Source organism: Shewanella sp. SG41-3, assembly GCF_014164545.1.
Lineage (GTDB): Bacteria > Pseudomonadota > Gammaproteobacteria > Enterobacterales > Shewanellaceae > Shewanella > Shewanella vesiculosa.
This window is the reverse complement of the sequence record NZ_JACJFJ010000001.1, coordinates 1-57,671: the sequence shown is the minus strand read 5'-3', so window position 1 is coordinate 57,671 and position 57,671 is coordinate 1. Positions and strand designations below refer to the sequence as shown.

Annotated in this window: 49 protein-coding genes and 8 tRNA genes (1 of these 57 running past the window's edge); 24 read left to right on the top strand and 33 right to left on the bottom strand. The window is 43.5% G+C overall.

The annotated features are described in order from the left end of the window. The 5 genes from H5164_RS00285 to hemA all read right to left on the bottom strand — a co-directional run. On the bottom strand, window positions 1–231 hold the 5' end (the start) of the coding sequence (locus H5164_RS00285) for a tetratricopeptide repeat protein (RefSeq protein WP_124017828.1). Its footprint begins 558 nt before the window's first position; 231 of the gene's 789 nt are visible here — the first part of the coding sequence; its start codon is at window positions 229–231; its stop codon lies off the left edge, out of view. A 9-nt stretch (window positions 232–240) separates the two neighbouring features. Then, window positions 241–636, bottom strand: coding sequence for a SirB2 family protein (locus H5164_RS00280; RefSeq protein ID WP_124017827.1), 396 nt, complete (start codon window positions 634–636; stop codon window positions 241–243). Between the two features lie 123 nt (window positions 637–759). Further along, complete coding sequence (gene prmC / locus H5164_RS00275) at window positions 760–1,617, bottom strand: peptide chain release factor N(5)-glutamine methyltransferase (RefSeq protein WP_124017826.1); 858 nt, start codon at window positions 1,615–1,617, stop codon at window positions 760–762. A 9-nt stretch (window positions 1,618–1,626) separates the two neighbouring features. Beyond that, window positions 1,627–2,712, bottom strand: a complete 1,086-nt coding sequence (gene prfA / locus H5164_RS00270) for a peptide chain release factor 1 (RefSeq protein ID WP_124017825.1) — start codon at window positions 2,710–2,712, stop codon at window positions 1,627–1,629. Window positions 2,713–2,726: 14 nt separating this feature from the next. After that, the gene (hemA, locus tag H5164_RS00265) at window positions 2,727–3,977 is read right to left on the bottom strand and encodes a glutamyl-tRNA reductase (RefSeq protein ID WP_124017824.1); all 1,251 of its coding nucleotides are present in this window, start codon (window positions 3,975–3,977) and stop codon (window positions 2,727–2,729) included. A 225-nt stretch (window positions 3,978–4,202) separates the two neighbouring features. Here hemA and lolB point away from each other — a divergent pair, with 225 nt between their 5' ends. The 3 genes from lolB to H5164_RS00250 all read left to right on the top strand — a co-directional run bounded on the left by lolB (window position 4,203) and on the right by H5164_RS00250 (window position 6,783). Further along, complete coding sequence (gene lolB, locus H5164_RS00260; protein WP_404717026.1) at window positions 4,203–4,826, top strand: lipoprotein insertase outer membrane protein LolB; 624 nt, start codon at window positions 4,203–4,205, stop codon at window positions 4,824–4,826. Between the two features lie 46 nt (window positions 4,827–4,872). Continuing rightward, window positions 4,873–5,745 (top strand): 4-(cytidine 5'-diphospho)-2-C-methyl-D-erythritol kinase, encoded by an 873-nt coding sequence (ispE, locus tag H5164_RS00255; protein ID WP_124017822.1) that lies wholly within the window; start codon window positions 4,873–4,875, stop codon window positions 5,743–5,745. Between the two features lie 90 nt (window positions 5,746–5,835). Beyond that, complete coding sequence (locus H5164_RS00250; RefSeq protein WP_124017821.1) at window positions 5,836–6,783, top strand: ribose-phosphate pyrophosphokinase; 948 nt, start codon at window positions 5,836–5,838, stop codon at window positions 6,781–6,783. Window positions 6,784–6,854: 71 nt separating this feature from the next. Here H5164_RS00250 and H5164_RS00245 read toward each other — a convergent pair whose 3' ends face one another. The 11 genes from H5164_RS00245 to H5164_RS00195 all read right to left on the bottom strand — a co-directional run bounded on the left by H5164_RS00245 (window position 6,855) and on the right by H5164_RS00195 (window position 12,290). After that, a complete protein-coding gene (locus tag H5164_RS00245) occupies window positions 6,855–7,886 on the bottom strand; it encodes a patatin family protein (protein WP_182754149.1) in 1,032 nt (343 codons plus the stop codon). A gap of 178 nt (window positions 7,887–8,064) precedes the next feature. Continuing rightward, window positions 8,065–8,139 (bottom strand) — tRNA-Gln (locus H5164_RS00240). Window positions 8,140–8,192: 53 nt separating this feature from the next. Next, window positions 8,193–8,277 (bottom strand) — tRNA-Leu (locus H5164_RS00235). 94 nt (window positions 8,278–8,371) lie between these two features. Next, window positions 8,372–8,448 (bottom strand) — tRNA-Met (locus H5164_RS00230). A gap of 5 nt (window positions 8,449–8,453) precedes the next feature. Beyond that, window positions 8,454–8,528, bottom strand: a tRNA-Gln gene (locus H5164_RS00225). Between the two features lie 23 nt (window positions 8,529–8,551). Next, window positions 8,552–8,626, bottom strand: a tRNA-Gln gene (locus H5164_RS00220). A 45-nt stretch (window positions 8,627–8,671) separates the two neighbouring features. Continuing rightward, a tRNA-Leu gene (locus tag H5164_RS00215) sits at window positions 8,672–8,756 on the bottom strand. 43 nt (window positions 8,757–8,799) lie between these two features. Further along, window positions 8,800–8,876, bottom strand: a tRNA-Met gene (locus tag H5164_RS00210). 216 nt (window positions 8,877–9,092) lie between these two features. Next, a complete protein-coding gene (gene ychF / locus H5164_RS00205; protein WP_124017819.1) occupies window positions 9,093–10,184 on the bottom strand; it encodes a redox-regulated ATPase YchF in 1,092 nt (363 codons plus the stop codon). Window positions 10,185–10,261: 77 nt separating this feature from the next. Beyond that, complete coding sequence (gene pth / locus H5164_RS00200) at window positions 10,262–10,849, bottom strand: aminoacyl-tRNA hydrolase (RefSeq protein ID WP_182722454.1); 588 nt, start codon at window positions 10,847–10,849, stop codon at window positions 10,262–10,264. 217 nt (window positions 10,850–11,066) lie between these two features. Further along, window positions 11,067–12,290 (bottom strand): FAD-dependent monooxygenase, encoded by a 1,224-nt coding sequence (locus tag H5164_RS00195; protein ID WP_259396701.1) that lies wholly within the window; start codon window positions 12,288–12,290, stop codon window positions 11,067–11,069. Between the two features lie 528 nt (window positions 12,291–12,818). Here H5164_RS00195 and miaB point away from each other — a divergent pair. The 7 genes from miaB to H5164_RS00160 all read left to right on the top strand — a co-directional run bounded on the left by miaB (window position 12,819) and on the right by H5164_RS00160 (window position 19,344). Then, window positions 12,819–14,243 (top strand): tRNA (N6-isopentenyl adenosine(37)-C2)-methylthiotransferase MiaB, encoded by a 1,425-nt coding sequence (gene miaB, locus H5164_RS00190; protein ID WP_124017817.1) that lies wholly within the window; start codon window positions 12,819–12,821, stop codon window positions 14,241–14,243. 168 nt (window positions 14,244–14,411) lie between these two features. Further along, window positions 14,412–15,476 carry a PhoH family protein gene (locus H5164_RS00185; RefSeq protein WP_182722453.1) on the top strand — a complete coding sequence of 355 codons (1,065 nt, stop codon included), beginning with the start codon at window positions 14,412–14,414 and terminating at the stop codon, window positions 15,474–15,476. Next, entirely contained in the window at window positions 15,473–15,943 is a 471-nt protein-coding gene (gene ybeY / locus H5164_RS00180; RefSeq protein ID WP_182742006.1) for an rRNA maturation RNase YbeY, read from the top strand. The genes H5164_RS00185 and ybeY overlap by 4 nt, the downstream gene beginning before the upstream one ends. 45 nt (window positions 15,944–15,988) lie before the next feature. Next, entirely contained in the window at window positions 15,989–16,867 is an 879-nt protein-coding gene (gene corC, locus H5164_RS00175; protein ID WP_124017814.1) for a CNNM family magnesium/cobalt transport protein CorC, read from the top strand. A 3-nt stretch (window positions 16,868–16,870) separates the two neighbouring features. Further along, a complete protein-coding gene (lnt, locus tag H5164_RS00170; protein ID WP_182754146.1) occupies window positions 16,871–18,433 on the top strand; it encodes an apolipoprotein N-acyltransferase in 1,563 nt (520 codons plus the stop codon). Window positions 18,434–18,444: 11 nt separating this feature from the next. Further along, entirely contained in the window at window positions 18,445–18,957 is a 513-nt protein-coding gene (locus tag H5164_RS00165; RefSeq protein WP_182754143.1) for a type II secretion system protein, read from the top strand. 96 nt (window positions 18,958–19,053) lie between these two features. Further along, complete coding sequence (locus H5164_RS00160) at window positions 19,054–19,344, top strand: DUF6482 family protein (protein WP_165870160.1); 291 nt, start codon at window positions 19,054–19,056, stop codon at window positions 19,342–19,344. A 15-nt stretch (window positions 19,345–19,359) separates the two neighbouring features. On the opposite strand, the gene H5164_RS00155 is transcribed toward H5164_RS00160, so the two are convergent. Further along, complete coding sequence (locus H5164_RS00155) at window positions 19,360–19,860, bottom strand: zinc ribbon-containing protein (RefSeq protein ID WP_124017811.1); 501 nt, start codon at window positions 19,858–19,860, stop codon at window positions 19,360–19,362. Between the two features lie 120 nt (window positions 19,861–19,980). Between H5164_RS00155 and leuS the strand changes: the two genes are divergently transcribed. The 14 genes from leuS (at window position 19,981) to lipA (ending at window position 34,274) form a co-directional block, all read left to right on the top strand. Continuing rightward, a complete protein-coding gene (gene leuS, locus H5164_RS00150; RefSeq protein ID WP_182754139.1) occupies window positions 19,981–22,572 on the top strand; it encodes a leucine--tRNA ligase in 2,592 nt (863 codons plus the stop codon). Between the two features lie 133 nt (window positions 22,573–22,705). Further along, on the top strand, window positions 22,706–23,197 hold the full coding sequence (lptE, locus tag H5164_RS00145; RefSeq protein WP_182754137.1) for an LPS assembly lipoprotein LptE: 492 nt from the start codon (window positions 22,706–22,708) through the stop codon (window positions 23,195–23,197). A 2-nt stretch (window positions 23,198–23,199) separates the two neighbouring features. After that, on the top strand, window positions 23,200–24,234 hold the full coding sequence (gene holA, locus H5164_RS00140) for a DNA polymerase III subunit delta (RefSeq protein ID WP_182722448.1): 1,035 nt from the start codon (window positions 23,200–23,202) through the stop codon (window positions 24,232–24,234). Window positions 24,235–24,255: 21 nt separating this feature from the next. Then, on the top strand, window positions 24,256–24,891 hold the full coding sequence (nadD, locus tag H5164_RS00135; RefSeq protein WP_182754134.1) for a nicotinate-nucleotide adenylyltransferase: 636 nt from the start codon (window positions 24,256–24,258) through the stop codon (window positions 24,889–24,891). Window positions 24,892–25,052: 161 nt separating this feature from the next. Continuing rightward, entirely contained in the window at window positions 25,053–25,382 is a 330-nt protein-coding gene (gene rsfS, locus H5164_RS00130; RefSeq protein ID WP_124017806.1) for a ribosome silencing factor, read from the top strand. Next, entirely contained in the window at window positions 25,382–25,852 is a 471-nt protein-coding gene (gene rlmH / locus H5164_RS00125; RefSeq protein ID WP_124017805.1) for a 23S rRNA (pseudouridine(1915)-N(3))-methyltransferase RlmH, read from the top strand. Before rsfS ends, rlmH begins: the two co-directional genes overlap by 1 nt. 129 nt (window positions 25,853–25,981) lie before the next feature. After that, window positions 25,982–27,838 carry a penicillin-binding protein 2 gene (gene mrdA, locus H5164_RS00120; RefSeq protein WP_124017804.1) on the top strand — a complete coding sequence of 619 codons (1,857 nt, stop codon included), beginning with the start codon at window positions 25,982–25,984 and terminating at the stop codon, window positions 27,836–27,838. Then, window positions 27,835–28,941 (top strand): rod shape-determining protein RodA, encoded by a 1,107-nt coding sequence (rodA, locus tag H5164_RS00115; protein WP_124017803.1) that lies wholly within the window; start codon window positions 27,835–27,837, stop codon window positions 28,939–28,941. The genes mrdA and rodA overlap by 4 nt, the downstream gene beginning before the upstream one ends. A 65-nt stretch (window positions 28,942–29,006) precedes the next feature. Next, a complete protein-coding gene (mltB, locus tag H5164_RS00110) occupies window positions 29,007–29,969 on the top strand; it encodes a lytic murein transglycosylase B (protein ID WP_235781988.1) in 963 nt (320 codons plus the stop codon). Continuing rightward, the gene (locus H5164_RS00105; RefSeq protein ID WP_182754131.1) at window positions 29,959–30,771 is read left to right on the top strand and encodes a septal ring lytic transglycosylase RlpA family protein; all 813 of its coding nucleotides are present in this window, start codon (window positions 29,959–29,961) and stop codon (window positions 30,769–30,771) included. Before mltB ends, H5164_RS00105 begins: the two co-directional genes overlap by 11 nt. A 251-nt stretch (window positions 30,772–31,022) precedes the next feature. After that, complete coding sequence (locus tag H5164_RS00100; protein ID WP_235781987.1) at window positions 31,023–32,135, top strand: serine hydrolase; 1,113 nt, start codon at window positions 31,023–31,025, stop codon at window positions 32,133–32,135. A 154-nt stretch (window positions 32,136–32,289) separates the two neighbouring features. Beyond that, window positions 32,290–32,556 carry a DUF493 family protein YbeD gene (gene ybeD, locus H5164_RS00095; protein ID WP_011636177.1) on the top strand — a complete coding sequence of 89 codons (267 nt, stop codon included), beginning with the start codon at window positions 32,290–32,292 and terminating at the stop codon, window positions 32,554–32,556. A 102-nt stretch (window positions 32,557–32,658) separates the two neighbouring features. Next, window positions 32,659–33,309, top strand: coding sequence for a lipoyl(octanoyl) transferase LipB (lipB, locus tag H5164_RS00090; protein ID WP_182698661.1), 651 nt, complete (start codon window positions 32,659–32,661; stop codon window positions 33,307–33,309). Further along, entirely contained in the window at window positions 33,309–34,274 is a 966-nt protein-coding gene (gene lipA / locus H5164_RS00085) for a lipoyl synthase (protein ID WP_124017799.1), read from the top strand. Before lipB ends, lipA begins: the two co-directional genes overlap by 1 nt. Before the next feature lie 153 nt (window positions 34,275–34,427). Here lipA and H5164_RS00080 read toward each other — a convergent pair whose 3' ends face one another. The 16 genes from H5164_RS00080 to dmeF form a co-directional block, all read right to left on the bottom strand. Next, window positions 34,428–34,985, bottom strand: a complete 558-nt coding sequence (locus tag H5164_RS00080) for a GNAT family N-acetyltransferase (protein WP_182754128.1) — start codon at window positions 34,983–34,985, stop codon at window positions 34,428–34,430. Between the two features lie 88 nt (window positions 34,986–35,073). Beyond that, a complete protein-coding gene (locus H5164_RS00075; protein WP_124017797.1) occupies window positions 35,074–35,439 on the bottom strand; it encodes a hypothetical protein in 366 nt (121 codons plus the stop codon). Between the two features lie 540 nt (window positions 35,440–35,979). Continuing rightward, entirely contained in the window at window positions 35,980–37,236 is a 1,257-nt protein-coding gene (locus H5164_RS00070; protein ID WP_182754125.1) for a DUF1624 domain-containing protein, read from the bottom strand. After that, complete coding sequence (locus tag H5164_RS00065) at window positions 37,226–39,415, bottom strand: TonB-dependent siderophore receptor (protein ID WP_182754122.1); 2,190 nt, start codon at window positions 39,413–39,415, stop codon at window positions 37,226–37,228. Before H5164_RS00065 ends, H5164_RS00070 begins: the two co-directional genes overlap by 11 nt. 85 nt (window positions 39,416–39,500) lie before the next feature. Beyond that, a complete protein-coding gene (locus H5164_RS00060; RefSeq protein ID WP_182698657.1) occupies window positions 39,501–39,791 on the bottom strand; it encodes a DUF2607 family protein in 291 nt (96 codons plus the stop codon). Between the two features lie 229 nt (window positions 39,792–40,020). After that, on the bottom strand, window positions 40,021–41,025 hold the full coding sequence (locus H5164_RS00055; protein ID WP_182698656.1) for a LacI family DNA-binding transcriptional regulator: 1,005 nt from the start codon (window positions 41,023–41,025) through the stop codon (window positions 40,021–40,023). Between the two features lie 26 nt (window positions 41,026–41,051). Next, complete coding sequence (locus H5164_RS00050; protein ID WP_182698655.1) at window positions 41,052–42,341, bottom strand: MFS transporter; 1,290 nt, start codon at window positions 42,339–42,341, stop codon at window positions 41,052–41,054. A gap of 116 nt (window positions 42,342–42,457) precedes the next feature. After that, a complete protein-coding gene (locus H5164_RS00045; RefSeq protein ID WP_182754119.1) occupies window positions 42,458–45,052 on the bottom strand; it encodes a hypothetical protein in 2,595 nt (864 codons plus the stop codon). A gap of 12 nt (window positions 45,053–45,064) precedes the next feature. After that, window positions 45,065–46,093 carry a UDP-glucose 4-epimerase GalE gene (gene galE / locus H5164_RS00040; protein WP_182698653.1) on the bottom strand — a complete coding sequence of 343 codons (1,029 nt, stop codon included), beginning with the start codon at window positions 46,091–46,093 and terminating at the stop codon, window positions 45,065–45,067. 4 nt (window positions 46,094–46,097) lie between these two features. Next, a complete protein-coding gene (locus H5164_RS00035; RefSeq protein WP_182698652.1) occupies window positions 46,098–47,660 on the bottom strand; it encodes a sodium:solute symporter family transporter in 1,563 nt (520 codons plus the stop codon). 40 nt (window positions 47,661–47,700) lie between these two features. After that, window positions 47,701–48,924: a galactokinase gene (gene galK / locus H5164_RS00030; protein WP_182722439.1), complete on the bottom strand. Its 1,224-nt coding sequence runs from the start codon at window positions 48,922–48,924 to the stop codon at window positions 47,701–47,703. Between the two features lie 2 nt (window positions 48,925–48,926). Further along, window positions 48,927–49,970: a UDP-glucose--hexose-1-phosphate uridylyltransferase gene (locus H5164_RS00025; RefSeq protein WP_182698650.1), complete on the bottom strand. Its 1,044-nt coding sequence runs from the start codon at window positions 49,968–49,970 to the stop codon at window positions 48,927–48,929. Window positions 49,971–49,995: 25 nt separating this feature from the next. Then, on the bottom strand, window positions 49,996–52,341 hold the full coding sequence (locus tag H5164_RS00020) for a glycoside hydrolase family 2 TIM barrel-domain containing protein (protein ID WP_182754116.1): 2,346 nt from the start codon (window positions 52,339–52,341) through the stop codon (window positions 49,996–49,998). A gap of 97 nt (window positions 52,342–52,438) precedes the next feature. Beyond that, window positions 52,439–55,183, bottom strand: coding sequence for a TonB-dependent receptor (locus tag H5164_RS00015; protein ID WP_182754114.1), 2,745 nt, complete (start codon window positions 55,181–55,183; stop codon window positions 52,439–52,441). Window positions 55,184–55,646: 463 nt separating this feature from the next. Further along, window positions 55,647–55,723 (bottom strand) — tRNA-Trp (locus H5164_RS00010). A gap of 105 nt (window positions 55,724–55,828) precedes the next feature. After that, window positions 55,829–56,803: a CDF family Co(II)/Ni(II) efflux transporter DmeF gene (dmeF, locus tag H5164_RS00005; RefSeq protein ID WP_182754111.1), complete on the bottom strand. Its 975-nt coding sequence runs from the start codon at window positions 56,801–56,803 to the stop codon at window positions 55,829–55,831. Window positions 56,804–57,671: the final 868 nt, after the last annotated feature.

Below are 57,671 nucleotides of genomic sequence, written 5' to 3'. Positions count from 1 at the left end.
CTCGACGCTAAAATAGTCGTCTCGAACACAAAAACCTAAATCATTGTAAAACCACTTAAACAGACCTTCAAGGCGCGCTTGTTGGTCAATAACATAGTGACTCAATACTGAACCTGCCATTTCATACCACGCCCACATAGCAGGTTTAGATGTTGAAAAGCCAAGATGTTCAGAGAGCTCAAATGCAGTTTCAGGTATCGAAACTGCATCATCAAGAAGATATTTTGCCATTAAAACCAATTAACCCATGAAGACGACTTGTTTGAAATAAGCCAGTTTGGCCGCTAACACTACCCAACCGATTGCGCCGATAAAAGCAAAAAACTTAAACAGCTTATTACGGTTAGATTTAAGTGCCATCACACCTAAAGCAATATAAGCCGCAACACAGATTATTTTTTCTGTCATCCATGGATCGACAAAAGGATATTGTTTGATCATAAAGCACAGAGTGAAGCCTGACAGTAATAAAAACGTATCAATGACATGTGGTGCGACTTTAACAAACTTTTTTTCCATGATGGGAGACTTGCGTAAATGTAAAACAAAACGCACGATAAAAAAGATCACACTCATGGCAATAAACATCATGTGAGTATGCTTTACCGCTGGATATAAACTGTAAAATGTTTCCATTAATTAAGTCTCATTAAAAAAGGTAAAAATAAAAGGCGCCTAGTTTACTCGATCAACCAGCCGCATACTAATATTTGGATTATTGCTATTTACTTAGCGAGATATATACCTGTAGATACTGGATTACTCATCCATCCATTGCCCAAGCGTGCAGCGGTCATTACTGCCAAAGTCTCGAACTGTAGCCACATTGTGGTAGCCAAGTTCAATCAATTTCTCACGAACTTTAATCGCCTGTTCATAACCATGTTCAAGCAATAAATAACCACCAGTAAGTAAATGAGCACGCGCTTGCTCAGCAATATAATACAAATCGGCATAGCCTTCATTGCCAGCGGTGAGTGCACTTTGCGGTTCAAAGCGAACATCGCCTAAATGAAGATGTTCATCGGCTTCATCAATATAGGGAGGATTAGACACGATCAAATCAAAATCGCGCTGTTTAACGGCTGAAAACCAATCAGACTGGATAATTTCAACGTCTGGTAAGTTAAGATTACCGCGATTAGCTTTAGCAAGCTCGACAGCCTCTGGAACATTATCAATGGCAGTAATCCGCCATTTAGGTCGTTCAGATGCTAACGCCAATGCAATAGCACCGGTTCCTGTGCCTAAATCTAATACTCTGGCATTGTGACGCACAGATAAGTTCAGTGCGGTTTCAACTAAAATTTCAGTATCAGGCCGGGGAATAAGCGTTGAGTCATTAACAATAAAAGGTAATGACCAAAACTCTCGTTCACCAATAATATGCGCTACCGGAGTGCCATTTTGACGTTTAGCGATCATCTGGCTATAAGCTTTAAATTGCTCACTCGTCAGTTGTCGCTCAGGCCAAGTATATAAAAAACTGCGATTTTTATTCAAGCAATGCAATAGCAATGCCTCTGCATCTACGTGAGCAGATTCAGAGGTTGCGGCTAGTTGTGAATAAGCCCATTGAAGGGCTTCAGCAATTGTTGAATACGAAGACTGCGTCAAGAGAACTCCTTAGTCGTCAGCTAACGCGGCAAGCATATCGGCTTGATGTTCTAGCATAATGGGTTCAAGCAAGACATTTAAGTCGCCTTCCATGACTTCATTCAAGCGATATAGTGTTAAGTTGATACGATGATCACTTACGCGACCTTGTGGGTAGTTATACGTTCTAATACGTTCAGAACGATCGCCACTGGCCACTAAACTACGACGGGTAGTTTCTTCTGCACTACGTCTTTTTTCATCTTCAACAGCTTGAATACGCGCAGCCAAAACACTCATCGCTTGGGCACGGTTTTTATGCTGTGAACGTTGATCCTGACACTCAACAATAATGCCAGATGGAATATGGGTAATACGAATCGCTGAATCAGTTTTGTTAACGTGCTGTCCACCGGCACCAGAGGCGCGGAATGTATCAACTTTTAAGTCTGCTGCATTAATCGAAATCGCTTCAGCTTCAGGTACTTCGTGCAATACCACGACTGTACATGCTGAAGTATGAACCCGGCCCTGAGATTCGGTTTCTGGTACACGTTGAACACGATGTCCACCAGACTCAAACTTTAATTTACCGTAAGCACCATCACCACTGATTTTGACAATGATTTCTTTAAAGCCGCCATGCTCGCCTTCGTTGACGTTCATGACTTCTATTTGCCAACGGTTCGCTTCGCAATAACGCGAATACATACGGTATAAGTCACCCGCAAAAATAGCGGCTTCATCGCCACCGGCACCCGCACGAATTTCAAGAAACGCGTTAGTGTCATCATTAGGATCGGTAGGCAAGAGTAAAACTTGTAATTCATCTTCAAGTTTTTCTAACACTTGCTTAGATTGCTTGTACTCATCTTGCGCCATTTCGCGCATTTCAGCATCGTCTTCTTCAAGCATCTCTTTAGCGTAGTCGAAATCTTTTTGAGCTTGTTGAAACGCCTTGAAGCTACTGACTACATTTTCAAGTTGAGAATATTCTTTTGATAATCCACGAAAACGGTCTTGATCCGAAATCACGGTAGCATCACTTAATAATGCTAATACTTCTTCATTACGCTCGAGCAAGCCTTCAAGCTTGCGGATAACGGATTCTTTCATTTAGCTCGCTAACCTTAGTTTTTATCTAAACCAAGCGCAGTTCTTAATTGGCCTAACGTATTCAAATCGCCTTGACGGCTTGCTGAAGTAAGCGCTTGTGTCGGTGCATGTATCAAACGATTAGTTAGCCTATTGGCTAACTCTAGTATCACTTGCTCACTGTCACTGCCATGAGATATTTTATTCAAGGCGCGCTCAACTAATTCATCTTTAATCGCCAAGCTCTGGCTGCGATATTCGCGAATACTGTCGACTGACTCTAAAGACCTAATCCACTCCATAAATAAGTGTGATTGGTCTTCAGTAATTAATTCTGCTTGCTCGGCGGCTTCTTTACGTGAAGCCATGTTCTGTTCAATTATGCTATGCAGATCGTCTACAGTATAAAGGAATGCGTCGTCTAACTCACCGACTTCTGCTTCAATATCTCTTGGAACTGCAATATCCACCAACAACATAGGTTGATGACGACGCTGTTTTAGCGCTTTTTCGACCATACCTTTACCTAAAATGGGCAAAGGACTGGCGGTAGAGGATATCACGATATCGGCTTTAGCGAGAAAATCTGGTATTTGTTCTAGGGTAATGGCGGTAGCGTTAAACTCTTCACACATGGCTTGGGCACGTTCGATAGTGCGATTTGCCACCACCATAGAGGCAACACCATTATCTTTAAGGTGTTTGGCCACCAGCTCAATCGTTTCTCCAGCACCAATGAGTAACACCTTAGTGGTGCTCAATGATGAGAAAATATGTTTCGCCATGCTGACGGCGGCAAAGGCGACAGAAACTGCCGCGGCACCGATTTCGGTTTCAGTGCGCACTTTTTTGGCCACAGAGAAGGTGTTTTGAAACAAGCGATCAATGGTCAATGCAATCGTGCCAGCTTCTTTGGCTTTAACAAACGCTTGCTTTACCTGTCCCAAAATTTGTGGTTCACCCAGTACCAGTGAATCCAGACCCGATGCTACCCGCATTAAATGTTTTACGGCAACTTGCTCTTCATAGGCATAGAGACACGGCATTAAGTCGCTGTGCTCAATACTATGGTAATCCTCCAACCATTCAATAATGTCTTCCTTTTCAGCATTATTGCAATATAGCTCAGTACGGTTACAGGTCGACACAATAACAGCCTCGCCCGTACGGGTGCGACTAGCCAAGCTTTTCATGGCGTCATGAATGCGGTCTGGAGAGAAAGCGACTTTTTCACGCAAATCTACCGTGGCGGTTTTATGGTTTATCCCGATTATTACTAGGCTCATTTGATGGTATCAAGTTCTTTTCGGTGACGTTAATTAGGCTATTCTACTGAATTGAACCGACTAAAAACACAATTGGCTTAACAAAACCGAATAAATGTCTAAATATTTATTTATGGTTCACATAAACATTATGCAAACCCTTACATTAATATCACATTAATTTTGCTAAAAGCATTTTTACATAATGACTTAAGCCCAGTATCATAAGAAAATCTTAAGCAACTGATAGGCAATCCATTGCGATTATCTGCATCTTTCTTTTATACCGCTATTATCACCGCGTTGCTTTTGTTAACCGGTTGTAGTGTGACGCCATCTGAAGATTTTACGCCTATCAATGTGACCAATGCAGCTCAAGCCAATGCATGGGAGCTACAGGGTAAAATTGCCGTTAAAACAGCGGAAGATAAATTCAGCACTAATCTGTACTGGCTACACCAACCCGCTGCCAATGACTTGCGTTTAACCACAGTATTAGGTACGACAGTATTAACCCTCAAGACAAATCAAGGCATGGCGACGCTTGAAGTGGACGGCAAAACCTATCGCGACAGTAACGCCCAAGATTTACTGACAGGTATTAGCGGCTGGTCAATCCCGCTTGATAGCCTTCCTTTATGGATCACTGGCCAAATTGGCAGCAATGATAAAATTGTCAGCTATAATCCTGATGGCACAATTAAACAAGTCATCAGTTACGATCCTCAGGCAAACTGGTCAGTGAGTTTTCTCAGTTGGCAACAACAAAGCGGCGCGCTTGTGCCTAAGTTGTTGAAGATTGAGCGAGAAAATGTGCAAATAAAAATTCAAACTAATCAATGGACAGCTGTAGCAGCCAAAACCCAATAACAATAAATGTTAATTGCTGGCACATTAACAAGGTAGTTAAACAAACATGAAACCAACTCACTTACGTAAATCAGCCGTTTCAACAAGTTGGCCTGCGCCAGCAAAATTAAATTTATTTTTACACATTACCGGCCAGCGAGCTGATGGTTATCACGAATTACAGACCTTATTTCAATTTATTGACCATTGCGATTACCTCGATTTTCATATTACCAACACAGACGATTTAATTTTACACTCTGCTATCTCCGATTCTGTCGCTGACAGCGATAACTTAATTCTTAAAGCCGCAAAGTCACTCAAACGTTATACCCAATATGAAGGCGGTGCGCATATTTGGTTAGACAAATTACTCCCTATGGGTGGTGGTTTAGGCGGTGGTTCATCGGATGCAGCAACCACATTAGTGGCACTAAATGCCTTATGGAAAACCAATGTGTCACCCAGTAAACTGGCTGAAATAGGCTTAACACTCGGTGCGGATGTTCCTGTTTTTATTAATGGTTTATCAGCATTCGCCGAAGGTGTCGGTGAGCAATTGATCACAGTAGAACCCGCTGAACCATGGTACTTAGTTATTGTCCCTGATGTGCATGTGTCAACTAAGGATATTTTTCAGCATCCTGATCTACCACGTAACACACCTAAATTGGATATGAACAGCTTAATGACTCAGCAGTGGACCAATGATTGTCAGAAATTGGTCACAACTAAGCACCCTCAAGTTGCCAATGCCTTAAGCTGGCTGGTAGAATATGCGCCGTCGAGAATGACTGGAACAGGCGCATGCGTGTTCGGGGAATTTACACATTCGCAACAAGCACTTGACGCTTTAGCCGAATTGCCGGCTCATATGCGAGGGTTTGTTGCAAAAGGGATGAATAAGTCGCCATTAAAAATACGGCTTGAGCAGCTCTAATTACATAATATCTTCTGGGTCAGTTTTGAGTGACAACACGTAAAATTGATCTAGCCTTTAATCGTAAAGCAAACATCTGAGGTTCATAAAGTGCCCGACATCAAGCTCTTTGCTGGTAACGCTACCCCAAATCTAGCTGCTAAGATTGCCGATCGTTTATTTTGCAAACTTGGCGACGCAGTTGTAGGCCGTTTCAGCGACGGTGAAATCAGTGTTCAAATAAACGAGAATGTACGTGGTGCGGATGTGTTTATTATCCAATCTACTTGCGCACCAACTAACGATAACCTCATGGAGCTTATTGTAATGGTTGACGCGCTTCGCCGTGCATCAGCGGGTCGTATTACTGCCGTTATTCCGTACTTTGGATATGCTCGCCAAGACCGCCGTGTACGCAGTGCACGCGTGCCTATTACAGCGAAAGTGGTTGCAGATTTCTTGTCGAGCGTGGGTGTTGACCGCGTATTGACTTGTGACTTACATGCTGAGCAAATTCAAGGTTTCTTTGATGTCCCGGTTGATAACGTATTCGGTAGCCCAGTGCTACTTGAAGACATGCTCTCCCGGAAATTTGATAACCCTGTTGTTGTGTCTCCTGATATTGGCGGTGTTGTTCGCGCTCGTGCAGTAGCCAAACTATTGGATGATACTGATCTTGCCATTATCGATAAACGTCGCCCACAGGCGAACGTGGCTCAGGTAATGCACATTATTGGTGACGTTCAAGGCCGTGATTGCATCATTGTTGATGACATGATCGACACTGGTGGCACTTTATGCAAAGCTGCTGAAGCATTAAAAGAACATGGCGCTAACCGCGTGTTTGCTTATGCTACTCATCCTGTATTCTCAGGTAATGCAGCTGAAAATATTGCCAATTCTGTTATCGACGAAGTTATCGTAACTGATACTGTGCCATTGAGCCCTGAAATGCTCAAAGTGGCTAAAGTGACTCAGTTAACCATGTCTGCGGTACTTGCTGAAGCGATCCGTCGTGTAAGCAACGAAGAGTCTATCTCTGCGATGTTCCGCCACTAATCTAACCGATTAGGGTCATCAAAAACGCACTCGATTGAGTGCGTTTTTTTATTTGTGTGGAACTCGATCCATTAAGCAGACAAAGCATACTTAGGCATAAAAGATGATTGCTGACCTTGCATCATCGCTGGCGCAATATTGGCATGTTGTTGCTGCACTAAAAATGATTTCCCAGCCGCTAAGCCAGTATGATAATCATGCAGTAAATCTGTATCAGCACTGCCAAGCAGTTTACTTTGTAAACTGTTGTCGGCAAAAATTTGGATAATTTCAACATCAGCTGGCGGATTAGCAATAAACGCTAACTCTTGTTGATACGCTTGTTCATGTTGCACTAAGTAATCAATGGTTCTGGGGCAATAACCAGAGACACAAATCCATGATTTTAGCTTATGTACCCAAGCTGATTGCGCCTGAAAGTCTGCATTAACCGTTCGAATGACCACAATTTTACGCGCACCGCGCTGGTAAGCCTCACGAACAGGTAAAGGTGCCGCTAGCCCGCCATCAAGGTAAAAATCTTCTTGAGGTTGCTCTATAAGCTCAGGTGTTTGATTCGCGGCATGGGTATTTAACCAAGGTGCAAGTTTCACACCTTGCTTATAAAGAAAAGGCAACGCACTCGATGCTTTTAACAACTCGCGCCAATGCTCACCATCGTTGCTAGGACTAAAAAAGTAACCTTGGCGATCTCGTGAATTAGTTGTAGTAATCAATAATTGCCGTTTGCCTAAATATTTTGCTGCAGAGGCGAAATCCAAAGTAAAACTGCCTCGAGTAGTTTTATCAAAATACCAATCGAGATCGACTACGTGGCCACCAACTAAACCTCGGCTTAATTGGTAAAAACGTTTATGACGTGATAATCCTCGAATTAATCGTTTTGCATAGCCTTTTTGGCGCGATAAAAAACTGGTTAAATTTTGCGAACCGGCAGAGGTGCCAATAAACAGATCAAATGGATCAAATTCGGCTTCTAACCAAGCATCTAACACCCCAGCAGTAAAAATCCCACGCTGACCACCACCTTCGGCAATTAACGCCGTCATAGGCTGTGATATATGCTCAGAAAGCATTGGAGGATGAGTTGTTTGGGTGTTCATAGTAAACCTAAGGTTAGTGATTAACTGCATAAGGTAAGTCTAAAGAACTGAAGCGAAGATAGATAATGGATAGAATCAATTGAGTTAATAGAAAAAGGCTATCAATACCGCACAAGATTTAACGTTATAAAAACAAAAAAGCAAAAAGCCCGTCTATTAAGACGGGCTTTTCAGAATTTGGCTGGGGTACCAGGATTCGAACCTGGGGATGCCGAGATCAAAACCCGGTGCCTTACCGCTTGGCGATACCCCAATTAAAACAAATTATGGCAATACAGACTAAAAATCACTTTGAATAAAATTTGATGGTACGGGAAGAGAGACTTGAACTCTCACACCTCGCGGCACCAGAACCTAAATCTGGCGTGTCTACCAATTTCACCATTCCCGCATCAAATTTTAACTTAGAGTATACTCTTTTTATTTCAGAGTAAACTTTGGCTTTACTAGCTAATGTAAGTACAACTCACTCTACCTAGTAAATATGGTAGCAATGGCGGGACTTGAACCTGCGACCCCAGCATTATGAGTGCTGTGCTCTAACCAGCTGAGCTACATTGCCAAAGATGGCTGGGATACAAGGATTCGAACCTTGGAATGCTGAGATCAAAACCCAGTGCCTTACCGCTTGGCGATATCCCAATAATCTTGTCTAACTTTATAAATGGCTGGGATACAAGGATTCGAACCTTGGAATGCTGAGATCAAAACCCAGTGCCTTACCGCTTGGCGATATCCCAATCAAACTTTTTGAAACATCCGCCTAAGCCAACATCTCTAATAAATGGTACGGAAGGAGAGACTTGAACTCTCACACCTTGCGGCACCAGAACCTAAATCTGGCGTGTCTACCAATTCCACCACTCCCGCACAACACTCTAGTTTAACATCTTGAGCAGATGGGTAAGAAATATGGTAGCAATAGCGGGACTTGAACCTGCGACCCCAGCATTATGAGTGCTGTGCTCTAACCAGCTGAGCTATATTGCCACTATTTCTTGCAATCCCTCTTGGCGAGGAACGGGGCGTATTATGCTTATTCAGGTTATCTAGGTCAACTGGTTTTTTTCGCTATTTTCATCAATTCGTCTTGTTCGGCTATAACTTCACCAAACTGAATGCCGAATCGACAAAATAAAGCCAATTAACTGACTAAAATATCCTTTACGCCCCTTATTATGATTTTTTACTTAATCTAAATGCTGCTTAGACATTAAATAAGAAATGCATCACATCGCCATCTTTAACAACGTAGGTTTTACCTTCGACACGTAATTTACCGGCATCTTTGGCTCCCGCTTCACCTTTGTAGGTAATAAAATCTTGATATGCCATCACCTGCGCACGAATAAAGCCACGTTCAAAGTCGGTGTGGATAACACCAGCAGCTTGTGGTGCTGATGCGCCAACAGGTACTGTCCATGCTCGTACTTCTTTCACACCAGCAGTAAAATACGTTTGCAGATTTAATAATTCATAGCCTGCACGGATCACGCGGTCTAAACCAGACTCTTCGATACCTAAGTCAGTCATAAACTCGGCGCGGTCATCAGCTTCCATTTCAGCGAGTTCTGACTCAATCGCAGCGCACACAGGCACAACCACTGCATTTTCTGTTGCCGCAATAGCACGCACAACATCAAGATGAGGATTATTTTCAAAACCGTCTTCAGCCACGTTAGCTATGTACATGGTCGGCTTTAAGGTTAAAAAGTTTAGGTACGCAACTGCGGCTAATTCTTCTTTGGTTAATTCTAATGAACGTAGCATTTTAGCTTCATCTAATGCTGGGCGCATTTTTTCAAGCACTGCAACTTCAAATTTGGCATCCGCATCGCCGCCTTTAGCGCGTTTAGCTTGACGAAAAATAGCCCGTTCACAGGCATCTAAATCGGCTAGGGCTAATTCGGTGTTAATCACTTCAATGTCGCCAGCAGGGTCAATTTTATTGGCTACGTGAACAATGTTTGGATCTTCAAAACAACGTACCACATGACCAATAGCATCAGTTTCGCGAATGTTAGCTAAAAATTTGTTGCCTAAACCTTCACCTTTCGATGCACCAGCGACTAAACCGGCGATATCAACGAATTCCATAGATGTCGGCAAAATGCGTTGAGGTTTGACAATGGCAGCTAACGCGTCGAGACGTGAGTCAGGTACAGGTACCACTCCGGTGTTTGGCTCAATAGTACAAAACGGAAAGTTTGCCGCTTCAATCCCTGCTTGTGTTAACGCATTAAACAACGTTGACTTACCTACGTTTGGAAGACCAACAATGCCGCATTTAAAACCCATATGCTTACCTTTATATATGTAGAATTATCCCATTGGATAATGATGTCGAAAGGGTGTTAAAACAAAACTAGCCTGGCTTATTCTGCTTTGAACGAATGTAATCTGTGCATAGCTTTCGCCATGTCTTGGTTAAATAAAATCTCGGTGGAACGAACCGCTTCATCAATCGCCGCATTTATTCGCTCTTGTTCTACCGCTGGTGCCCTGCCCAGTACGTAGCCGCTGACTTTATTTTTATCGCCTGGATGACCAATACCAATCCGTAAACGATGAAAGTTCTTGTCGTTGCCTAAGCTAGCAATAATGTCTTTTAAGCCATTATGACCACCATGGCCACCACCTAATTTGAATTTAGCCACGCCCGGTGCCATGTCAAGCTCATCATGGGCAACCAATATTTCTTCAGGCAGGATACGGAAAAAGTTAGCTAACGCTGCCACAGACTTACCGCTTAAATTCATATAGGTTGTTGGGATCAGCAAGCGCACGTCTTTACCGTGTAAAATAGCCCGAGCTGTGACGCCAAAGTATTTACTCTCTGGTACTAATTGAACACTGCAAATACGTGCCAGTTCTTGCACGTACCATGCACCAGCGTTATGGCGAGTTTGCGCGTATTCAGCACCCGGGTTTGCCAACCCGACAATCAATTTAATGTTACTCATCACAACCTAGTCAGTTTCTTAGCAAACACTATTGCTAAATGCCTTCATGGGGTACATCAAAATACACATGATGCAAAACGCGGCATTTTATACCAATTTCACTCATAATGTAATCATTCAAAACCACTCAAGCCTTAGCGTTAATCATGTCCCCATCAAGTTTTGCGTGCGGAGCAATAACGCAAACCCAAAAAGCCGAACTGGGTTAGCGAAGAGTTTAAGTCAATCCAAGGGCATACTTGAGCACTTTTCGCTTTAATGGTGAGTCGATATTTGCCAATTTCAATGCACCATTACGCAGCAGTTTTAACGGTAATAAATCATTGCTAAACCCCGCATAAAAAGCATCCATCGCGGTCATCATCAGTTGATTATCGTAATAACGCGCTTGCTGATATCGCTTTAGCACAGGCGTGTGCCACCATATTTCCCCACTGCCAATGGCATTGGCAATCTGAGCTACCAGCACATCAACATCTTTGAAGCCAATATTAACTCCTTGGCCAGCTAATGGATTAATCGTGTGGGCGGCATCACCAATAATCACTAAATTATCTTGGTAGTAACCTTGGGCATGGCGGCGAGTGAGTCTAAAGCTACCTCTATTCTCAACGGTGAAATTAGGATCTAAACGCGGCGGAAAATGCTGCCTGATTTGTTGTGCTAATTGCAGATCATTAAGTTGTGATAATTGTTTAATGCGATTGGCATCGTCGTACCAGACTAATGACGCATGATTCCCAGGAAGCGGCAATAAGCTTCTTGGCCCTGCAGGGGTAAATTGCTGCCAGGTTACTGATTGCTGTGGGGTTTGAGTACTGATATTAATTAGCATCGCCGACTGCGCATAATCCCAGCCAGTGACACCAATACCAGCCCATTGACGAACTTGCGATTGAGCACCATCGGCGCCAATCAATAATCTTGTCGTGATTTTATCGCCATTATCAAGCTCAATACTCACTTGCTGACTATCGCTTAAACGGCCAAATTGGGTCACTTTATGCGGACATAATAAGGTGACATTATCCATTTTCCGGATTTGCTGCCATAGGCTTAATTGAATTAACCGATTTTCAAAAAAGTAGCCTAAGTGCGCTTGACCCACTTGTTCGGCGCTAAATGCCGTAAGGCAATCGTCGAGCTCCCATGTTTCTAAGCCAGTATAAGGCGCATGGCGCATCAACAGCAGCTCATCCATGGCACCAAGACGGGTTAATAATTGCTCAGATGCAACACTGATTGCAGACACTCGCACATCTAATGCCTGTTCTACATCATAAGGCTGCGGTTGACGGGACTCTATCACCGCCACACTAAGTCCTAATTGACCTAATCCAATCGCGGCAGCCGCACCGACCATTCCGCCGCCCACGACCACAACATCATAATGAGTCGCATCGCCAGCAGCGTTCGTTGATGTGAGTGAAGCATCTTGCATTGTGTTTACATCCATAAATAGTGAAATGAGTTTATGTTCAATATAACAGCCAATGAAAAACGAATTAACTGAACCTCTGTTGGGCATCAATAATCATTATTAACCTATACGCGTTGACATCCATGATGGCTTACTTGGCGGCACATTAGCTTGGCAAATAGTGCTATCACCCTTTAGCGGTGAAAATCACATCTGCAATTGCTGATCGACGCCCCCATGAGGGCGATAAAACAGGCCAAAATAAAACCATGACGATGGTGCATGCTAATCGTTCGATTATGCCCTAGATCAATAAACCACGGAAATGTAGCAAGGCTTTAATCGTAACTTAAGCCTAAATAACCACTGAATGCGATGTTTACTCGTTATAACTTATCAAGTTTAATCCAAACGATTAGTCATTACTATTTTTAAGGCTATTGCAAAATTTATATTCAAATGCGTGAAACTTGCACTAATACTAGCCAGACCGCCTGACAACAGGTAAAATGTCGCGCTATTTTTACTGTGATTTACTGGCGAGCACTGATGAGTAAAAAACTTCATATTAAAACCTGGGGCTGTCAAATGAATGAGTACGACTCATCAAAGATGGCTGATTTATTAGACGACTATCAAGGATATACCTTGACCGATGACGCAAGCGAAGCAGATGTACTGCTGCTTAATACTTGCTCTATTCGTGAAAAAGCACAGGAGAAGGTGTTCCATCAGCTAGGGCGTTGGAAATCTTTAAAAGATAAAAATCCTAATTTAATTATTGGGGTGGGTGGTTGTGTTGCCTCGCAAGAAGGTAAAGCCATTAAAGATCGCGCTCAATGTGTTGATATTATCTTTGGCCCGCAAACTCTGCATCGCTTACCTGAGATGATTGAACAAATTCAACGTGGCGAAAAAGCCGTGATTGATATCAGTTTCCCTGAGATTGAAAAGTTCGATCGCCTGCCAGAACCTCGTGCAGACGGTCCAACGGCATTCGTGTCCATTATGGAAGGTTGCAGTAAATACTGCTCTTTCTGCGTGGTGCCTTACACCCGTGGTGAAGAAGTCAGCCGTCCATTAGATGACGTGATTCTTGAGGTGGCTCAATTAGCCGCTCAAGGCGTACGTGAAGTCAATTTACTAGGCCAAAACGTTAACGCTTATCGCGGTGCCACTCATGATGATGAGATATGTACCTTTGCGGAATTATTGCGCCTAGTGGCCTCAATTGATGGTATCGACCGTCTGCGTTTTACCACCAGCCACCCGATTGAGTTTACTCAAGACATTATCGATGTCTATGCAGATACGCCTGAATTGGTGAGCTTCCTGCATTTACCTGTGCAATCAGGTTCAGATCGTATTTTGACCCAAATGAAACGCGGTCACATGGCGATTGAATACAAGTCGATTATTCGTCGTCTGCGTAAAGCCCGTCCTGATATTCAAATCAGTTCAGACTTTATTATTGGTTTCCCTGGTGAGTCAAAGGACGATTTTGCCGACACCATGAAACTGATTGAAGATGTCGGTTTTGACCACAGCTTTAGCTTTATCTACAGCGCACGCCCTGGTACACCAGCAGCAGACTTACCAGATGATGTTAGCGATGAAGAAAAGAAGCAGCGTTTAGCCATTTTACAAGACCGTATTACTCAACAAGCAATGCGCTATAGCCGTCATATGTTAGGCACGGTTCAACGTATTTTAGTCGAAGGTCCATCAGTAAAGAATCCAATGGAGCTTCGTGGTCGTACTGAAAACAGTCGTGTGGTTAACTTTGAAGCCGCGCACACTCACATCGGCAGTTTTGTTGATGTGAAAATTGTTGATGTTTATACCAACTCATTGCGCGGTGAATTTGTCCGCGGTGAGGATGAAATGGATTTACGTCGCAGTTTACATCCGGCTGATATTTTGGCTAAACACAAGCAAGATGACGCATTAGGTGTAACCCACTTTAAGCCATAATCAATGTTTGTTGTTTAAACGATATTAAAGGCGGCTTGTCCGCCTTTAATTTTGTCTAAAATTAGGCTAATTATGGTAATTCAATGCAGAGGCTCGTAAACTGTCATTACTGTAGTATGGCATTTACAAGCCATTATTTTTGTCCTAATTCGACACCTGGAGCCTTATTTGACCACTAAAGTCACCACCATGAATTTGTATCTAGAACCTGCAGATACTCGCCGCCTCGTGTCATTATGCGGTCCATTTGATGACAACATCAAACAACTTGAACGCCGATTAGGCGTTGAGATTGTCCATAAAGACAACCATTTTACGATTGTCGGTTTGCCACGTAATGCCCTCAATGCCAATAATTTGTTACGTCAGTTATACATTGAAACTCAAACCGTCAAAGGTAGCACTCCGGACTTAGAACCTGAAGTGGTTCATTTAGCCATTCAAGAAGCGATTAACCTTGAGGCGCAACAAGACAACGACGACACGAGTATTCATATAAAAACTAAACGTGGCGTGATTAAACCTCGTACACCCAATCAAAGTGTGTACATGCATAACATTACTCGTCACGATATCAGTTTTGGTATTGGCCCTGCCGGTACCGGTAAAACCTACCTTGCAGTTGCTGCGGCAGTTGATGCCTATGAACGTCAAGAAGTGCGCCGTATTCTATTAACGCGTCCAGCGGTTGAAGCGGGCGAGAAACTCGGTTTTTTACCCGGCGATTTAAGCCAGAAAGTCGATCCTTATCTACGCCCTCTTTACGATGCTTTGTTTGAAATGATGGGTTTTGAGAAAGTTGAAAAGTTAATTGAACGCGGCGTGATTGAAGTGGCCCCATTGGCTTATATGCGCGGCCGCACTCTTAATGATGCATTTATTATTTTAGATGAAGCGCAAAACACTACGGTTGAACAAATGAAAATGTTCTTAACCCGTATTGGATTTAATTCGCGCGCGGTGATCACCGGCGATATCACCCAAATAGACTTACCCCGTAGTCAAAAATCTGGTTTGCGTCATGCCATTGAGGTTCTCAGCAAAGTATCTGAAATCAGCTTTAACTTCTTTGTCGCCCAAGATGTGGTTCGCCATCCTGTTGTAGCAAGAATTGTTGAAGCCTATGAAGCGTTCGAGCAACAAGAACAACTCGAAAAAGCGGCCAAAGAGCAAGCTTATCGTGAACGTGAGCAAAAACGTCAATTACTTGAAAAAGAAGCCAGCCCTCAATGAGTCAGCCCATGATATCACTCGATCTTGACCTGCAAATTGCAGTGAACAATCTGAATTTACCGACTCAAGCAGAATTTGAAACTTGGGTACGTACCGCAGTGGGGCAGACAATGCCTGAAGTGGAATTAACTATTCGCATTGTTGAAGTTGCTGAAAGTCAGCTACTCAATTTAACCTATCGCGGTAAAGACAAACCGACCAACGTGTTGTCATTCCCGTTTGAAGCACCACCTGAGGTTGAATTACCATTATTAGGTGATCTGGTTATCTGTGCACACGTGGTGGAACAGGAAGCCATTGAGCAAAATAAACCGCTAAATGCACACTGGGCACACATGGTCATACACGGCTGCTTGCATTTGCTGGGTTATGACCATATTATCGACCAAGAAGCCGATGAGATGGAGTCATTAGAGACCCAACTTGTTGAAGGCTTAGGTTTTACAAACCCCTATAAGGAAGCATAAATAAACAAGGAATATCTTATAGATAGCCCTGTTTAGGTAAATATTATGAGTGACGATATCCCCCCGAGTACAAACGCCCACAAGAAAACCTGGTTCGATAAAATTAACCAGCTATTTCAGGGCGAACCTCAAAATCGCGAAGATTTAGTTGATGTGATTGCAGGTGCCGAAATGCGCGACCTCATTACAGAAGACACACGCGAAATGATTAAAGGTGTATTAGAGGTTTCTGACCTTCGTGTGCGCGACATTATGATACCAAGAGCGCAAATTGTTACCATTCAAATAGACTCGACCGTCGATGAGTTTTTAGAAATTGTCATGGATTCAGGTCACTCTCGCTTCCCGGTTGTTAATGAAGATAAAGATCATATTGAAGGCATTTTACTGGCTAAAGATTTGATCAAATACGGCTTCAAACAATCTGATGAAAACTTTACTCTTGCCCAAGTTATACGCCCTGCAGTGGTGGTACCTGAAAGTAAAAGAGTCGACGTACTACTCAAAGAATTCCGTTCGCAACGCTACCACATGGCCATTGTTGTCGATGAATATGGTGGGGTATCAGGCTTAGTGACGATTGAAGATATTCTCGAAGAGATTGTCGGTGAAATTGAAGATGAATTTGATCACAACTCGGTTGAAGACACTGAAATTAAAAAGCTCAGTAACACAGTATTTATGGTCAAAGCGCTCACTGAAATTGAAGATTTTAACGAAGCGTGTGGCACCAACTTCAGCGATGAAGAATTTGATACCGTTGGTGGCATGGTGTCGCATGCATTTGGCCACTTACCAGAACGTAATGAAAGCATCGTGATTAATAATATTGAGTTCAAAGTGATTAACGCTGATAACCGCCGTTTGGTGCAACTTCGTGTTAAACTGCCAGACCCTAATATTAGTGAAGAATTCGACGACTAAATCGTGCTAAAAACTCAATCTCTATACTCTTCTTTGAGTATTGTCCGTCTGGTGGCGGCATTTATTGCTGGCGCCAGTACGGCATTATCGTTTGCGCCTTATGAAATTTGGGCCATATTTCCTTTAGCATTAAGTTTTGCTCTATGGCAGAGCCAGACATTAACCGCTAAACAAAGTTTATATTACTGGCTCAGTTTCGGTTTTGGTTGTTTTGCAATTGGCATTAGCTGGGTGCATGTCAGTATTGATACTTTCGGCGGTATGCCGATTTTTGTATCGATAACGTTAATGGCGATCCTGGCAATGTATCTGGCGATTTATCCCGCCGTAGCTGGATATTTACTCAGCAAGTTATCTCGCACATCTAAATACACTTTAAATCCCTACTTCACTTATCTTGGTCTATTTCCAGCATTATGGGTCCTAACAGAATGGTTACGCGGCTGGGTATTTACTGGTTTTCCTTGGATTTGGGCCGGCTACAGCCAAACATTAGGCCCGCTAAGTGAATTAGCCAGTTTTATTGGTGCCTTGGGGCTGAGCTTTATCGTCGCATTGGTGGCTGGCTCCTTGATACTATTAACCCAAAAACGCATCTTCCCTGTGTTGGTTATATTACCGATTTTGGCATTGAGTGCTTGGGCTGCACCATTACTCAACCCTATTTCTACCAGTGGCAAAACCGTTAAAGTGGCATTAGTACAGGGCAATATTCCCCAAAGTATGAAGTGGGAACCCGATGCATTGTGGCCAACCATGCTGAAGTACATGGACATGACCCGCGAGCAATTTGATGATGCGTCCAGTGTCGATATTGTTATTTGGCCAGAAGCCGCCATTCCAGCACCAGAAGCCATGGTGGAAGACTTTCTAATGGATGTCAGTAAAGTGGCCAGCATTAATAACACGGCAATTGTTACTGGCATTATTAGCCACCAGCAACAAGACTTTTTTAACTCATTAATCGTCCTCGGTAATTATCATCAAAAGCACCAACAAAGCGCTGACTACATTGGTGATGGCAGTAACCAGTTTAAAAAACATCATTTATTGCCTATTGGTGAATTTGTCCCGTTTGCCAGTTTATTACGCCCTATCGCACCATTTTTTAATTTACCAATGTCATCTTTTCAACGAGGTGACTATACCCAGCCTAATTTAGTCGCACTCGGTTACCATATCGCTCCGGCAATTTGTTATGAAATAGCCTTCCCAGAACAAGTAAGGGCGAGTGTAACCGACGAAACAGATATGCTGCTTACCGTATCAAACGATGCTTGGTTTGGTGCGTCAAATGGCCCATTACAGCACATGGAAATAGCGCAGATGCGCGCCATTGAAATGGGTAAACCACTATTGCGGGGGACCAATAATGGCATTACTGCCGTCGTTGACCCACACGGACGTATCACAGATGCGATTCCTCAATTTGAAGCCGGAGTACTTGTGACCAATATTCAACTGTTTCAAGGACAAACTTGGTTTCGAAAGATAGGTCAATTACCCTTGCTGATACTGTGTGGCTTGTTAGTATTATTGGGTGTAATAAACTATTTACGTAAATAATGGCTAATATGATGTCACAATCGATTCAACTCAAAAAAAATTATTTATCCCAAGGGTTTACCCTAATTGAATTGGTTGTGGTAATCATCATTCTAGGTGTTTTAGCGGTTGTTGCTGCGCCTAAATTTATTGGCCTCAGTTCAGAAGCGAGACAACAGGCCCTATCTGGCATAATGAGCAGTGTCAAAACCGCCAATAGTTTAGTGTATGCTCGATCAAAAATGACCAGCCTAAACGTGCAAGCCGTTCAAAATCGCGATGACTTGATCGATATTGATATCGACAATGATGGTCTATTTGAAACACGATTAAAATGGGGCTATTTAGATAACACAGATGTCGAAAAATGGATCACCATAGATGACGTCTTTACCGCTCAATATCAAGGTGTTGATTTCACTTATATCGGCTATGATAAAGATGGTAACGGCCAAGTAACCAATGATAATTGCTACTTCTCTTACACCCAAGCCGTTGACGCAAATACAGGTCCCCAATACCAGATAGTATCAAGCGGTTGCTAACCAAAATCCGCCATTGCGACCGATTACAGTATAAAAATTGAACTAGCCTCAAGTTTGCGACGTAATAACCTTAACAAACCACTATTAGAGGTTATTATGCAACTATCTGAAATAAAGCTAGCCATTGCTGAACAAACTCAACATCCCACCATTATTAGCTACGCAGACTCAAATCATTACCTACTGGGTCTTAAAGATCTTGATGGCAATTTTCAACGTGCTCATGATAGAGACGGCAAGCCATTATGTTTCAACTCAATAAAACAAGCCGAAGAATTGCTTAAACAACAAGGGATCAGTTACGCCATGATAGAAATGCAAACAGCATATGATGAGATGGTCGGTAACAGCAGTGCAAGCCACTGCCATTACCGAGTAGAGTTTTAAGCGTTAAGTTACCAATTATGGCGTTAACGGCTCCCGTGAAAACTCGTTGTAATCACATTTTGGACAGTCGGGGATTACCCCAGGAAAATCAATTTGCATTTGATGACCACACTTATTACAGGTCAGTTTGCCTTGGTTAATGATTTCCCCAGACTTATAAACCCCATGATGTTTAAAATCTTGTAACAACTCGTGCCACTCCACTTGGCTTCGATCCGTTATCTCGCTCAACCACTGCCATAATGTATTTTCAATCCCAATAACCATAGGGCTATAACTCAAATTATCGGCATTTTCCTCATTTAAGAAAGCTGCTATGTCTCGCTTTAAAAATTCTTCTACTAATGCGAGCTCTTCTTCATCGGAATGAGATTTAAGTTTTAAATACTCTTTACCCTGGGTCACTGACTTGAATAAGCTCTTCGCTGTCAATGAGTTATCTTGGTCAAACGTAGTTTTCACCTGTTCGAATAGTGACTGATATAAGGCTAATAGTGCTGAACTTTTTCCACTCATAAGTAATACTCCTTAATACGCACCTTTTTAATAGATCACTTCTGGTTTATTCTATGCAGTTATAAATCTCGCTGCTGAGCGTTAGATCAAACAATGGGCGGCATTGCCGGAAATAGATTGATGCAAGAGCTATATAATCCCTCAGAAATTGAAGCCTTAGTGCAAAAGCACTGGCACGAACATAAAACATTTGAAGTTACTGAAGATGAAAGCAAAGAGAAGTTTTATTGTCTTTCAATGTTTCCTTATCCTTCAGGTCGTCTTCACATGGGTCACGTCCGCAACTACACAATAGGCGATGTAGTGGCACGATATCAACGTTTACAAGGTAAAAATGTTTTGCAACCGATTGGTTGGGACTCATTTGGTCTGCCTGCAGAAAATGCCGCGATCAATAACAAGACCTCTCCAGCGCCTTGGACATATGAAAACATCGACTACATGAAGAACCAACTTAAGTTATTAGGATTTGGTTATGATTGGAGTCGTGAAATCGCCACCTGTACCCCTGAATACTATCGTTGGGAACAATGGTTTTTCACTAAGTTGTATGAAAAAGGCTTAGTGTACAAAAAAACTTCATCAGTTAACTGGTGTCCAAATGATGAAACTGTACTGGCAAATGAGCAGGTACAAGACGGTTGTTGCTGGCGTTGTGATACTCCAGTTATTCAAAAAGAAATTCCGCAGTGGTTTATTAAAATCACCGATTACGCTGAAGAATTACTTAACGATATCGACACCTTAGATGGCTGGCCTGAACAGGTTAAGTCTATGCAACGTAACTGGATTGGCCGTAGCGAAGGCATAGAAATGACATTTGCCGTTGCTGATAGCCAGGCTACGTTTGATATCTATACCACTCGTCCGGATACGTTAATGGGCGTCACCTATGTTGCAATTGCAGCAGGTCATCCATTAGCAATACAAGCTGCTGAAAATAATCCACAACTGGCTGAATTTTTAGAAGAGTGCAAAAACGCCGATACCACTGAAGCAGCAATGGCTTCAATGGAGAAAAAAGGTGTGGCTACTGGCTTACAAGCGATTCATCCAATTAGTGGCAAATTGGTGCCTATTTGGGTGGCTAACTTTGTATTAATGAATTACGGCACTGGTGCTGTGATGTCTGTTCCCGCTCATGATCAGCGCGATTATGAATTTGCCCTTAAATACAAGCTTGCTATCGAAGCGGTGATCAAGCCTGTTGAAGGCGAATTGGACATCAGCAAAGAAGCCTATAGTGACAAAGGCGTGGTATTTAACTCAGGTGATGCTTTCCCTGAACTTGACGGTTTAGACTTCCAAGCAGCCTTTGAAGCCATTGATGCTAGATTAACCGCAGAAGGTAAAGGTAAACGCCAAGTCAATTACCGTTTACGTGACTGGGGTGTTTCTCGTCAACGTTATTGGGGCGCACCAATCCCAATGGTTACCCTAGCTGATGGTACTGTGGTGCCAACGCCTGCAGATCAACTGCCAGTTATTTTGCCAGAAGATGTGGTAATGGACGGTATCCAAAGCCCAATTAAAGCCGATAAGGCTTGGGCCGAAACCACAGTTAACGGTCAGCCAGCAATGCGCGAAACCGATACCTTTGATACCTTTATGGAATCATCTTGGTACTACGCTCGTTACTGTAGCCCGCATGCTGATGAAATGTTAGATCCTGCCAAAGCAAACTACTGGTTACCAGTAGATCAGTACATTGGTGGTATCGAACACGCTTGTATGCATTTGTTGTATTTCCGCTTCTTCCATAAGTTGTTGCGTGATGCAGGCTTAGTCAACAGCGATGAACCGGCAAAGCAACTACTGACTCAAGGCATGGTATTAGCCGATGCTTACTACTACATCAACGAAAAAGGTGCCCGTGTTTGGGTATCACCTTTGGAAGTGACTGTAGAAGAAAAAGACGACAAAGGCCGTATTCTTAAGGCGGTAGATAATCAAGGTCATGAACTGGTTTACACCGGCATGAGCAAAATGTCTAAGTCGAAGAACAACGGTATTGACCCGCAAGTGATGGTCGAAAAATACGGCGCTGACACAGTCCGTTTATTCATGATGTTTGCCTCGCCACCTGAATTAACCCTCGAATGGCAAGAGTCTGGCGTTGAAGGAGCGCATCGCTTCATTAAACGTTTCTGGAAATTAGCCAACGATCATATTGCAGCGGGTAAAACAGAAGCGTTAGATACCAGCAAATTAAATGCTGATCAAAAAGCGTTACGCCGTGAATTACATAAGACGATTGCTAAAGTCAGTGATGACATTGCCCGTCGTCAAATGTTTAACACTGCAGTGGCCTCTGTAATGGAACTGATGAACCATTTACTGAAAGCATCACAAGAAACAGCTCAAGACCGCGCCTTGCTCGCTGAAGCCTTGTCTGCTGTTACTCGTTTGCTTTACCCTATCGTGCCTCACATCACCTTTACCTTATGGAACGAATTAGGTCACCAAGGCAACATTGAAGACAGCCGCTGGCCAGAAGTGGATGAGTCTGCATTAGTTGAAGACAGTAAACTGATTGTGGTGCAAGTTAACGGTAAAGTGCGTGCAAAAATCACTGTAGCCGCCGATGCATCAAAAGAAGATGTTGAAGCCTTAGGCATGAATGATGAATATGTCCAAAAGCACACTGAAGGATTAACCGTTCGTAAAGTGATCTACGTGCCAGGTAAACTACTCAGTATTGTCGCTAACTAAACTGATCTCATTGAGATAAAGTAATCTCAATTTGATTATAGTGATAAGACTGCAGTGTTATAACTTACCGCGGATGAAACCGCGGTAAGTTATTTATTTTAACCATGTAATAACAAGGATGCCTACCTTCACTATGCTAGCCAAAAAAATCTGTTTAGCCATAATGACATTGGTGTTACTGACCAGTGCAGGATGCGGCTTCAAACTCCAACGCAGTTATTCCATCCCTGCTGAATTAGCTGAATTACATTTAACCAGTAGCGATGAATACAGTGAGTTAACTCGCTTAGTGCGTGATAGGTTGCGCATCAACCGCATTAGCCTTGTCGATGCTGCACAAGAAACACCGACACTTCGATTAATCAATGACTCACTCGAACGCGCCACATTATCACTTTATCCCACTGGGAATGTCGCCGAATATGAGCTGATCTATTTAGTGCATTATTCAGTCACCTTACCGGGACAAGATCCACAAGACTTTGATACTGAAATCCGCCGTGACTATCAAGACGACCCACGAACTGCATTAGCAAAAAGTCGGGAAATGGAGTTGTTAGTTAAAGAAATGCGAGTACAAGCAGCCGATTATATCATTCAGACTTTGGCGTCAATCGGAGCTTAGTAATGCGGGTTTATCCGGATCAACTCAAGCAACACCTCTCGCCCCTACCACAATGCTTTTTACTGTTTGGCGATGACCCATGGTTAATCGAAAACAGTAAACAGCACATTCTGAGTGCGGCTAAAAAACAAGGCTTTGAAGAACGCGTTCAACTCAGTCAAGAAACTGGCTTTAATTGGGGCGATCTAGTCCAAGAATGGCAAGCAATGAGTTTATTTGCTAGCCGACGGATTGTTGAATTAACCCTTCCACAGGGTAAACCCGGTATTGAAGGCGCTGCGGCGTTTCAGACGCTGTTACAACATCCTAATCCAGATATGCTCCTGATTGTTCAAGGCCCTAAAGCCAGTGCTGAACAAACCAATAGTAAATGGTTTAAATCACTCGATGCCAAAGGCATCTATTTACCTTGCGCCACCCCTGAAGGTAAACAGTTTGAACGCTGGTTAGACAGCCGTATTACTCATTATCAGCTGACTGTCCACCATGATGCTAAAGCGATGTTGTTTACTTTATTTGAAGGTAATTTACTGGCTGGCGAGCAAGCAATGCAATTGTTACAACTGCTCAGCCCTAAGCAAAATATTACTCCAGAGCAACTGAGTGAATATTTTGAGGATCAATCTCGTTTTAGTGTATTTCAACTCTGTGATGCCATATTAGGCAATCACCAAAAACATGCACAACACATGTTGGCGCAGTTGCAGGCAGAAGGCACAGCTATGCCTATTTTAATGTGGGCTTTATTTAAAGAAATTAACCTACTACTCACGTTAAAGCTGGCGCTGCATAATGGTGAGCAACTGAGTAAGTTATGGGGCCAACACCGAATTTGGGATAAACGTAAACCACTTTATCAAGCTGCAATAACGCGATTAGATTTGGATCACATTGAGCACATGCTCGCGTTTGCCTCTCAATTAGAACTAAATCTCAAACAAAAAGGCCATGAAGATTGGATCGGTCTAAGTCATTTATGCATTTTATTCGACCCACGGGCACATAAGCGTTTAGCCCATATTGAACTCACTGACTGAGACCAAAACTAAGGACAGCGAATGCGTATTGGTATATTGGGGGGCACATTCGACCCCATCCATCTAGGGCATATCAATCCTGCACTAGAAGTAAAACAGCAACTTAATTTAGATCAGATTTGGTTAATGCCCAATCACATCCCACCACACAAAAAGACCACAGTGGTTAGCAGCCATCATCGACTTGAAATGGTGAAATTAGTTTGTCTGCAGTATCCAGAATTTGAACTTTGTGATATTGAAATTAAGCGTGACACGCCCTCTTACAGTGTCACTACGCTATCATTGCTCACTGAACTGTATCCTGATCAAGAATTCTTTTTCATTATGGGAATGGACTCATTTGTTCAACTGCCATTATGGTACCAATGGCAATCCTTGTTTAATCTATGCCATATCGCACTCTGTCAACGTCCCGGGTGGACAATTGATACCCACAGTGAAATGACCAAAGAGTTATTATTTAGACAAGCCAATACCGACTACCTCACATCAAATTCCCATAGCAAACATGGAAGAATATTTTGCATCAACAGCCAGTTAGTCGATATCTCCTCAACTGAAGTTCGTCAGCGATTAGCTCAAAATATTGATATCAGCACAGTGTTACCGCAAACGACAATCGATTATATCCGCCAACATCAGCTCTATATTTAGCACCGCTAAGCCCTACAGCGATGAGCTCATGAGCAGGATTATGAATCCGCTCAGTATCGGGCGCTAAATTAATTCTATCGTTGTTTACGCCTGCTTAATTGCGCATTAACAGTGAATTTGAGTATAATACTCCGTTAATTTTTACTTATGAGGTACTTCGCGTGCAAGGCACCGAACTAAAAGATTTCGTTATCGACAAAGTCGATGATTTAAAAGCAAAAAATATTACTGTTATCGATGTTTCTAAGCGGTCAACTATTACCGACACCATGATCATTTGTACTGGTACGTCGAAAACACACGTTCGTTCTATTGGTGAGCACGTGATCGTGTCAGCAAAAGACGCAGGCGTACAACCTCTTGGGGTTGAAGGTCGTGACAGCAGCGAATGGGTTTTAGTTGATTTAGGCTCTGTTATTTTGCACGTGATGCAAGAACAAACTCGTGATTATTACGAGCTTGAAAAACTGTGGTCTGAACATAACGTCTAATGAAGTTACAGCTTATTGCCGTTGGCACCAAAATGCCCGATTGGGTAACCCGAGGCTTCGAAGAATACCAACGCCGTTTCCCTAGAGATATGGCCTTGGAACTCATCGAAATCCCAGCAGGGAAGCGCGGAAAAAATGCCGATATCGCCCGAATTTTAAATAAGGAAGGCGAACTAATGCTAGCGGCAGTAGCCAAAGGTAACCACATTGTCAGCTTAGATTTACCCGGCAAAAATTGGACAACACCAGAGCTTGCCGAGCAAATGACAAAGTGGCAACTCGATGGTAGAGACGTCAGTTTGTTGATTGGTGGCCCAGAAGGACTTTCACCTGCTTGTAAAGAGGCGGCCAACCAAAGCTGGTGTTTATCTGCACTAACCCTACCTCATCCTTTGGTTAGGGTTATCGTAGCAGAAAGCCTATACCGAGCTTGGAGCGTCAATAACAACCATCCGTATCATAGAGAATAAATTCAGTCGCATGAATAACTTAGTTTACAGATAATGATTATCATGCAGCTCTATTTTTCATTTTTATCAGCTGATACTGTGGCCTTTAATAATCTAACCTTTAATTTGGTCACGACGGGGATAGCATAAGTGCCGCCAAAAAAGCGCATTACCATGCATGATCACGCCGCAGAAGCCGCGCTATTTAAGCGCCGGGCATTCTTCACTTTTCTTTGCGTATTTATATTACTCTGCATATTATTTTCCAATCTTTATCATCTTCAAGTTGTCTCCTATAAAGATTATGAAACTCGGTCAAATGATAACCGTATTCGGGTCGTTCCTACGCCACCAAGTAGAGGACTTATTTATGACCGTAATGGCGTACTATTAGCCGAAAACCAACCTTATTACTCTCTAGAACTCATCCCAGAAAAAGTCGATGATATGACAGCGACGTTAGATGAGCTTAATAGCTTCATTGAACTTTCAGAAGATGATCGCGAAAGTATCACTGAAAACCTAAAGTTTCATCGTCGCTTTAAACCGTTAACCATCAAAAGTAAGTTAACAGACGAAGAAGTCGCTATTTTTAGTGTCAATCAATATAAATTTCCCGGTATTTACGTTGAAGCGGGTCTTAAGCGTCATTACCCTTACAATGCATTATTGACCCATGTACTTGGCTATGTGGGCAAAATTAATACCCGAGATAAAGCATTACTTGAAAAAGGTAGTCAGTGGAAAAACTATGCTGCAACCAAAGATATTGGTAAGCAAGGTATTGAAAAATTTTATGAAAGTTTGCTTCATGGCACTCCTGGTCACCTCGAAGAAGAAGTGAATAATCGTGGCAGAGTGATCCGTACACTCAAAGTCACACCGCCGACACCGGGACAAGATATCTATCTCACACTCGATCTCAAACTACAGCAAAAAGCCATGGAACTGTTAGATGGCCGAAAAGGCTCTGTTGTCGCAATAGATCCCAGAGATGGCGGTGTTTTAGCGATGATCTCCAGCCCATCATATGATCCTAATCCATTTGTTCATGGCATTACCTCTAAAGCCTATAATGACCTGTTAAATGATAAATCGCGGCCATTAATTAACCGTGCAACCCAAGGGCAATACTCTCCAGCATCAACGATCAAGCCACATGTGGCATTACTTGGTTTAGAAGAAAAAATCATTAGTGAACGTACACGTATTTGGGATCCTGGATATTGGCAAATGCCCGGAGTCGATCGTAAATGGGGCGATTGGAAGAAATGGGGCCACGGCTGGGTAGATATCTACCATGCCATTGTCGAGTCCTGTGATATTTTCTTTTACGACCTTGTCTACAAAGTTGGCATTGATAAAATGGCTATCTTTATGGATCGCTTTGGCTTTGGTAGAAGCACTGGCATTGATATTTTTGAAGAATCTGATGGTGTTATGCCCTCTAGAGACTGGAAAAGAATGCGTTATAATCAGCCTTGGTATAACGGCGATACCATTTCGGTTGGTATTGGCCAAGGCTATTGGACCACTACCCCGTTACAGCTTGCTAATGCGGTCACCATTATGGCTAATAAAGGTAAGCGATTTACACCTCATCTATTAAAATCCTTTAAAAATAGTACCGTTAAAATTGATTCTCCCATTGATGAGCAAATACCAATAGAGCTTAAAGATCCGAATAATTGGGACATCATTAATGAAGCTATGCGCCAAACTGCGGATAAATCGCACTTTACGGATGCAAGTTATACCGCGGCAATGAAAACAGGTACGGCACAGGTATTTAGTGTTGGTAAAGATCAAAAGTACAATGCCGACACAGTAGCGGATCACTTACGCGATAATGCATTAGTGGTTGCTTATGCACCTTATGAAAATCCTCGTATTGTTTTGGCTGTGGTACTTGAAAATGCGGGATGGGGTGGAAAAAATGCCGGACCGGTCGCAAGAGCATTACTCGATGAATATATGTTACGCGACGAATGGGCGGTAAAACCATGAATAATCATCCGTATCAAAAATCGTTTTGGCAGAGCATCCACATAGATCTGCCATTGCTCATTGGCTTATTAATACTAATGGGGTTCGGGCTTTTTATTATTTACTCCGCCAGTGGTGAAGATCCTGCCATGATGGAGCGTCAACTGGTGCGGATGACGCTATCCCTAGGCGTGATGTTTTGTTTTGCACAAATCAACCCTGAAATACTCAGACGCTGGGCATTCCCTATTTATATTGCCGGAATAATATTGCTGTTGGGCGTAGAGTTATTTGGCACCATTAATAAAGGCGCACAGCGTTGGTTAAATCTCGGTTTCATGGAGTTTCAGCCATCGGAATTGATTAAACTGGCCTTCCCGATCACCATGGCCTGGTACATCAGTAAGTTCCCATTACCGCCCAAAAAACGTTACTTAGCTGGCGGGGTGATTATTTTACTGATCCCAACACTATTAATCGCCAAACAACCTGACTTAGGCACCTCTATTTTAGTGGCAGCATCAGGGGTCTTCGTCCTGTTTTTGTCGGGTATGAGCTGGTTAATTGTAGGCGGGTTTATCGCCGCTATTCTGATCTTTTTACCTGTGTTGTGGTTCTTCTTGATGCACGATTATCAGCGTACTCGCGTATTAACCTTATTTAATCCTGAACAAGATCCTTTAGGCGCGGGTTATCATATCATCCAATCTAAAATTGCCATTGGCTCTGGTGGGATCTGGGGGAAAGGTTGGCTTGATGGCACTCAATCACAATTAGAGTTTTTACCTGAGCGACATACTGACTTCATCTTTGCCGTGATAGGCGAAGAGTTTGGACTTATTGGCAGCTTAGTATTACTTGCTATGTATTTATTTGTGATTGGCAGAGGTTTAGTTATCGCTTCACGAGCACAGACTAGCTTTGCACGCTTGTTGGCCGGAAGTATTACCTTAACATTCTTCGTTTACGTGTTTGTTAACATTGGTATGGTATCAGGTATTTTACCTGTGGTTGGCGTACCTTTACCACTGATAAGTTATGGTGGAACCTCCATGCTAACCTTAATGACGGGCTTCGGTATTTTAATGAGCATTCACACCCACAGACGATTTGTCGACCGATAGGATCAACTTTAACTATGATAAAAATAACCGCTCAAATCGCCAGCTTTACACTACTTTGCAGCATTATGTTCAACCTCAACGCGGCAACAGAAAATGATCCTCAAGCATTGCAAAATGCATTTGTGAAACAACAGGTCGAAAAAGGCGCCAGTAAAGCAGATGTAGAACATTTCCTATCGACGTCCACCTTCGACCAGAGCATCATAGATGCCATGACTAAACCTTGGGAAGCCAAACCTTGGCACCAATATTATCCTATTTTTCTTACCGACAAGCGCCTTGAAAAAGGCTTAGCATTCTGGCAAGAAAACCAGGTGGTTATTAGCCAAGCTGCTGAAAAATTTAACGTTGACCCGCAAATTATTGTTGCCATTATCGGTATCGAAACCTTTTATGGCGGCTATATGGGTAACTATCGTGTACAAGATGCACTCTATACTTTAGGTTTTTATTATCCACCAAGAGCTACATTTTTTCGCAGTGAATACGCAAATTTAATGGCACTAATCAAAGAAGAAAAGCTTGATAACAGCACCTTAAAAGGTTCATATGCTGGCGCTATGGGTTATGGTCAATTTATCCCTTCAAGTTATCGCCATTATGCTGTCGACTTTGACGGTGACGGTCGCCGAGATTTATTAACCAGTAAAGCCGATGCCATTGGCAGTGTAGCGAACTATTTTCATCAACACGGTTGGCAAAAAGGCCAACCTGTGGCGCTATTGCTCAATCACACCTCAAGCACAGCCCCCAAGGCTAATGTTTGGACTAAAGAAAAACTGCACTACAAGGTAGCGGATATCCTTAGCCCGACATTAAGTTTAGCCGATAACCAAGATTTGGATGCTTCTCAAAAAGCCTTATTAATCAAATTAGATCAACCTGATAAAGCAGAGTATTGGCTAGGACTGAAAAACTTTTATGTCATTACCCGATATAACAGAAGCCCACTTTATGCCATGGCGGTATATCAATTCAGCCAACAACTTAATGCACATTACAAATCGGTAAATCAACATGGACTTTAATTGCCGTTTCATCCTGCTAATGATACTAAGTAGTCTATTACTGTTAGGCTGCTCATCAAATGAGGCAGGGAAAACCACTTCAGGTAAAAAAAGCCGTTATCAAATGGCGAATGACCGTTATCCAGATGACGCACCTGACGTTAGCTTGGTGAAAAATGCCCAGCCTAAATACGAACCTTACAGCAGACAAGGCAATCGAAACTACACTGTATTAGGTAAAAACTATCAAGTGCTCGACAGTGGCAAGGGCTTTAAAGAACAAGGTAATGCCTCATGGTATGGTTCAAAGTTTCATGGCCATTTAACGTCAAATGGTGAAACCTATGATATGTATACCATGTCTGCAGCACATAAAAACTTGCCCTTACCGAGTTATGTTAAAGTGACTAACTTAGAGAATAATAAGCAAATTATTGTCCGTGTTAACGATCGTGGACCATTTCATCATGGTCGAGTGATTGATCTTTCTTATGCGGCGGCTTATCACTTAGGTATGCTGGCCAGAGGAACGGCAAAGGTGGCCATCGAAACCGTTTACATTCCGTCACCAGAAGAGCGAGTTATCAGCGATTTAAAAGATAACGATAATCATTTTATTCAAGTTGCCGCCTCACAAGATAAACTTCGCATCAATATGTTGGCTAAACAGTTAGAAACTAAATATGCCGTGACATCTCGGGTAACATCGGTTAATGGTATGCATAAATTACAGTTAGGACCCATACAGCAAATTCATCTAACGAATAAGTTGCTCGATCGTGTCCAAGCTGATGGCTATCCACAAAGCTTTATCGTACCGTAAACCACAATAACGGCACTAAATGACAACATTAAGGTTCATTTACATTGGATGAATGAACCTTAATGCGAAATGACTGCCTACTAATGTATAATCTATCATTATACCAATCGATCTTTGTCTTTTCTTCGACTAACTAGAGACGTGCTAACTTCATGATGACATCCAAAACCGCTCAATTATCAACTATGCTTTTTGCATCAGTTGTCTGTTTTTCTTCACTTGCTGCAACGCCACAACCAGATGTACGTCCAATGCCAAATCGTGCACCTATGGTGACGCCAGACGCACCAAGTGTTGCGGCTAAAGCCTATGTACTAATGGATTATAATTCTGGCAGAGTTATAGCTGAAGAAAATGCCTACGAAAGTTTAAACCCAGCCAGCTTGACTAAGATGATGACCAGTTATGTGATTGGTCAGGAAATTAAAGCTGGCAATGTATCATTAGATGACGATGTTGCTATTACCAAAAATGCTTGGGCAAAGAACTTCCCTGATTCATCTAAAATGTTTATTGAAGTGGGCAAAACGGTCAAAGTACACGACTTAAATCGTGGCATCATCATTCAATCAGGCAATGATGCCTGTGTGGCAATGGCTGAACACATTGCTGGAACAGAAGGCGCATTCGTTGATTTAATGAACTCATGGGCCAAACAGTTAGGCATGAAAGACAGCTACTTTGAAAACTCTCATGGTTTAGATGCTCAAGATCATAAATCAACCGCTTATGATATGGCTCTTTTAGGGGCAGCATTAATCCGTGACGTGCCTGATGAATACAAAGTGTATTCTGAGAAGTCTTTTACCTATAACGGAATCAAACAATATAACCGTAACGGCTTATTATGGGATAAAAGCTTAAATGTTGATGGTATCAAAACAGGTCATACATCTGGAGCAGGCTACAACTTAGTGGCCTCTGGTACAAGTGATGGTATGCGTCTTATCAGCGTAGTCATGGGCACATCAAGTGAATCTGCGCGTAAAGCTGAAAGTAAGAAACTACTTAATTATGGTTTCCGTTTCTTTGAAACCATTACCCCTTACAAAGCTGGCGATACTTTCGTCACTCAACAAATTTGGTACGGCGATAGAGAAACCGTTGATCTTGGTGTGATGACAGATACCCCAATCACCATTAGCCGTGGTCAAGCAAAAGATTTACAAGCGAACTTTGAATTAACCAAACCATTAACAGCACCGCTTGCCAAAGGTGAAACTGTAGGCCGTGTCTTTTTCCAACTTGACGGAAAAGATATTGCTCAGTTCCCACTGGTGACGCTAAATGAAGTCCAAGAAGGCAGCTGGGTTAGCAAATTAATGGATTACTTCAAACAAATGTTCGCAAGCTGGTTCGAGTAATTAAGCTAATTTACACATTCTATTAATAGATCTATAAGTGAATCAGCTAATTAAAGCCGCCTAATCAGCGGCTTTAATTTTTCAGATCTATCAGGCTTGAATCGGGTATAATCACCACCATATAAGTAATACCAAACAGAATTGAGTAAGCTAAATGTTAAATACAACGTTTGACCAAGTAATGGAATTTCCTAATTCGTGCCCTTTCAAAGTGATCGGGGATGCGGATGATACCTTAGCCGATCGTGTCGTTGCCGTTGCACAACAACTGGCACCGGGAGATTACGTTCCGAGTGTGAAAGCATCGAGTAAAGGCAGTTACTATTCAGTCACTATCCGTATTACGGTTACAAGCAAAGAACATATTGAAAAAGCGTACATTGATCTTGCCGCAATTGAAGGCGTAAAACGTGTACTGTAAGATCCAAATGAGTCTTCTTTAACAATAAACTTGCGTATGATACTCAACTATTAATCCATTGATCTGATGGACACACACCTTTATCTGGGGGAGACGTTGCCCTTGCAAGCACAAACACTGCACATTCGCCATCTTGGCATGCAAGACTATGAATCGACATGGCATGCAATGCAGGAATATACTGACACTCGTGATAGCGATAGCCATGATGAACTGTGGATTGTTGAGCATCAGCCGGTATTTACCCAGGGTCAGGCAGGTAAAAGTGAGCATATACTCAACCCAGGTAACATTCCGGTCATTCAAGTAGACCGTGGTGGTCAAGTGACTTATCACGGACCGGGTCAATTAGTGGTTTATCCACTTATCGATATAAAACGTAATAAACTCGGTGTGCGTCAGCTAGTGAATAATATAGAGCAGAGCATTGTCGATATGCTTGCTCATTACCATATCAATGCTTACGCAAAAGCTGACGCTCCAGGTGTTTATGTCACAGAACGAAAAGTAGCCTCTTTGGGATTACGCATTCGTAAAGGCTGCTCTTTTCACGGCTTAGCACTTAATGTCGACATGGATTTAGCCCCATTCCAGCGCATCAACCCTTGCGGATATGCCGGTTTAGAAATGGTGCAATGTAAAGCATTGGGTGGTCCACAAACAGTGCTTGAAGCTGGTGATAAATTAATCCAAACCTTTAGCCAAATTATGGGCTACCAACAACTTGTACATCATCAAGGATTAGCAGAATAATGAATAGGCCTGAAAGATTACAACCAGGTGTCAAATTACGTGATGCCGATAAAGTCGCTCGAATTCCTGTAAAAGTAGTGCCATCAGAGCGCGAAACGATGCTGCGTAAGCCTGATTGGTTGCGGGTAAAATTACCTGCATCAAATCAACGTATTCTCGATATCAAAGCGGCATTACGTAAGAATGGATTGCATTCAGTGTGTGAAGAAGCGTCTTGCCCAAACTTGGCAGAATGCTTTAACCACGGCACAGCTACCTTTATGATTTTGGGTGCGATTTGTACTCGTCGTTGTCCATTCTGCGACGTCGCCCATGGTCGCCCACTCAAAGCTGATGCCGATGAGCCTAAAAAACTAGCTCAAACGATCAAAGACATGAAGTTAAAATATGTGGTAATCACTTCTGTTGACCGTGATGATTTACGTGATGGCGGTGCCCAGCATTTTGCTGACTGTATTCGCGAAATTCGTTTATTAAACCCTGAAATCAAGATTGAAACTCTTGTTCCTGATTTCCGTGGTCGTATCGATGCGGCGTTAGATATTTTAGCGACAGAGCCTCCTGATGTATTTAATCACAATCTTGAGACGGCTCCAGCTCATTACCGCAAAGCACGTCCAGGTGCTAACTATCAGTGGTCACTAGATCTACTAAAACGCTTTAAAGAGCGTCATCCAACGATTCCGACTAAGTCTGGATTAATGATGGGTCTAGGTGAAACTAACGAAGAAATAGCCGAAGTATTGCGTGACTTGCGTGCCCACAAGGTTGAAATGCTGACCTTGGGCCAATACTTACAGCCTTCTAAGTTCCACTTACCAGTTGAACGTTATGTACCGCCAGCAGAGTTTGACCAGCTTAAAGCCTTAGCCGATGAATTAGGTTTTACCCATGCAGCCTGTGGCCCATTAGTGCGCTCAAGCTACCATGCCGATCTGCAAGCCCAAGGTAAAGAAGTTAAATAACCTTATCGCTTAGATGCAGATAATCCTTATGTAGATACCAGGATTAATCATAAAAAAACAGCGCTTAGGCGCTGTTTTTTTATGGCTGTTGTTTATAACAATTGTTCGCATAGCTATCGTTTTACGACATGGTTGCTAATACACAGCTTATTCTTAGGTAATCGCTAAATCCATCAAGATCGCGTCTTCTTTACCGCCCTCTATTAGGTAATAACCTTTACGACGGCCCGATTCAATAAAGCCTGCCTTTTGATACAAGGTACGGGCTGCAAGATTGGATTCTCGCACTTCTAACATCAGCACTACAGCGCCAGACGCCTTAGCCGAAGCCATAACAGCATTCAATAATAACTTGCCGTAGCCTTTGCCCTGCTGGCTCGGTAATAGACAAATATCCAATAAGGTCACTTCATCGACTATCTGCTGCACTATCGCAAACCCCAAAAGGCCTTCGACTGAATCAGAATTGACAGCAGCATCAGTATTAGGAGCTAAGTCAGCACTCAGCTTTAAACCTAAAACCCGGTACAAGTGCCCGAAACAATCGGCAAGGTTCCCCGCGGTCATGGGATGGCTATGGGCCAAAGATTCAAGCTGCGCCATTTGAGGAACATCGATTGGTGCCAGCGCGACAAGCTCCACAGGCAAACCTAAAGTGAGTGGCGTGGTAAGCTGCGCTGAGAATAGACTATCTACTGAAGAGGGGCTCAAAGGATATATTCCAAAATATGTGTGATTAATCTATTCACAAGCAAAGGTTTGTTAAAAACTGAGTTCAGTCTGATTGATGAGATTTGAGTTATGACTTGCCCCTAGCTTGGCCGCTCACTTGCTCGCGCCATTGGTAAATCTGCTGCCAAAGGGCGCTTTTAGCCTGCCAACCCACCAATAAATCAGCTAAAGGTTCTGATAGAAGCCATGCAGTGCGTGGTCTGACTTTATGACGACGTAAATCCCAAACAATCTGTTTACCCGTATGAGGCTCACAGTCAAAGTCACACTCTTCACGTTTTACATCGATAAGCTTAAGCACGGCGTCGATAAGCGGCTCAGCTTCAGGTAACTCACCGTTTTCATCCCAAATCACTAAATAAGGTTTTACCTTAGTGTCGCGCACTCGCCAAGTGGTCACATTCATGGCAGTTAAATAGGCTGATTTATTCATTAGGGTCAGTTTTATTCAATTAAATTATCGACTCACAATATGCCGCTAGAATAGCAGTTTTACCACGTTATTGTTAGTGCAACACGGCTAAAGGAGATGGTATTAAGCCGATTATAGGATGGATAATTTCTGGAATATAACCTTTAAATACCAATCGACTTAACTCATTTCACATTAAATATCATAAGATTAGACTGAACACTTTCAGCAAAACAACAGCAGGATGACGCCATGATTAGCTTAGCTATCAAGCCAACAGAGGTGAAATCACCGCGAGTCTTAACCAAGCATTGACCGACAGCCTGTATCTTAAGACCCACAGTTTTCACAGGTAAATCAAGCCAATAATAAAACGACTGCGAAACTGCTTATCCAAAGTATTCAGCTAGATGAAAAAATGCCTGGATACAGCATAGCTTATTCATAAAATAATTGACTAAATGGATTATTGTGCTAGGCAAAACAAAAAGTCGCCAAACATGACTGCTTGGCGACTTTTGCCTTTAAAACAACATCACTCAGGTTTAGAAGCACTTAGGCTTAGAGGTACTTTATCCAAGCCTGAGTGCTATTTTTTTTATACTGGCTAAACCGTTTAACAGGATAATAGAGTCCGACGGCTAACAACGCTGCAATCAACCAAACCCAGCCAATACTATTGACTCCATAAAATTCACCATGATTAGCACCAAAGGTGAATTTCGCTAAGGTATAAAGCAATAACAGCACGTACAAATGCAAGATATAAAAAAACATCGGTACTGAGCCAAACACAGACAACCAATGTCCGACTCGCGCTAAACTCCCATCAGCTTTCCCGTCTGATGCAAAGTGCCGCTCAAACGCGACTAAGCAGAAAAACATCCCGCCTAAGGTCACCAGTAAAAAGCTTAACGATGGCGGGTATTTGGTTAAGTTAACGACCGACATTAAGGTTTCACCAAAATTCGCCCCCGCCTGCCAAGGCAAGGTTTCACCATAAAGGTTAAACCCGCGTAGCACGGCAAAAAGTCCCCAACAGCTTATTCCTAACTTCAACAGTGTTTGCTGGCGCTGCGAGGCTTCAAGCGGGTTACCATTGGATTTTTGACTGAAAATTGGCCCCGCCACATAGCCCAGTAAAATCACCCCAATCCAAGGTAGCACGGGATAACTCACCTTAACCCTAAGCGCACCTTCGCTGATGAGATAGCCGCGATCGTGCAATATGGTCCACAGACTATAAGCCCACTCATTGGGTTGAAAGCCAATAGGCGTCAATAGATTATGGCCAAAAACAATCGCTAGACCTAAAACAGCCATCCAAGGTCTAGGCAGTTTTATCAGCGCAGCGAGCGCTAGCATACTCAGACCAATCACCCAAATCACTTGTAACCAGAGGGTGTAATAGCTGACCATCCAAGACAGGTTAGAGAAGTTAATCACTAAAATTTCCAGCGCGATTAAAAATAGTCCGCGTTTAATCAAAAACATACGTGCTGAACGTGGCTCGCCATGGCTACGATTGGCATAAAGCCATGCAGAAACCCCAGTTAAGAACACAAAAACCGGCGCACAAAAATGGGCGGCAAAGCGACTCAAAAAAAGCCCCCAAGAGGTCGAACTCAAATCCATAGGATCGCTCACCTGCATATGAAAGAAAAACCGCTCCCGTGCATGATCGAGCAACATGATCAACATCACTGCGCCGCGCATCATATCGATACTATTGATACGGCTTCGGCCAAGCGTTGGACTCGATGCTTGTTCCGCAATATTGGCTGACAACGAAGGATTCGAACTGATATTAGAATTCATAACTGACACTCACCTTAATGCTACGTGGCTCACCCGGTACAGCCCAAAGTGCTGAATAACTGTTGGCGATATAATGCTCATCCAGTACGTTATCCAAATTCACCCCAAGGTTTAGATTATCGCTCAGGTGCGTATTGATAAATAACCCAAGCAGCTGATAAGCAGGTAATTGAAAACTGGGATCGGCGGAATCGCCAAGGCGTGAGTCAATATAGCGCCAGCTCAAACCTAAGTGACCATCAATAGATAATCCGCTCAGATCCTGTTTCAGTAGCAAACTCGCCGTATGTTTTGGCACATTGACCAAAGGACTGCCTGCAGGAATTAGTTCGCCCCAGTCTGGATTCAAACTGTCATTGGCGGTACGTGTATTCAAATAAGCGTAGGATAATTTAGCCTGTAAAGAGTCCGTCAACTCGGCAGAGATATCAAGTTCAACGCCGCTACTTTTTGCCTCCCCTAAGGTAGCTGCAAAGCCAACATTGACAGGATCTGAGGTCAAAATATTGCTCTTTTGCGCATCGAACACCGCCAAGCTGCCATTCACCGCCAGATCATTTAGCCAAGTAAGATTAAACTTCATTCCTAGCTCAAGCGACTGACTCTCTTCAGCTTCGAAAGGCTTACCCGTATAGTCGGTTCCAGAAAGCGGTAAAAAGCCTTCAGAATAGGAGGAATAAAAACTTAATTCATCAGACCATAAATATACTAAACCCACTTTTGGGCTGACTCGACTTTCCGTTTGCTTAGATAATGTATCATTGACAACTTCACCGATATCTTGCTGATAACGGTCGAATCTCAGCCCTAAATGCAGCTTCCATTTCTCAGTTAAATCCATTTGATCTTGCAGATAAGTCCCCCATGCCTTTTGGGTTTCATTATCCTCATACAACAAACTGACCTCGGGTTGAATCCCACCATATTGAGGCTCAAAAATATCAATGGCATATTCACCTTTTTGGCCTCGGTGGCGGTACAGTCCCGTCTTCAAATCATAATGATAGGCGTCAGCACCGAGCAGTAAATTGTGGCGAATAAAACCGGTATCAACATGACCACTTAACTCTAGACGCAGCGAGTTATCCTCGGATGCATAATCTCGGTATCTGTGCTGCCGGGTAAGCGTGCGGCCATCATCAAATAGCGATTGTCTGCCCGCTGCTAACTCAGCATCAGAGGAAAAGCCCTTCAAGCTAGAATCGCGATAGTTATAGCCCGCGGTGAGTGACCAATCATCATTTAATTGATAGTCATAGGTCAGCTGATGCCCAGTGGCATTGACCACAGTTGCGCCATCATTAGGCTCACCTAAATAACGTGAGCGTGGCACTGTATTGATATCATTGTTGAGCACAATAATGCCGCGATCGAATAGCTGTTCTTGCTTGAGATATTCCATTTCATAAAGTAACGAGGCTTTATCAGAAATCTGCCAACGCGCAGACGGCGTGATGATTTTTTTATCGCTGAACACATAATCGCGAAAACTATCGTGTTCCTGCCACGCACCGTTAATCCGAAATGCCACATTGTCGGTCAAGCCGGAAGTCACATCCCCCTCTAATCGATATTGATCGAAACTTCCAGCAGATGCTTTTAAATAACCACTGGTTTGATACTGAGGTTTCTTAGTCACAATATTGACTGTACCACCGGGTTCCGAGCGACCATAAAGCGCCGAACCAGGACCTTTTAAGATCTCGACATAGGCCACATTTGATAAATCCCTATGACCACTAAAACCTCGGCCACCATTAAAGCCATTAATTAAATAGCCCGATGGCATGTTTTCATTACCCGGAAAGCCGCGCAGGGAAAAGCTATCCCACAAACCGCCACCATTGTTTTGCCGCGCCACACTGGCGGAATAATCCAGCACATCTTGAAACCTTGTCAGTCCCGCATCTTTCATCAATTGCTCGTCTAACACACTTATCGCTTGCGGAAGTTCAGTTGCAGAAACATTGCCACGATAGGCTTGGCGATAGTGGATACTTAAACGCTCAATCTCAGTGCCAAGAGCGGTATCACGAGCCGCGTCACTAGCAGTATCAACAGCACTAGCCACATCACTCACTTGACTGCCTTCTGCGGCCAACAGTTTTGAAATAGGATTGAGCACAAACAAGGCGCCCAGCAACAGCGCAGCGCGCTTGGGAATATAAAAAGAGGTCATTTTCACTCCGAAAATAAACAGCATCGACGTCTTAGCTAAGCCAAGACGCTCAAAGTTAATTAAGATATATCTAATAAAAAGTAACTTATGCTGTTATGGGCGGAGCACGACTATTGAAGAAACGACTAAAAGGTCGTTTAAAGGAAATGGCTTGGAACTCAACCGAGATATAACTCTGCTGAGCCAATTGAAAATGAAAGGGCGTACTGGTTATCGCATGTTGCAACTGGTGCTGATGTAAGCACAGCGAACAATGAGACTTAGGATCTTCATTGGCATGAGTAATACTGTGAACAGCAATGGCCACAGACAAAAGCACCAACATGGCGGCAAGCCATATTGCTAGGGTGCGTCTTGTTTGCATCACACTATTCAAACCATACTTCCTCAACTCATTTGGCTGGCGATTGTATGTTAAACACAACTAAAGTTGCAAACCAATTTACCTAAGTCGCAGGCTTAAATGTTACAAGCGGGATTCGACAGTTTGTTGGAGGAAAATCACTCTAAGTACCTCATCACGAACATCATAGAGTCAGGTCGTTCCACCTTGTGAACGAGGATTCGAGCCTGACTCCACCATCAACAAGATAGCGAGGACGTGTTTAAACTAAGGCTGCAACTGAGTCTCGCTCGACTAAGTTGGACAAAAAAAGGTGAGTATTACGGGACTCAGGCGTAGCATTTGACGCTAACTTAATCGCTAAATCTGTAGCATAATTGGCCATTTCCTCAATCGGGTAATGCATGGTCGTCAATCTAGGACGGCAAGCACGGGCAATCGATAAGTCATCAAAACCAATCACAGAGACATCTTCAGGCACCCGAATTCCCGCCGCAAATAATGCATGAATCGCGCCAATCGCCATTAAGTCGTTATAAGCTAAGATGGCCGTGAATGGTGTGCCTCTTGCGAGTAAGGCTTGTACAGCGGCTTCGCCACCTTCCATATTCGCGGTAGACTCTTCAATGGCATCCAAGGGCAACTTCATATCCCGCAACAGCAGAGCTTGGCGTACCCCTAATATGCGTGACGCAGGATCGCGGTTTTGGTAAATACTGGTGATCACTGCAAAATCTTGATGGCCGCGGTCGAGTAAGTAGTTAGTCGCCTCTTGGGCACTGGTTACATTGTCGAGCCAAACGCAGCGATCGGCAATTTTAGGGATAAAGCGGTTGATGATCACAAGCCCGGGGATTTGTTCAGTAAGGCCTATTAAAGTCGACTCATCCGAATATTCGCTGTGGAGAATAATAGCATCACAGTTTTGGTCACGCAGGGATTCGATCGCATCGATTTCAGACTGAGTCTCATAAAGCGAATTACGCATAATCAAGCCATAACCACGCTCACGAGCAGCACGTTCTGCGCCGCAGGCCAAACTACTAAAAAAAGACATAGATAAATTCGGCGTGACGATACCAATCGTATTAGTACTGCGTTTGACAAGCGCTTTGGCGTTCGAATTTGGGCGATAGTTAAGTTGCTCTATCACCTTCTGCACTCGTGTACGACACTGGGCGCCAACCTTGCCCTGGCCGTTAACAACCCGTGATACAGTTGCAATTGAGACACCCGCCACTCTCGCGACATCTTTTATGGTAGCCAATTTATCCCCTTTAACCGGAAATCGTACTATGAATGAATTAACCTATCGGCCTTGTATCTAGACAAGATCATTAGGGCACCAAGGGTAAAAATAAAACTGCCAAAAGACAATAATAAACGCATAGCAAACAAAGTACTATCCGTTTGATTGCCCGCTAAACTGGCATCAAAACCGACTAAATTGAGTAACTCACCAGATCCTAGCATTGCCAACACTAAACTCATGCTGATCACTGTATGGTGACGACTGACTAAATAAGGACTGATATCTTGACCTGTATCGCGCCCCAGTTCAGTGAGCATATTGGGTATAATACAGGTCATCGCCGTCCAAATAGCGGCACCAATCACAGCATCAATCCACAAAGCCCAATAACCATATGGCGTATACACATACCATTTAAGTAAACAGCCAAAAACCGTAAATACGAGTACTCTTTGTAATGTTACCACAGCACCCCATTGTTTAACCCCATGGGCGAGTATGGGTAAATACAAGGCTCCCGCTATCGCATAGCCACTCGATAACGCACCTTTAAGCATTGAGCCTTCGGTCACGTCACCTGCAGACATAAAATATACCAGCAAGTAATAGTCAAAACTGATACAAATCCCCACAGCGCCAAACTGCAATGCCGAGATCCACAGTAATTGGTTAACCTGCCGGCGAGTATGCACGCTCAAGGTTGGCGCCATATCTGTTGCGATTTTCATCCGGCTATCGCCTAATCGCACTCGCTCAGGGGCGAATTGCCAAGCCACCAAAGTACATAAACTGCCGATTAAGCCTAAGCCCACCAGCCAGCCTATTATTCTCACACCACTAGTAGCATCAGTAAATAAAGTTAACTGAGTTAATGGAAATAACCAAAAGTACAACACCGCGGCAATCTTTTCAAACAAGGTAATACGACTAAATATCCCTTGCCCATCATCACTTATCAAGGCCAAACGAAAGGCCAATAGCTTCAAGGTGAGGATCAGTACTGTCATGGATAGGCTATAGCACAAACATAACATCACTAAGACAGCCCACTGCCAAGCCATAGGCCAATCTGCTGGGACCATCCACAATAGGCCAAATAACAAAGCGGTTACCCAACCACAGGTTAATATTATCCGCCGCTCGGTCCACAATTGTCGCTGCAACAGCGACATAATTCGTCCCGAAAGCATTGCACCACAAACGATAGGTAAACTCAGCAAAGCGCCTAAGAGTAAAGGGTCTAAGCCGCGCAGCATTTGATAATAGGGTAAGGCTAACGCCACAACCCCTTGCTGGGCGATAAACGCCGCAAAAAAGCCTGCACCAAGCACCCACTGAAGGTACTTTTTAGGAGCTAAATCTAGGCTTTGGCATACGGCATCACTCGCAGAATTATCTTGTTGCTGATGCCTGTAGCCCTTACTCGCGCGGCTTATCGATATAGCACTTACCTCTTAATTAAATTTATTTCAGACAAGACAATATTATGGCCTTTGTCCCGCGCCTTTATCTCATAATCCTTTGCCACAAACCCCAGCTGCACACCTTGTAATTTCCCCAGCGCCTCAGCGTCGAATCTATAGGGTTCAGAATGAGGATAATTCATCGGCATAAACATGGGATAAGCCTTTGTTAATACCGTCGGCATTGGCGATAAATCAGCTAATGGTATGCTAATAGACTGCCACCCAGCTTGCAATGTAACAACCGCGCCATAGGCTAGTCCATCCTCGTTTAACAGCGCAACAGACACATGTTCATTGGCTTGGTCTGCATAGATTCGCAGCTGAACGGTATTGTATCCCTTCAGGGAATGTTGAGAAAGCGCATTATCTTTGGCTGATGAGATACGTACGAGCATATTATCAGCTTCTGAACCTGTAGCAGATGTCAGCAGATTTGGGAGATAAAGTTGCAATCCAAGTCCTTGATCGCGCACGCCACTTTGGAAACGCCATTCACTACGGCCATTTTGTGGATAAATTAAGTTATCTCTATCGAGCGTGGCATTAAACAAGCTGACCGGAGTGCCTTTAGCACGCCACTCAAATTGATAAAAAGCTGCGCCACTGCGCTTCACAAAATCCCATTCATTTGGATTTCCCTCAGCATGACCTGGAAAGCTTGTTTGATCAGCAGCTTGAGTCACCACAAAAGCATATTCAATCGCCCCAGTGCGCTGCCAGTTTTTGACATCAGTGAGGGTTTGGAGATAGAGACTGCCATGGGCTTGCATCGGATACACCTTAAACTCACTATCACCAAGATAGCGCACATAAAGCTCAACCTTATCTATCGCTTTTGCGTCCATCACACTGGTGCTAAAGGAGAGCGCATCCCCCTGATTCAGCGCCTGCACATTCTGGTGCACTAAGCCTAAGGTTTGATGCGGCATAGGCGGCAGATAATAATGGTCATCAACCTTGCCCTGCTTTGATGCAAGTAACGATTTATCCTTAGCGAGTAAATACTTGCCAGGCGTTAACTGCACTGTGCCTTTGCTGGCTTGTAGCGAAGCGCTATTACCTTGGTTGATACCTTGCAGCCAATAATGCTGGCCTAAATCCGACAGAGCCAGATTAAAATGTCGCGAGGCTTGATACAAACGGACGGCTTCACGTTTTAAGCTCGAATTCTGATGTGGATCAGATAACACTAAGGCATCGGGATACACTTCTAATTGCCATAAACCATCAGAGATCTTATCTAAAAAGTAGCTACCATTGCCGTCATAGTTAACAATCGCAGAACTGCCAACGCCAGCGATATGCTCAAGCTTTTTAGGCGCTTGTGGCTTTTCATCTGTGTTATTACTGTAATAAAAACGCGCTGGCTGATTTAATACACTGACATCGTGGCCATAATCTAAGCTCACGTCAGCAAAGTGATTACTTTGCGGATAAGCACCGCCCTCAAAACCGCGAGGAACTTGTCTAAATACCTCACCGGCAATCAAAAAGCTGATGGCTTTTGACGGAGTGTAAAGTAGATTAAGAAAATGGGTATTGTAATCAGCATTGCTGCCCGCAATGACTGCCGGATCGTAGGCAAACTGAGTCGCCCATTGGAATCCAGCCTCGCGAAAACTGCGTGCCATTGCTGGATACATGACACTGGCAGTTACATCTGCGGCATCAAACTCATAAATCATTTTCGCCTTCGTCTTACAGGCCGCAATATCGGCGAAGGGATTGGTGTAATGGGCAACATTGACCAGAGTATTACTGTTAATCCGGCTCATTTTTACTAGCCCAGTCGGATACCACTGATAGGCAATTCCATCGATATTAGAATCGCATACCGCTTTTGCAAAGGCTGGGTTGTCGCCCTGCTCGCTAATGTTATAAAACAGCGGTTTCGTTACGCCACTGTCATGGCTCACCTTAATTAAACCATCGATATAGCTTTGACTCTGATAAACATCGCCATGGTGACTCGGCTCGTTAAACAATTCAAAGGCAATAATGTTGGCATCCTGACCATAGGTCACACCACTATAACGATTCTTATGAGCAAAGAATTGTTTCAGATAAGTGTGCGTTGCCGTAATAGCCTTAGGCTCGGTATTCATCTGCGCTTTAGTAAAGCCATTAGCAAATCCTTGAGTCTCAGTATCCGGCGCAGGATAACCATTACCCCACCACGCAATCGGGGTAATAATGGCGCGAATACCATTAGCGGCAAGCTTATTCAGTAAATAATCCAGCAGTTCTAGATGAACATTATCGACTAAATTCCCTTTTACATCGGAAACTTCTCTGTCGAAGACATGCACACGATAGCCCGTCACCCCAAGACGCTTAAGATGCGCCACATCCATATCGATAGCGGCGTGCATGTCAACACCGCTATTAACCATAGCACGGTAGGTAAAGGCAAATGGCGCAGAGTAATTCACGCCAAAGTGACGCACTTCACTGCCATCGTCTAGGTACAACACTCCGTCTTCAACCTTCGCATCAGCCGCAAAAACACTCGCGCTCAATAACGGTAACAAAGGTGATAACGCAAGCACTGCTGCTAATTTGGTGAGTAATTTCATGCACAATTCCTTTTATTCTTCACTGTAGCCCGAAGGATTTTGACTTTGCCAACGCCAAGTATCCTGCATCATCTGGGTGAGATTGCGTTTAGCTTGCCAACCTAGCACAGTGCTGGCTTTATCGGCATTGGCCCAAAATGCAGCGAGATCGCCCGCGCGACGTGGCGCTATCTCATAGGGAACAGGCACACCACTCGCCTGTTCAAAGGCAGCGATAATGTCCAGCACTGACACACCTTGACCCGTTCCTAAGTTGAACGCTTCAATGCCACGCTGCAATGGATGGTCTGCCAACCAATTAAGCGCCGCCGTATGGCCTTCGGCTAAATCCATCACATGCAGATAATCCCGTAAACAGGTGCCATCTTGCGTTGGATAATCACCACCAAAGACACTTAAATGGGCGCGGCGACCCACTGCGACTTGGGCTAAATAAGGTAATAAATTATTCGGGATCCCCTTAGGATCTTCGCCTAAGTTACCGCTTTCGTGAGCACCGATAGGATTGAAATAACGTAGGGATACGCCCCTGAATTCAGGGTTAGCGGCCGCATAATCGGCCATAATGCGCTCGACCATCACCTTAGTCGCACCATAGGGGCTCGAAGGAGACCCTAGCGGCATTGACTCAAGATAAGGCACGATCGCCAGCTCACCATAGACTGTCGCCGATGAACTAAAAATAAAATCAGTGACTTGATGACGCTGCATGGCCTCAAGCAAACACACACTGCCGTGTACGTTGGTTTGATAATAAGCCAGCGGTTTTTGGGTTGATTCGCCAACCGCTTTAAGCGCAGCAAAATGGATCACCGCATCAAATTGATGCGCCTCAAACACCGCATCTAATGCTGCTTCATCGCGAATATCGCCACGGACAGACTCAATATGTTTGCCCGTCATCTCTTCAATTCGCGCTAACGGCACCTCACTGGCATTACACAAGTTATCAAACACCACCACTTGGTGGTCCTGTTGTAATAATGCCAAAACGGTATGCGAACCTATGTAACCTGCGCCACCTGTCACTAATACTTTCATCGTGTTACCACCAAGTTGTGTACAGCGCGATTAAAATAATCGCGATAATCGCAGTGTGTAGATTAAAGGATGGCGTGGTCGCAAAAGACACTTGGCTTAAATCCACAGTATTACTTGGCTGCGTTCTTGGGCGCAGTAAAGACACCAACACCCCGAGTCCTAAACACAAAAGGAACACCACGCTCATGCGATCCATAAAAGGCAATGTCGGCCAAGTAAACTTAAGTACAAATGACCCTACGGCGGAACCCAAAGCCGCCGCAATGGCGCCTGCCGGTGACGCTTTACGCCAGAACATGCCCATTAAGAAAATCACCACAATACCCGGCGTAAATACGCCAGTAAATTCCTGAATATATTGGAAGGCTTGGTCAAATTTACCCAGTAACGGCTCCGCCATGATCATCGCAATCACTAGGCTAACTAAGGTTGCCGCCCGGCCCACAAACACATAATGGGTTTGTGATTTAGCCGGTTTGAGATGACGATAGATATCCATAGTGAAAATGGTTGAAATGCTGTTAGTCATCGAGGCCAAAGACGAAACAATTGCCGCCACTAACGCCGCAAACACTAACCCCTTAATCCCAACTGGCATCAGCTCTATCATCGACGGATAAGCTTGATCGGGCGCAGAAAGATTGGGATATAAAACAACAGCGGCGATACCGGGCAACACCACAATAACCGGTACCACTAGCTTTAAGTAAGCCGCAAATGCCATGCCTTTTTGCGCTTCACGGATATCTTTAGCCGCCAATGCGCGTTGAATAATGTATTGGTTAAAGCCCCAATAACTTAAGTTCATGATCCACATGCCGCCCACCAGCACTGAAATGCCGGGTAAACTCATGTAAGCCGGATTATCACTGCTTAAGATCATGTCAAAATGCTCAGGTAGTTTCTCAGTCAACACACCAAAACCGGCTATCACACCCGCACCATCGGATACAGCATCTAAGGCCAAGTAACTTAAGATCAATCCACCAAACACCAATAACACGACTTGGATGATATCTGTGTAGGCAACGGCTTTTAAGCCACCATAAAGCGAGTATGCCGTTGAAAAAATGGCCAACATCATCATGCCTGTAAACCAATCGATTCCCGTGACCGTTTGAATCGCCAAACCACCGAGCCACAGCACAGCGGTTAAGTTTACAAACACATACACCGCAAGCCAGAATAGCGCCAACACTGTCTTTACTCGGCTATCGAAGCACTGCTCTAAGTACTGCGGCATAGTGAAAATCTTGTTTTTCAAAAAGATAGGCAACATGTACTTACCGACCAATAGTAAGGTAATGGCCGCCATCCATTCATAGGAGGCAATAGCCAAACCTATGGCATAACCTGAACCTGACATACCGATAATCTGTTCGGCTGAAATATTCGAGGCAATCAACGAGGCACCAATCGCCCACCAAGGTAAAGCTTTACTGGCGAGGAAGTAATCTTCAGTATTGCGCTCGTGATTTTTCTCTGAGCGTGAAATCCATAATGCAACCAACAACAAACCAATAGCGTAAATGGCTATGATGGCGATATCGAGTGTAGCGAGCTTCATATTCTGTACTCTTCTTATTGTTTTATCTTATGTTAATGCGCTAAACGGCAACGAAGGCCCCATCGACCGCATGGCATAAATAGACATCGGCCTTAAGCCCTGTCGCCGCGTGATAGTCCTCGGCTAATGTGGCAAGCACGTTATCCACATGGCTACGTTCAGTTAGTGCCACTACACAACCGCCGAAACCGCCACCAGTCATACGGGCACCGCCATATTCACCAAGCTTGTCGGCCAACAAGGACACTAGAATATCTAACTGTGAAGTGGTGACTTCAAAGTCATTTTTCAGAGAATCATGTGACTCAGCCATTAATGTGCTGATCTGTGCCATATCGTGACGATTAAGTGCCGCTAACATGTCACAGGTGCGAAGACTTTCACTGATCACATGGTGGGCTCGGCGATAAAGTATCGGTTCGAGATCCGCTTTTGCGGCATTAAGCTCGGCTAAGGTCACATCACGTAATGAGGTTTTACCTAATAAGGCTGCAGCTTGTTCACACTGTTTACGGCGAGTATTGTATTCGCTATCAACTAAGCCACGCTTTACATTGGAATTGACTATGATGATGGCAAGATCTTCAGGCATACGAGCGTATTGAATGTCTAGACTACGACAATCAAGCAACATAGCGTTGTGCTGTTTACCCATGGCAGAAATCATCTGATCCATAATGCCGCAGTTGCATCCCACAAACTCGTTTTCGGCTTGCTGCCCCATCAAGGCTGCTTGTACGCCAGATAAAGGTAAATCATACAGTGCCGCCATGGTCTTTAAGGTCACCACTTCAAATGAAGCCGATGAACTTAATCCCGCGCCGCGTGGCACATTACCTTTGACCACTAAATCGGCACCACCAAAATCTGGTAATGCTTTAGCCAGTGCAATCAAACTGCCGCGGACATAGTTGCTCCACGACGAAACCTTATCAAAAGCGATATCATCGAGGGAAAAACTAATGCGTTCACCATCACAATCCAGCGCAACTACATTGATAGTGCGATCATTTCTTGCTTTACCTGCCATCCAAGTGCCAAAGTTAATCGCGGCGGGTAACACAAAACCACCGTTATAATCGGTATGGTCACCAATCAAATTCACACGACCTGGTGCATGGCTAATTTGTGTCGCAGCATAACCAAAGTGCTCTACAAATGTCTGCTCCAGCAGGGCGATAATGTCCGACTGAGCCACTGCTTGGCTCATCGCATTGATATCATCATTGCTATTATGGGTTAGGTTCAACGTATCTTGATTCATGTTTAAGACTTCATTTTATAGTGAACGGGAGACAACTGACGTAGGCGCTCGGCGGCCTGCTCAGGGGTCAAATCTCGTTGGGCTTCGGCAAGCATTTCGTAGCCAACCATAAACTTACGCACAGATGCGCTACGCAGTAATGGCGGGAAGAAACTGGCATGTAAGCGCCATTCATCATGTGCTTCGCCATCGTATGGCGCACCATGCCATCCCATCGAATACGGGAAGGAACACTGGAACAGATTGTCATAGCGAATGGTAATTTGGCTCAAAATATCTGCCAAGCTGGCCTGCTGACTGGCGCTTAAATCTGTCATACGCTGAATTGCAAAACGTGGCAGTAGTAAAGTTTCAAATGGCCAAGCGGCCCAATAAGGCACAACCACTGCCCAATCTTCATTGCTCACCACCAAACGCTCACAGCTGACAACTTCTTGCTCCACATAATCGGCAAGCAAGGCTGTACCCTGTTGCTTGAAATACTCACTCTGACTTTGTTGCTTGCGCTCTATTAGTGTGGGCAGTTGGGTCTGGGCCCAAATTTGCCCATGGGGATGTGGATTGGAGCAGCCCATAACAGCGCCTTTATTCTCAAACACTTGCACCCAAACATAACGCTGGGATAAATCGGCACACTGACTCTGCCAAGTTTCAATCACTTTAATGATTGAATCAACTGAGAGCTCAGGTAGGGTTTTAGCATGATCGGGTGAGAAGCATATTACTCGACTCTCACCTTGTTCGGTACGCATGCGAAACAGTGGAGAATTTTGTTGAAATTTTGGCGTATCAGCTTTTAACGCAGCAAAGTCATTGGTGAAAACAAACGTATCTGTGTAGCTCGGATTAACCTCACCATTAATACGTGTGTTACCCGAACACAAAAAGCAGCTCGGATCGTGACTCGGCTTTGGCGCGTCATCGACAGCCTCAACTTGGCCTTGCCAAGGACGTTTTGCCCTATGGGGCGACACTAAAACCCATTCTCCCAGCAGCGGATTATAGCGGCGATGTGGGTGTTCAGTCGGATCAAATTCGGGGTTCATGATATTACTCAACTCATTCATGGTATTAGAATTTCAACTCTGTAGTTAAAGGTGTAACGGCATTTTCAAGGTTGAAACTTGCTCGCAAGTGCGCGCCTTTGGCGCCGTTATGTACTCGAACTAAAGCCGTAGCAACGCCTTTTTCAGTCACTATCGCTTCAGGGTTAAGTACCTCAATAGCGCTATCGGCTTCAAAGCTGACGACTTTGCCATTCATAGGAACTGTGGTGCCATTAGTATCAACTAATCTGACATTGACAAATAACACATCACTGCCAGTAGGATTAACAGGTACACCTGCGGTATCGAGTGAAATCTCAAGGGCGTGAATCGCTTCTGGGGTGCTAACACTGTGGGTTGCGACTAATTTATTGCCAATAAAAGCCTTCGCACTCAACTTTCCGGCCTCAAAACGTGGCAGATGAAAAGTAAAGGGGGGATGAGGCAGCTTGTCTGTATTCGCGCCGTTATCGGGCGTTTGACGGGCAATTAATTTGCCATTTAACCATAACTCGACGGCATCCGCGTTACTAAAAACCCGAACATTTGGCGAAGAGTCCGCTTGCCAATCTGAAGCGATATACACCATAGGTCCGGCATTGTATTGGGTTGACGTTAACGCCGGATCACGCTGACTTTGGAACAGGTAATAACTGAACTTAGGCTGACGATAAATACTCATAATGCCAGATGCTTCTAAGTCATTGGCATAGCCACGGTTATAGTCAAACATCACCCAATAACCATCAGCAAACGCTGGAGTGTGAAGATTATCGTTATGCGCTTCCTGTAGGTTCATCGCTTGTTGTAAAAGACGTTTCTCACCCGCACCGAGTAACTGACGACTGGTGCGTTCATCATCTTTTAAATCAGCCCATGACTGTTGGTTAAGACCCGCATTTTGCGCATAGTATTCCCAGTCACCGTACTCAGACACATTGTACGGCTGAATAGGTGTTTGATAATGCTGCATTCTATGTTGACGTGCTTGTAAATAGATATCGTATTGAGTCTGCCAACCTGCAGACATAGCACCAGGTAACTCCGCCTGAATAATACCTTTTAAATGCTCAATAAACGCCAGTGGCATCTCAGTTTCATTGAGCGAACATTCCCATGCTAATACGCTGGCATGATTGCGATCACGACGTATTAAATCTTTGCAAGATTGGTACGTTTGCTCAGCAAATGCTAGATCTGGAGAGTAATACTGCCAACCTAATATGTCATCAATCAGCACTAAACCTAATTCATCTGCAGCATCCATGAAAGCTGGTGAATGGGGATAGTGAGATAAACGGACATAATCAAATCCAGCCTCTTTAATTTTGATCGCATCCCGGTAATCAGCCTGATTTGAGGTGGCATAACCGACATGGGGATAATCTTGATGACGATTAACACCGCGTAAAAAATAGGGTTCACCATTAATCAGCAACTCATGCTTAGCATTAAAGGCGAACTCACGAATTCCAACGTTATTATTGCTTCGCTCAAGCAAGGTTTTACCTTGCCAAAGTTCAGTATTTAATTGATAAAGATTTGGATGAGTTGGATGCCACAGCTTTGGCTTTTTAACCGTTAGGCTCTGGTCAAAGACTTGCTGGCTATTGGCAGCTAAAGTGTAGCTTTGCGCTGTTGTTGCAACCGCTTTACCGTCGAACTCAAGCACCTGTTTTAAGGTGAAGTTAGCCGGTTTACTACCTTGATTACGGATATCGGTCTGAACGGCCACACTTGCCTTAGCCTTATTGTCTATCTTGCTCGAAATCAGTAAACCGCCACGATTAGGTAAATTAGTCAGTATCTCATCACTGACGTGCAGTGGCGCTTTAATGAATAAGTTAACCTCGCGGTATAAACCGCCATAGGTATTAAAGTCGAGTAATTGTAGCGGTTTAGGACCAGTTGTTGGATTATCGTTATTGTCTAACTCCACCCTTAACTGATTGTCAGCCCCGTAATTTACTGCAGTTGATATATCAATACTGAATGGCAGATAACCACCTAAATGCTCACCTATTGGCTTATCATTTAACCACACTCGAGTGGAGTTCATTGCGCCTTCGAAACGTAGGTAAAGACTTTTTCCTTGCCACGATTTAGGGGCATTGAATTGCTTTTGATACAGAGCAATACCCTGCCATTGGTCATTAACCAACAAAGGTTCAAGCTTAGGAGTATGGGGTAAACTCACCTTTTCCCATGCTTTAGCTTCAGGCTGAAACACGGTTGCGTGTGCGGGTGACTTTTGGAATTGCCAATCCTCGTTGAACGACAGTTTGATAGCAGTCTGCGCCTGTGGCGAAGCCTGCACTTGCACACTGGGGAAACACAGTAATACAATTGCAAACAACAACTTGAAATACATACCAAGGTACCTTATAAACGGAATAAACCAAAAACTAGAAATCCCGGTAGTGAAAAATGAACCAAGGCGCTCACATAAGTGAGCGCTTCAGTTATGGTCACATAGAGAGCGTAAAGCCCAACACGTAACGGCGACCCCACTCTGCATTTTCTGCTACACGGGTTTTATCGTTGTCCCAATAACTTGTTGACGCTTCGTTAGTCAGGTTTTGCCCCTGTAACATCACTTTAAAGTTATCAGTGAACTGATATGAAATACTCGCATCTACAGTAGCTTGGGCATCATATAAGGAGATTTCGCTTGGATCCCAGCTATTGATCCCAGTGTATTCACTACGGTAGTCATAGCCTACTCGTACTTCAAACCCTTCCTTGTAATACCACAAGGTCACGTTACCGACATTTTTAGATAAGCCTGCTAAAGCATATGGATTATCCTGTGGTGTGAATTCTTCCACTTCTGAATCCGTGAAGGAATAGTTAGCGTAAATGCCTAAACCATCAAATGGTGCCGGTAAGAAATCAAAGCCCTGTTGGTATAAGACTTCAAACCCTTTAATTGCACCGCCATCGCCATTGACTGGGCCGCTATATTCATAGTCGACACCATCCAAGGTTTTAGTGCTGGTCGCAATACCAATATGGCTCTGCATGTCTTTATAGAATAAAGACACTGTCATAGCACCACTGTCAGAGAAGTAATACTCGTAGCCAAGATCTACCTGATTGGCAATATATGGATCTAGCTCAGGGTTACCACCAGAAGCGGTATTTGGCGTTACTGTAGTATCGATTGAAAAACCGGTACGCATTTCAATCAACGGAGGACGTGACATAGTACGTGCTAAGCCGAAGCGTATTTGTGAATCATCAGTTATATTAAACAACAAGTTAAGTGATGGCAGCACTTCTGTGTATTCATGATCAATACTCGCAGAACCTAAAGAGCCATCAAGCAATTGCTCATAACCTTCTGATGTTGAGCGAGTATTTACAACACGAACGCCAATATTGCCCGAATAAGGTGTATCGCCCCATTCACTGTTGATATTTAACATCACATAGGCAGCACTGTTCTTTTCAGTTAAATTCCAAGAAGCGAGCTTATCGGCGCTGTTTTGCAATGCATAATCAGCACTACCAAGCCCACCAAACGCATCATGTGCGACTTTATCCCAATCCTTTAATGCGTAAAGGTTAGGCACCTTATAGCCACCACCAAGAGCATAGCTTGTGCCGTAATTAGTTAAGCCATTATCAGCAACAACGGCTTTCTGCCAGTCTATGACACGGTTTTCCTTCTCGCGATCTGAATAACGTATACCGAAGCTTAATTGTTGAAAAATTCCCCAATCGACATAACGCTCAAAGTCTACACGGGTATTCACCATTTGATCCGACAGGTCGCGGTCATTATCGCCGATCATACCAATATTTTGTTCTTCCCAAACACCGGGTGCCGTCTCAACCCATTCCATGGCCCCTAAGGTGTAATAATCTGGATTAGAGATGTCTATTGCACTTAACCCTTCCGCCGAATTATCATGCACTTCAGCGCTGAAACTATTACCATCGGCCACACTCCAACCTAAATCATAACTAGGGCCGTTGTAGCTAGAGATAATATCAACCCATACAGAATCGATTTGTGCTTTAGAAAAACCGACATCCGCTTTAATGCGCCATATATCGCCTTCCCATACCGCATTCAATCCTGTACTCAACAACTCGTTTTCTTGGAACCAAGTTGCGTTATGCACCTCATGGTTTGCATAGGCTAACCCGCCTCCAACAAGCTGTTCACTTCCGTCGGCCTTTGTGATGATCTCGGGCTGAGCTGCAGAATTGTTATAATTCCAATTTTTACTGCTTTGATAATTTCCTAAGTCATTGAAGTACATTTGATCTTCACGTTCTTCAATTTTAAACTTTGAATAAAACAGATCGTATTTTAGCTTTAGTTTATCAGTCGCCTGCCACTCTAGGATCCCCATAGAGCCTAAGCGTTTATTGGTACCAACTTTATCACCTGACTGTGCGCCCCAAGGTGCAGACTCTTGGATACCATTATCGTTAATATCGCCTCTATCAGCGCCATTATTGTAATTCCAACTTTTAGTACCACGTTGTACTGAAGGCTGATCCTGATAAGCAATACCGAAGGCATAACCTAAGTTATCGGTAATGTTATCAACGATACTAAAGCTCAATTTAGAGCCATTGGTTTGCCCATCTGGCAATTCATCAGCCAGATCGTAGTACATACCATTAGCGCTTAATGTTACTTTACGTTCGCTTTGCGCTAATGGACTGACAAAATCCATATTCACTAAGCCAGAAATACCGCCTTCAACATTACTGGCCGTTGGACTTTTATACACTTGAACCGAATTAATCAATTCAGCAGGAAATTGTTCGTAGCGCACATCACGACTTGGCTCACCACTAACAATCTCACGGCCATTCAAAGTGGCCATATTTAACCGAGGCCCCATACCACGAATTGAAATACGACTTGCGTTACCACGATCTCGATCGGCAGCCACCCCAGGCAGACGAGCAAGTGCATCGGTAATGGTCACATCAGGCATATTGCCAAGATCATCGGTAGAAATTGTTTCGACTGTTTGTGATGAAGTACGTTTGCTAAACAGCGATTGTTTTAGAGTTGAGGCAAACCCCCTAACTTGTATTACCTCAACTTTTTCTTCGGCAGTAGCTGTAGCAGCAACCTCTGTTGTTTCTTTTTTAGTATCATCTTCCGCAGCAAAGCCATGAGTTACATAGCATAAAGGGAGCAATGCAACTGCGACTTTACTGAGTTTGAATATATTATTTTTCATTATCTTATCCATTCTCTTAACATTTATTTTTATAGAGTAGAGAGCGCGACAACCATTTTGTTAACTAGATGTATCCATCTAGCAGATATTTTATAACATCAAGGGTAAACGTTTTCCACAAAAATTTGCACGATTATGGGTAAAAAAAGGGTAAAACTATGTTTTTAAATGGATTAAAATTTATTGTAAATTAAGAGGATTTGCGTATTTTGCTCTAATATCGGGCATTAACCCAATGGAGTGCATCAAGATAGCGCAAATGAACTAAAAGAAATAAAGGGAAAAGGAACTAAATAGTGTTATAGAAAAGATTTACTCACCGAGTAATATAGGAAGAGTTAACTTGCTCAATCTTAAAAGGATAAATTGAATATTGCAGACTGAAATCAGAGTGCGGATTTGCCAGGAAAAAATAGCAACGGAAAAGACAAAGGCCTAGCATTTCTGCTAGGCCTTCTAAATTTGGCAGGGGTGGCAGGACTCGAACCCGCAACCATCGGTTTTGGAGACCGCTGTTCTACCAATTGGAACTACACCCCTGTTGACGAGGGGCATTATGCTAAACCCCCTTCCAAAGGTAAAGTACTTTTTCAAATAAAGTGCTCAATTGCAGTTTTTTCACACAAGTAAGCCGTTCAAAAGCATTTATGAGTAGCTTATGCTTTTACAGGATGCCAGTGGACATTGATTAATTTCGATTGTGATATGGCTAAGTTGCGAAAACTTACTTTCAAGTTGTTGCTTTAATTGCACAGCATCAATGTCACTATGGACTAGTAACGAGACAATCGCAGCATAATGTTCAGCGCTTACCTTCCAAATATGAAGATCAGTAACAATAACGCCATCATGCTCGAGGAAGTGTTTTATTCGTGACTTCTTGTCCAACCCGATTGAATTATCAAGCAAGATTGGACTCGTTTGCTTCATTAACCCCCATGCCCAACGTGTAATAATCACTGCGCCAACTATACCCATAACAGGATCGAGGAATGTCAGTCCCATATATTTACCAAAGACTAGCGCCACAATGGCTAAAACAGACGTTAAGGCATCTGCAAGTACATGGAAATAAGCAGCTCTTAAATTATGATCATGATGATGTACTGCCTCATGCTCATGCTCATGCTCATGCTCAGCGTGATGATGATCATGACTATGATGATCTTTCAATAAAAATACACTAACAATATTGACTGTAAGACCGATAAAAGCAACAAAGATAGCTTGGTTAAAATAGATTTGTTCTGGATTGATAATTCTGACTAATGATTCTACTAACATTATCAATGCAACCATACCTAAAGCGATGGCACTGGTGAAGCCCCCCAGAACACTAACTTTACCGGTTCCAAAAGAAAACTGGGGGTTATCAGCATTTTTGCGGGAATATCGATAGGCAAATAAAGTAATCATAAATGCTGCAGCATGAGTACCCATATGCCAACCATCAGCTAATAATGCCATTGAACCATAAATGGAGCCGGCAATAATCTCAGCTAACATAGTAATAATGGTTAAAATAAGTACGTAAAGGGTATTCCGCTCACCATCAGAGTTCTGATGACTGAATTGATGATGGTGTTGCCATTGTTTTACTGGATGAGATTGAGACGTCATTGAGGCACTTAGATGAGCAAATTAGAGTGACATTATCTATGTATTATCGATTAAATATCAAGTCAAAAGCATATTAAGTCGTATCCCATTTGCATAAACAACAGTAATTGTTTCTATTGATACATGAATCAATTAATGAGGAACATATCGACCTAATGCTGATCTCACGCTTTCTAACATATCAAATAATAGACACAAAAGCATTAGCGATATAATAGCGATCTGTCTCACACTCATTTAAGTGATTAAGTCGCCTAGAAATGACCGACTCTCGCATGGGCATATCATCCACACGAGTCAATGGTTTAGGTCCAAGAACGGCTTTAAATCTCAAATTACAGACGTAAAAAAAACCGCTACATAATAGCGGGCTGTTTCACGACTCTTTCATGTCAATTAGGCGCCTGGAGATGACCGACTCTCGCATGGGCATACTGGCCACACTGACTAATTGCTTAGGTTTAAGGCACAAAACAAAAAGGCCACTCGAGTAGAGTGGCCTTGCTGTTTTATTAGGCGCCCGAAAATGACCGACTCTCGCATGGGCATATCATCCACACGGGTTAATGGCTTAGGCCCAAGAACGGCTTTCAGGCACAAATTACAGACGTAAAAAAGCCCGCTACATAATAGCGGGCTGCTTCACGACTCTTTCAAGTCAATTAGGTGCCTGGAACTGACCTACTCTCGCATGGGCATATCATCCACACTAGCTAATGATTCGAATTGAGAAAGTCTTTAGACACAAAACAAAAAGGCCACTCGGTTAGAGTGGCCTTGCTGTTTTATTTGGCGCCTGGAAATGACCTACTCTCGCATGGGGAGACCCCACACTACCATCGGCGATACTGTGTTTCACTTCTGAGTT

Coding starts and splice junctions, on each gene's coding strand:
- H5164_RS00160 (WP_165870160.1), top strand. CDS start 19,054: ATGCAACTATCTGAAATAAAGCTAGCCATTGCTGAACAAACTCAACAT.
- prfA (WP_124017825.1), bottom strand. CDS start 2,712: ATGAAAGAATCCGTTATCCGCAAGCTTGAAGGCTTGCTCGAGCGTAAT.
- H5164_RS00045 (WP_182754119.1), bottom strand. CDS start 45,052: ATGAAATTACTCACCAAATTAGCAGCAGTGCTTGCGTTATCACCTTTG.
- H5164_RS00065 (WP_182754122.1), bottom strand. CDS start 39,415: ATGACCTCTTTTTATATTCCCAAGCGCGCTGCGCTGTTGCTGGGCGCC.
- ybeD (WP_011636177.1), top strand. CDS start 32,290: ATGTTAAATACAACGTTTGACCAAGTAATGGAATTTCCTAATTCGTGC.
- H5164_RS00075 (WP_124017797.1), bottom strand. CDS start 35,439: ATGAATAAATCAGCCTATTTAACTGCCATGAATGTGACCACTTGGCGA.
- rlmH (WP_124017805.1), top strand. CDS start 25,382: ATGAAGTTACAGCTTATTGCCGTTGGCACCAAAATGCCCGATTGGGTA.
- dmeF (WP_182754111.1), bottom strand. CDS start 56,803: ATGACGTCTCAATCTCATCCAGTAAAACAATGGCAACACCATCATCAA.
- galE (WP_182698653.1), bottom strand. CDS start 46,093: ATGAAAGTATTAGTGACAGGTGGCGCAGGTTACATAGGTTCGCATACC.
- holA (WP_182722448.1), top strand. CDS start 23,200: ATGCGGGTTTATCCGGATCAACTCAAGCAACACCTCTCGCCCCTACCA.
- ychF (WP_124017819.1), bottom strand. CDS start 10,184: ATGGGTTTTAAATGCGGCATTGTTGGTCTTCCAAACGTAGGTAAGTCA.
- miaB (WP_124017817.1), top strand. CDS start 12,819: ATGAGTAAAAAACTTCATATTAAAACCTGGGGCTGTCAAATGAATGAG.
- ispE (WP_124017822.1), top strand. CDS start 4,873: ATGAAACCAACTCACTTACGTAAATCAGCCGTTTCAACAAGTTGGCCT.
- corC (WP_124017814.1), top strand. CDS start 15,989: ATGAGTGACGATATCCCCCCGAGTACAAACGCCCACAAGAAAACCTGG.
- ybeY (WP_182742006.1), top strand. CDS start 15,473: ATGAGTCAGCCCATGATATCACTCGATCTTGACCTGCAAATTGCAGTG.
- H5164_RS00195 (WP_259396701.1), bottom strand. CDS start 12,290: ATGCAAGATGCTTCACTCACATCAACGAACGCTGCTGGCGATGCGACT.
- H5164_RS00020 (WP_182754116.1), bottom strand. CDS start 52,341: ATGTATTTCAAGTTGTTGTTTGCAATTGTATTACTGTGTTTCCCCAGT.
- H5164_RS00155 (WP_124017811.1), bottom strand. CDS start 19,860: ATGAGTGGAAAAAGTTCAGCACTATTAGCCTTATATCAGTCACTATTC.
- H5164_RS00280 (WP_124017827.1), bottom strand. CDS start 636: ATGGAAACATTTTACAGTTTATATCCAGCGGTAAAGCATACTCACATG.
- H5164_RS00245 (WP_182754149.1), bottom strand. CDS start 7,886: ATGAACACCCAAACAACTCATCCTCCAATGCTTTCTGAGCATATATCA.
- H5164_RS00165 (WP_182754143.1), top strand. CDS start 18,445: ATGTCACAATCGATTCAACTCAAAAAAAATTATTTATCCCAAGGGTTT.
- H5164_RS00025 (WP_182698650.1), bottom strand. CDS start 49,970: ATGAACCCCGAATTTGATCCGACTGAACACCCACATCGCCGCTATAAT.
- rodA (WP_124017803.1), top strand. CDS start 27,835: ATGAATAATCATCCGTATCAAAAATCGTTTTGGCAGAGCATCCACATA.
- mltB (WP_235781988.1), top strand. CDS start 29,007: ATGTTCAACCTCAACGCGGCAACAGAAAATGATCCTCAAGCATTGCAA.
- H5164_RS00035 (WP_182698652.1), bottom strand. CDS start 47,660: ATGAAGCTCGCTACACTCGATATCGCCATCATAGCCATTTACGCTATT.
- nadD (WP_182754134.1), top strand. CDS start 24,256: ATGCGTATTGGTATATTGGGGGGCACATTCGACCCCATCCATCTAGGG.
- H5164_RS00015 (WP_182754114.1), bottom strand. CDS start 55,183: ATGAAAAATAATATATTCAAACTCAGTAAAGTCGCAGTTGCATTGCTC.
- pth (WP_182722454.1), bottom strand. CDS start 10,849: ATGAGTAACATTAAATTGATTGTCGGGTTGGCAAACCCGGGTGCTGAA.
- H5164_RS00105 (WP_182754131.1), top strand. CDS start 29,959: ATGGACTTTAATTGCCGTTTCATCCTGCTAATGATACTAAGTAGTCTA.
- lipA (WP_124017799.1), top strand. CDS start 33,309: ATGAATAGGCCTGAAAGATTACAACCAGGTGTCAAATTACGTGATGCC.
- galK (WP_182722439.1), bottom strand. CDS start 48,924: ATGAATCAAGATACGTTGAACCTAACCCATAATAGCAATGATGATATC.
- H5164_RS00070 (WP_182754125.1), bottom strand. CDS start 37,236: ATGAATTCTAATATCAGTTCGAATCCTTCGTTGTCAGCCAATATTGCG.
- hemA (WP_124017824.1), bottom strand. CDS start 3,977: ATGAGCCTAGTAATAATCGGGATAAACCATAAAACCGCCACGGTAGAT.
- leuS (WP_182754139.1), top strand. CDS start 19,981: ATGCAAGAGCTATATAATCCCTCAGAAATTGAAGCCTTAGTGCAAAAG.
- H5164_RS00100 (WP_235781987.1), top strand. CDS start 31,023: ATGCCAAATCGTGCACCTATGGTGACGCCAGACGCACCAAGTGTTGCG.
- lptE (WP_182754137.1), top strand. CDS start 22,706: ATGCTAGCCAAAAAAATCTGTTTAGCCATAATGACATTGGTGTTACTG.